35 protein-coding genes and 3 pseudogenes (1 of these 38 running past the window's edge) are annotated in these 57,671 nt (G+C 68.5%); 21 read left to right on the top strand and 17 right to left on the bottom strand.

The genetic code is table 11. The features are described 5' to 3' along the window. Window positions 1-1,231: the 3' portion of an ATP-dependent nuclease gene (locus tag JNW91_RS05820; RefSeq protein WP_203173891.1), read on the top strand. Its footprint begins 749 nt before the window's first position; only the last 1,231 of its 1,980 coding nucleotides appear in the window; the start codon falls outside the window, past its left edge; the stop codon is at window positions 1,229-1,231. Continuing rightward, window positions 1,209-3,056, top strand: coding sequence for an ATP-dependent helicase (locus tag JNW91_RS05815; protein WP_203173890.1), 1,848 nt, complete (start codon window positions 1,209-1,211; stop codon window positions 3,054-3,056). Before JNW91_RS05820 ends, JNW91_RS05815 begins: the two co-directional genes overlap by 23 nt. A 355-nt stretch (window positions 3,057-3,411) precedes the next feature. Here the strand turns inward: JNW91_RS05815 and JNW91_RS05810 are convergent, their stop codons facing one another. Then, window positions 3,412-4,200, bottom strand: coding sequence for a hypothetical protein (locus JNW91_RS05810; RefSeq protein WP_203173889.1), 789 nt, complete (start codon window positions 4,198-4,200; stop codon window positions 3,412-3,414). A 1,254-nt stretch (window positions 4,201-5,454) separates the two neighbouring features. On the opposite strand from JNW91_RS05810, the gene JNW91_RS05805 reads away from it, so the two are divergent. Beyond that, window positions 5,455-5,730 (top strand): hypothetical protein, encoded by a 276-nt coding sequence (locus JNW91_RS05805; protein WP_203173897.1) that lies wholly within the window; start codon window positions 5,455-5,457, stop codon window positions 5,728-5,730. A 174-nt stretch (window positions 5,731-5,904) separates the two neighbouring features. Here the strand turns inward: JNW91_RS05805 and JNW91_RS33850 are convergent, their stop codons facing one another. From JNW91_RS33850 to JNW91_RS05790, 3 genes and pseudogenes are all read right to left on the bottom strand, one after another. Then, entirely contained in the window at window positions 5,905-6,090 is a 186-nt protein-coding gene (locus tag JNW91_RS33850; protein ID WP_407664263.1) for a transposase, read from the bottom strand. Then, window positions 6,090-6,849: pseudogene (locus JNW91_RS05795) on the bottom strand (IS5 family transposase); the annotation flags it as partial. The pseudogene JNW91_RS05795 and the gene JNW91_RS33850, both read right to left, overlap by 1 nt. Window positions 6,850-6,917: 68 nt before the next feature. Then, window positions 6,918-8,600, bottom strand: a complete 1,683-nt coding sequence (locus JNW91_RS05790) for a hypothetical protein (protein ID WP_309244252.1) — start codon at window positions 8,598-8,600, stop codon at window positions 6,918-6,920. Window positions 8,601-8,899: 299 nt separating this feature from the next. On the opposite strand from JNW91_RS05790, the gene JNW91_RS05785 reads away from it, so the two are divergent. From JNW91_RS05785 to JNW91_RS05765, 5 genes are all read left to right on the top strand, one after another. Further along, window positions 8,900-9,178, top strand: a complete 279-nt coding sequence (locus JNW91_RS05785; protein WP_203173888.1) for a transposase family protein — start codon at window positions 8,900-8,902, stop codon at window positions 9,176-9,178. A gap of 488 nt (window positions 9,179-9,666) precedes the next feature. After that, on the top strand, window positions 9,667-10,224 hold the full coding sequence (locus tag JNW91_RS05780) for an NUDIX domain-containing protein (RefSeq protein WP_238424430.1): 558 nt from the start codon (window positions 9,667-9,669) through the stop codon (window positions 10,222-10,224). A gap of 1,044 nt (window positions 10,225-11,268) precedes the next feature. Further along, complete coding sequence (locus tag JNW91_RS05775) at window positions 11,269-12,993, top strand: CocE/NonD family hydrolase (protein WP_309244251.1); 1,725 nt, start codon at window positions 11,269-11,271, stop codon at window positions 12,991-12,993. Window positions 12,994-13,666: 673 nt separating this feature from the next. Then, entirely contained in the window at window positions 13,667-14,041 is a 375-nt protein-coding gene (locus tag JNW91_RS33485; protein WP_309244250.1) for a helix-turn-helix domain-containing protein, read from the top strand. Continuing rightward, complete coding sequence (locus JNW91_RS05765; RefSeq protein ID WP_203173886.1) at window positions 14,041-14,967, top strand: hypothetical protein; 927 nt, start codon at window positions 14,041-14,043, stop codon at window positions 14,965-14,967. Before JNW91_RS33485 ends, JNW91_RS05765 begins: the two co-directional genes overlap by 1 nt. A 153-nt stretch (window positions 14,968-15,120) precedes the next feature. On the opposite strand, the gene JNW91_RS05760 is transcribed toward JNW91_RS05765, so the two are convergent. Further along, window positions 15,121-16,050 (bottom strand): LysR family transcriptional regulator, encoded by a 930-nt coding sequence (locus JNW91_RS05760; protein ID WP_203173885.1) that lies wholly within the window; start codon window positions 16,048-16,050, stop codon window positions 15,121-15,123. A 72-nt stretch (window positions 16,051-16,122) separates the two neighbouring features. Here JNW91_RS05760 and JNW91_RS05755 point away from each other — a divergent pair, with 72 nt between their 5' ends. Together JNW91_RS05755 and JNW91_RS05750 are read left to right on the top strand one after the other, a co-directional pair. Further along, complete coding sequence (locus tag JNW91_RS05755; RefSeq protein ID WP_203173884.1) at window positions 16,123-17,085, top strand: EamA family transporter; 963 nt, start codon at window positions 16,123-16,125, stop codon at window positions 17,083-17,085. A gap of 144 nt (window positions 17,086-17,229) precedes the next feature. Beyond that, a complete protein-coding gene (locus JNW91_RS05750; RefSeq protein WP_238424428.1) occupies window positions 17,230-17,436 on the top strand; it encodes a GNAT family N-acetyltransferase in 207 nt (68 codons plus the stop codon). 68 nt (window positions 17,437-17,504) lie between these two features. On the opposite strand, the gene JNW91_RS05745 is transcribed toward JNW91_RS05750, so the two are convergent. After that, window positions 17,505-20,372, bottom strand: a complete 2,868-nt coding sequence (locus JNW91_RS05745) for an immunoglobulin-like domain-containing protein (RefSeq protein ID WP_203173883.1) — start codon at window positions 20,370-20,372, stop codon at window positions 17,505-17,507. 765 nt (window positions 20,373-21,137) lie between these two features. Between JNW91_RS05745 and JNW91_RS05740 the strand changes: the two genes are divergently transcribed. Further along, window positions 21,138-21,701 carry a DinB family protein gene (locus tag JNW91_RS05740; RefSeq protein WP_203173882.1) on the top strand — a complete coding sequence of 188 codons (564 nt, stop codon included), beginning with the start codon at window positions 21,138-21,140 and terminating at the stop codon, window positions 21,699-21,701. A gap of 69 nt (window positions 21,702-21,770) precedes the next feature. Here the strand turns inward: JNW91_RS05740 and JNW91_RS33320 are convergent. The 4 genes and pseudogenes from JNW91_RS33320 to JNW91_RS05725 all read right to left on the bottom strand — a co-directional run. After that, window positions 21,771-22,055, bottom strand: a pseudogene (locus JNW91_RS33320) (site-specific integrase); the annotation flags it as partial. A gap of 38 nt (window positions 22,056-22,093) precedes the next feature. Continuing rightward, window positions 22,094-22,789: a class I SAM-dependent methyltransferase gene (locus JNW91_RS05735; protein WP_203173881.1), complete on the bottom strand. Its 696-nt coding sequence runs from the start codon at window positions 22,787-22,789 to the stop codon at window positions 22,094-22,096. A gap of 61 nt (window positions 22,790-22,850) precedes the next feature. After that, window positions 22,851-24,281, bottom strand: a complete 1,431-nt coding sequence (locus JNW91_RS05730; protein WP_203173880.1) for an NDP-hexose 2,3-dehydratase family protein — start codon at window positions 24,279-24,281, stop codon at window positions 22,851-22,853. Next, window positions 24,278-25,612 carry an FAD-dependent oxidoreductase gene (locus JNW91_RS05725; protein WP_203173879.1) on the bottom strand — a complete coding sequence of 445 codons (1,335 nt, stop codon included), beginning with the start codon at window positions 25,610-25,612 and terminating at the stop codon, window positions 24,278-24,280. Before JNW91_RS05725 ends, JNW91_RS05730 begins: the two co-directional genes overlap by 4 nt. A 305-nt stretch (window positions 25,613-25,917) precedes the next feature. Here JNW91_RS05725 and JNW91_RS05720 point away from each other — a divergent pair, with 305 nt between their 5' ends. Further along, window positions 25,918-27,030 carry a cytochrome P450 gene (locus tag JNW91_RS05720; RefSeq protein WP_203173878.1) on the top strand — a complete coding sequence of 371 codons (1,113 nt, stop codon included), beginning with the start codon at window positions 25,918-25,920 and terminating at the stop codon, window positions 27,028-27,030. A gap of 17 nt (window positions 27,031-27,047) precedes the next feature. Beyond that, on the top strand, window positions 27,048-28,838 hold the full coding sequence (locus JNW91_RS05715; RefSeq protein ID WP_203173877.1) for a carbamoyltransferase family protein: 1,791 nt from the start codon (window positions 27,048-27,050) through the stop codon (window positions 28,836-28,838). Window positions 28,839-28,929: 91 nt separating this feature from the next. Here the strand turns inward: JNW91_RS05715 and JNW91_RS05710 are convergent, their stop codons facing one another. The 7 genes from JNW91_RS05710 to JNW91_RS05680 form a co-directional block, all read right to left on the bottom strand. Continuing rightward, window positions 28,930-29,928, bottom strand: a complete 999-nt coding sequence (locus JNW91_RS05710) for an NAD-dependent epimerase/dehydratase family protein (protein WP_203173876.1) — start codon at window positions 29,926-29,928, stop codon at window positions 28,930-28,932. Next, window positions 29,925-30,656, bottom strand: coding sequence for a class I SAM-dependent methyltransferase (locus tag JNW91_RS05705; RefSeq protein WP_203173875.1), 732 nt, complete (start codon window positions 30,654-30,656; stop codon window positions 29,925-29,927). The genes JNW91_RS05710 and JNW91_RS05705 overlap by 4 nt, the downstream gene beginning before the upstream one ends. A gap of 92 nt (window positions 30,657-30,748) precedes the next feature. Beyond that, the gene (locus JNW91_RS05700) at window positions 30,749-31,870 is read right to left on the bottom strand and encodes a DegT/DnrJ/EryC1/StrS family aminotransferase (RefSeq protein ID WP_203173874.1); all 1,122 of its coding nucleotides are present in this window, start codon (window positions 31,868-31,870) and stop codon (window positions 30,749-30,751) included. Continuing rightward, window positions 31,867-32,514 carry a dTDP-4-dehydrorhamnose 3,5-epimerase family protein gene (locus tag JNW91_RS05695; protein WP_203173892.1) on the bottom strand — a complete coding sequence of 216 codons (648 nt, stop codon included), beginning with the start codon at window positions 32,512-32,514 and terminating at the stop codon, window positions 31,867-31,869. Before JNW91_RS05695 ends, JNW91_RS05700 begins: the two co-directional genes overlap by 4 nt. Before the next feature lie 65 nt (window positions 32,515-32,579). Then, the gene (locus JNW91_RS05690) at window positions 32,580-33,809 is read right to left on the bottom strand and encodes a class I SAM-dependent methyltransferase (protein ID WP_203173873.1); all 1,230 of its coding nucleotides are present in this window, start codon (window positions 33,807-33,809) and stop codon (window positions 32,580-32,582) included. Between the two features lie 49 nt (window positions 33,810-33,858). After that, a complete protein-coding gene (locus tag JNW91_RS05685; RefSeq protein WP_203173872.1) occupies window positions 33,859-35,166 on the bottom strand; it encodes a cytochrome P450 family protein in 1,308 nt (435 codons plus the stop codon). Continuing rightward, on the bottom strand, window positions 35,163-36,419 hold the full coding sequence (locus tag JNW91_RS05680) for an activator-dependent family glycosyltransferase (RefSeq protein ID WP_203173871.1): 1,257 nt from the start codon (window positions 36,417-36,419) through the stop codon (window positions 35,163-35,165). The genes JNW91_RS05685 and JNW91_RS05680 overlap by 4 nt, the downstream gene beginning before the upstream one ends. A 219-nt stretch (window positions 36,420-36,638) precedes the next feature. Between JNW91_RS05680 and JNW91_RS05675 the strand changes: the two genes are divergently transcribed. The 8 genes and pseudogenes from JNW91_RS05675 to JNW91_RS05640 all read left to right on the top strand — a co-directional run bounded on the left by JNW91_RS05675 (window position 36,639) and on the right by JNW91_RS05640 (window position 57,160). Further along, window positions 36,639-37,916: an NAD(P)/FAD-dependent oxidoreductase gene (locus JNW91_RS05675; RefSeq protein WP_203173870.1), complete on the top strand. Its 1,278-nt coding sequence runs from the start codon at window positions 36,639-36,641 to the stop codon at window positions 37,914-37,916. Then, window positions 37,913-38,623, top strand: coding sequence for a cation:proton antiporter domain-containing protein (locus tag JNW91_RS33095; RefSeq protein WP_203173869.1), 711 nt, complete (start codon window positions 37,913-37,915; stop codon window positions 38,621-38,623). Before JNW91_RS05675 ends, JNW91_RS33095 begins: the two co-directional genes overlap by 4 nt. Continuing rightward, window positions 38,620-39,213 (top strand): cation:proton antiporter domain-containing protein, encoded by a 594-nt coding sequence (locus tag JNW91_RS33090; RefSeq protein WP_203173868.1) that lies wholly within the window; start codon window positions 38,620-38,622, stop codon window positions 39,211-39,213. The genes JNW91_RS33095 and JNW91_RS33090 overlap by 4 nt, the downstream gene beginning before the upstream one ends. Window positions 39,214-39,215: 2 nt before the next feature. Next, window positions 39,216-44,306 (top strand): annotated as a pseudogene (locus JNW91_RS05660) (type I polyketide synthase); the annotation flags it as partial. Window positions 44,307-44,502: 196 nt separating this feature from the next. Then, complete coding sequence (locus tag JNW91_RS05655) at window positions 44,503-53,250, top strand: type I polyketide synthase (protein WP_203173867.1); 8,748 nt, start codon at window positions 44,503-44,505, stop codon at window positions 53,248-53,250. After that, complete coding sequence (locus tag JNW91_RS05650; protein ID WP_203173866.1) at window positions 53,247-55,670, top strand: beta-ketoacyl synthase N-terminal-like domain-containing protein; 2,424 nt, start codon at window positions 53,247-53,249, stop codon at window positions 55,668-55,670. Before JNW91_RS05655 ends, JNW91_RS05650 begins: the two co-directional genes overlap by 4 nt. Window positions 55,671-55,693: 23 nt before the next feature. Further along, window positions 55,694-56,413, top strand: coding sequence for a thioesterase II family protein (locus JNW91_RS05645; RefSeq protein WP_203173865.1), 720 nt, complete (start codon window positions 55,694-55,696; stop codon window positions 56,411-56,413). A 3-nt stretch (window positions 56,414-56,416) separates the two neighbouring features. Then, window positions 56,417-57,160: a helix-turn-helix domain-containing protein gene (locus JNW91_RS05640; RefSeq protein ID WP_203173864.1), complete on the top strand. Its 744-nt coding sequence runs from the start codon at window positions 56,417-56,419 to the stop codon at window positions 57,158-57,160. The last annotated feature ends 511 nt before the right edge of the window (window positions 57,161-57,671 follow it).

The raw sequence follows: 57,671 nt of genomic DNA, 5'->3' as shown, positions 1-57,671 counted from the left end.
TATTGCTCCAGCGCTACCTCATCAACTTCTTCGCCAGATCCGGCTGTTCGCGGACGATGCCCGACGCCGAGGAATGCCTGATACCAGCCTGGGAACGGCCAACGTCATCTATCTTGCCCTCCTCCTCCAAGCCGTAGCGGCAAGAAGGTCTTCCCGAGAGCATGTGACAACGATCTTGGGAGTCGAGGAGCCGGAAGCACACCTGCATGTTCAGATTCAGCGTCGCCTGTTTGGCTACCTCCTTCGCGCGGAACCGGCACTAATTCTGACGTCGCATAGTCCGCATGTAGCGGCTGTTGCGCCCTTGCCCAGCATAGTCCTGCTCCGGTCCACCGACGGTGGAACCGTCGCTACCACTGCCCCCGCTTCCTTACTTTCGAGGGAGCAGGTGCGTGACCTTGAGCGTTATATGGATGCAACGCGGGCAGAACTTATTTTCGCGCGGGTTGTCGTCCTGGTCGAGGGTGATGCGGAACGCTACATAGTTCCAGCGATTGCGGCTGCCTACGGTTTCGACCTCACCGATCACGGTGTGAGCGTGGTATCCGTCCAAGGTACCGACTTCCAGCCGTATAAGAATCTCCTCGGCCCGAGCGGTCTTGACATCCCGCACGTGGCGATTACCGACGGTGACCGGGATATTGAAGAGTTCCCGGCTACTACCTCGGGCCTCAGTCGGGCTCTCCGGCTCATGTACAACCGGCCTCTATCGAAAAAGTTGCGAGAACAGGGGAAGTTTCCACTCCGCCCCCGTCGAGACGGCCACGTGGCTATGGATTTGGAGACGAGGAAACTTCTCGTTGATGAACTTGCGGCAGAGGAAATATACGTCGGTGACACCACCCTTGAGACCGATCTAGTTAAGCTCTTTCCGGAGTCTTTCAAAGAAGCAGCCTCTGAGTTATTCAGTGAACGTGTAGCCATTAAATTCAATGGTTTTATCGACGATATATATAGAGGGGGTGGCCTTGACGTGCGTCGCTCATTAGTTGACTACATCGAGGCGAAGGGAAAAGGGCGCTTCGCGCAACGTCTTGCCGACCACCTTTCTACTGCTGACCGGGTTGACATGGTCGACGACCAAGGCGATCACCGCCCTGAGGCCGCGCTACTTCGTGCGCTCGATCGGGTCAGCCTCATCTGCCGTGGAGAATCCCTCGAAATGCGCGTAGAGGCCGGTCTGGATTTCGAGGAGATGTTTTCAGCGGATGGCGGAGCAGCGGGTGAATGAGCCAAATCAGTTGCGTCTTCCTCCGACGGTGGCAGCCGAAATCAACGCATTGAACCGCAAGCAGCGCGCCGCTGTCGTGTGCCTCGAAGATGCCACGGTGCTAGCTGGACCTGGCAGTGGAAAGACTCGCGTTCTTGTTGCTAAGGCTGCGTACCTTTCGGCATCGTGCGTTCAAGCGCCTCAGCGCGTTGCATGCATTACCTATGGCAATCAGGCCGCAGTGGAAATCCGTTCCCGTTTGCGCTCGCTTACCCAAGGGGCTGGTCGGGCCGTCGCCATATCCACCGTGCACGGTTTTTGCCTATCCGAGGTCCTGATGCCCTTCTCGAAAGTGTCAGGGCATGGGGAAATATCTGCCGGGGCCGTGCTTAGCGATGATGATCGGCAGCGTTTTAGGGCTAGTGCATACCAAAACGCTGGCCTTTATGAGGATCCTACCTATACTGACTCACGCGATATTTCATGTCGTAGAACCATTGCGGCCGAAGGCGACCTGTCGCGGTTTAGTTCACGAGTCATCGCAGCGGCGAAGGCATACGATAAGCTCCTCGTCGAGACGGGGCGGCTGGACTTCGAATCGATGGTGGGTCGTAGCCTGGAGATCTTTCGTGCAAAGCCCGCGATCGCAAAAATCGTCGCTACAAAATTTCCCTGGTTGCTTGTCGATGAGTACCAGGACTTGGGTCCCGTCCTTCACTGTCTTGTAACGATACTTCGAGACGCTGGCGCCAGGATCTTTGCAGTGGGCGATCCAGACCAATCTATTCTCGGATTTACCGGAAGTGATCCTAAGTGCCTGCTGGAGTTAGGCGAAGCGACCGAAAAGACGTTTCATCTGTCCGTTAACTACCGATCTGGACGCGCCTTAGTGGCAGCTTGCTCAAACGTACTGGGTGTTGACCGTGGGTATGAGTCCAGAGATGGTGCCGAAGAAGGATTAATTGACTACCAGCCGGTATCGGGCGGGATTGAAAGACATGCTGAGAGAACTGGAGAAGTCGTCGCAGATCTGTTGGCAGCGGGAGTTGAGCCGCATGACATAGCCGTCCTGTACTCGAAGAATCGGAAGAGAGTTCCGGTCCGAAATTGGTTGGAAGCAGCCTTGCGGCAAGCCGCAATCCCGCTGCTTGCGGAGCGGGCGGTGCCGTGGCCCTCCGGCACCGTCATCAGATTTCTGCAGCGTGTCGCAACATGGCAACTAGACCGCACGAGCGGACTTCCGGTGTCGTCCGCATATACGGGATTCGATGACCTGGTGGACGAGTTCTTACGGCTGTATTCGGACCGGCCGGTTTCTGGTAGTCAACGCCTGCCGGTGCGCGTAACGCTGTGGCGGTGCTTGTCGACAGAGGTTAGGCCGGACATGCCGCTTCGTCGTTGGTCACGAGAGGTGATAGACCAACTGGGTCTGCGGCGGTCACTGCGGCGCAGTTTGGAGGCTCAAGAGCTCGTTGCGCTCTCCGAACTTCAATCTTGGAAGTTTACCGGGGTGACTCTGGCGGAATTCTCCGGGGACGCGAAGTCAGTCGGTAAGGTGAGACTTACTACGTATTACTCAGCGAAGGGCCGAGAGTGGACGTACGTGGTGCTTCCCTATTTGCAGGAGGCGATAGCTCCGGATTGGCCACTCGACTACGGTCGCCCCTACCTTCCATCGGAGGCGTTTGTGGAGGCTGAGCGACGTGTATTTTATGTCGCCCTGAGCAGGGCGAAACAGGCCGCCGTCCTGGTATATACACCAGACGGTTTCACTGGGGAGCGCGCGCCGATCCCGTTCAGCACTCCGTCGCGGTTTCTCTGGAACCTGCCAGACTTCCCCGACTAGCAGGCGAACAGTGAATTCCAGACTCAGTGGGCTGTCGGCCTGTTCTGGTCGGCCGGCCACCGGGTCGGCCCTTTCGCCGTTTTAGGGACCAAGATCAGTCAAGTTGGGGTTGGTCTGGTGCTGCTTGATTGTTGGTCAAGTTTCAGGTGGCTACCGGAGTCATTTGCCGAATTGTTCGTTCTCTGGATCAAGGCGGCCCGCAAGCGGGCCGCGCCGGCCGCGCTCGGCCTGCTGGCGGCGCAAGCGCCGGCATCGGCCGGCGCGCCGGCCGATTGCAGACTGCCCCCAAGGAACCGATGCCTCCGGCGGGGATCTTCGACAGAGATGGGCTTTCGAGTCAGGTGTTTAGGGCCTTCTAGCGCCGTGCTGTACGGGCCAGTGTCCTCGCTAGTAGCCGGTTGTCGCGATCGTCATTCCATGTCACCACCTCGACGGGCCGAGTGCCGGGCGGTCGCGAGGCGTTGTGCTGCTCAATCTCTCCCGACAACGCTGCGTTCGTCACCACTAGAACGCCACCGACAGTCGCCGTCTGGGTTACATAGTCGGCCATTGCAACGTCTTGCGACCCGAGCGGCCCATCCTCCCGAAACTTAACCACCACAGCCACCGATTCACTTGCCGTTTGTGCCAGCATGTCGAATCTTTGATCAACTCGCAGTCGCGTAACTTTGGCACCCAGACCCATTAGGGCCTTGGCTACTCGATCCTCGTACCATAATGCTCGGTACTCCGGCAGCTCTTCTATTTCTGGATCGGCGATCCGCGCGCCTTCAATGATTCCGGATGCAGCATCGAAGTTCCCATGTTCCCTCTCTGCCTCCGCCGCCTGAATGGCGCGCCGCTGCCGGCGCCGGCCTAGCTCTAGGCTGTTCGATCCCGCCCCTAGGCGAATAACTGGTGTGCCCTGCACAGCGACAAAGAGGAAGGCGGCACCGATGAGGGCAAGTGCCGCTGAGCCAGCCTGGTTGTCGGTCACGAAGACCGCTGCCCCGCCCGCACCTCCGGCCACAGCACCCAAGACGCCGGCCACGACTCGCTCCCAGGCGATCATCGGTTCAGTCTGGAAGTCGTCGGGCTGCGCGTCGGCCTGAGGTTCTTCTGGCTCCTCCTGGCCATCACCGCCGGGGATGATCTGTCGAGTCACGGATTGCACACTATCGGCACATGCAAGTGTGTGGTCACAAGCGGCTGTACAGCCAGTCGTACAGCCAAGACCACCGGCAGACGCCGACGCCACCCGACAATGACGGACGGGCTGACCAGGTACACAACTACCCAACCAGCCGACTGCGACCTTCTTCTAATTTCCAGGCCGCTCCGGGGCGCCAGCGCGCCGACGATCAGCCACCGCTACTGAGATCGTCCGGTGAGGCGGTCTATCCCGTCGCCCTTGCGCCGCTCCACCGTGTTTTGGTCGGCGGCACCGGGATGGCAGGCGAGCTGCTGGTCGAACTTAGTAGACGTAACATCTACCGATCATAGTTTTTTTTTGAGGCTCGGCCAGGGTGGCGTAGGTCAAGAGGCTCACAAGAACGGCGGTTGTCGCCGTGAGCGCAAGCTGGCCCTTCGTTGGGTCACTCGTGAAGCCAGCGGCGATTTTGGTGACCTCGACCAGCGGATGCGCAAGCACCATCAGGCCGACTCCGAGGCGAGTCGACCGGACCTTAACCCGTGGTGGGCGCATCACGCTGTGTAGCATACGACGGCACTGGCACGGCGCTGTCGGCGGGGTGCCTGACAGCAGGTGGTAGTCCTCGTAATCCCTCCGGTCCCCGTGCCCGTTGCGTGCCCGTTCGGAGGGGCGACCGGGGTCAACGACGGCTAGCTTTCGGACGTGGGGGCAGCCTGGCGAGGCAGGTCAAGCCTCGTCACTGCCGAGCAGGTTCCGGCCGTGTCCACACGTCCTAAACCGTGCTCTGCGGTCATCGAGCGTGTCAGCGTCCCGGGGACCAAGTAGGGACCACACGGCCTGCGCGATCGCGCGCGGCACGACGTCGACCGCACGGCCTGATCTTGGGCACAGCGTGTGTGACGTGCGTGGACGTGTGGCGAAGCGTCCTGGGGGTCAAGGGGTCGTCGGTTCGAATCCGGCCGTCCCGACTGGTTGACCTGGAAGGATGAAGATCCTGCCAGGTGTCGGCGGTAACATCCGGTAACGGATGATCTTTGTTGGCGGTAACGGCGTGGATGGTTGGCCGTTGACGTACCTGCTGCACAACGCTCTGACTTGCCGCTTCATCTGCGTCCTGGATGGAGCGGCAGTTCTGCTCTTGATTGCGCGTCAAGCGCTGCAGATGTCGTCGGCTGTCGCTGCATCGGACGGCCGGATGAGCCTTCGATTTGCGGCAGGACCGCCAGTTGGCCCCTGTTCCTGGCCGTAGTACTCCAGCCGTACCTGGTGGAGTTGAAGTCTTCGCTGGTAGTGGGCTGTTTTGGCGCGGTATTGGTGTCGGCGTCGCCATCGTGGCCATCGATGTGTGTGGTCGAAGGGTCGGTTGGTGGTGATCAGGTGTGCCAGGAGACGTCGGACCTCGCCGAGGGTGAGGGGTATGAGGCCGTGATCGGATTCGGCGCCCCGGTTTTTGGCGTGGGCGGCGGTGACGGCGAGGTAGGCGTGGGCGCACAGAACGAGCGTTATGTGGCGGCACCAGCGTCGTATCGACGCACCTGGTAGTGGTCTAGGTCGACCTCGGTCTTGGCGGTCTGAAAGCACTCCTCGATCGCCCACCGGGTCCCGGTGATACGGATCAGGTCTTCGTCCTGGGTGCCGGCCGGGTCGAAGCACCACGGCGGGGACCCGCTGGCTGCGGGGAACGGCGAGGACGTAGCCGATGGGCTGCTGCTGCAATCACGTCCGGAACTTGGAGTCCTGTCCGTAGGCCTCGTCCGCGGTGACCGACCGGGCCGGCAGGCCGGCGGTAATGGCACGTTCGACCATCCGCAGACCCAACGCGGGCTTCGTGGCGAACCCGACGTTCGCTGCGATGCCCGCTTCCTCGCGGCGGGCGGGGTCGTCGCACCAGCCGCAGGGCAGATGGCGCAGGCGAGGGTGAGGAACGCTTCGTGGATGTCGTCGCGGATCTCCCAGCGGATCCGGAGGCGGCGGAACCAGTGCAGCAGGGCGATGGTTCGCTCGACGACCCAGCGTCGGGTGCCGAGTCCGGACCCGTGGTCGGTGCCGCGTCGGGCGAGGACCGGGGTGATGCCTTTGGCGCGTAGCTGGCGTCGGTAGCAGTCGTAGTCGTAGCCCCGGTCGGCGTAGATCCGGTCGGGTCGTTGCCGGGTCGGCCGCGGATGCCTTTGATCGTGGGATCTTGTCGACCAGGGCAGGAGTTGGGTGACGTCGTGGCGGTTGCCGCCGGTCAGTGTGACGGCGAGGGGGATGCCGCCCGCGTCGGTGATGAGGTGGTGTTTCGAGCCTGCCTTGCGGCGGTCGACCGGGCTCGGAGTAGTTTTGGGCCGTCCTTGAGCGCCCGGATGTGGGGGCCGTCGATCACCACCCTCGACATGTCCAGCTAATCGGTGGCCGGCAGCTTGCCGAGCAGGATCTCGTGCAGCCGTTGCCACACGCCGGCGTCGTTCCAGTCCCGCAACGTGCGCCAGCAGGTCATCCCAAAGCCGAGCCCCAATTCCTGGGGCAGGTACTCCCACGGAATCGCGGTGTGAAGCACGAACAGGATCCCGCACAACACTCTGCGGTCGCCGAAAGGGCTTGCGGCCGGGGAACCGGCCGGCGTGGTGGTCGGGATGGCAGCAGCGGTTCGACCTCGGCCCAGAGTTCGTCCGAGACGATCCACGGCGGCTGCTCACCCTCCTCACGTTCAGACAGAACGATCCTCGTATCCCGAGGACACGCCCACATCACTTGGTGTTGGTGTCGATGGTGTAAACCACGTCTGACCCGACGTCGTGGCGGGTAATGCCGGGTACGTCGGGGATGTTAAGCAGTGGTTCGTATGGGGTGCCTTGGACCCGGTTGCGCAGCAGGACGACGCTGCGGATGCCGAGCTGGTGCAACCGATCCAAGGCCGGCTCGCTGGGGAAGGTCGCCATAACGTCGCGGATCGCCTGACGGTTGGGTGTGGTGTAGCTGGCCGCACCGTTGACCATGGTGGGAAAACCGTCGGTCGACCAAAGTAGGACGTGGAGGTCGATGCCGTCGTTGGACGGCAAAACCATGATCGGGGCGTGCGCGGAGGCTAGCGCCATCGCGGCCGGTTTGGCTGGGGTTTGGGGGTGGTCCAGGTCAGGCAGGCCCTCAGCTAGCACGAGGACCAGCAACGGAACGGTCAGCAGACGTGCCTCTCCCACCGACCATTTCGGCTTGGCGCCCGTGCGAGCCACGTCAGCCAGGTGGGTAACCAGGCCAGCCGCGAGGATGGCCAGGCAGAGAGTGGGCCACAAGATCAACCGGCCTGGGGTACGGGATCCATCGAACCCGGGCACGTAGAGATAGAGCAGGCGGTAGATCGGCCCGTTCGTGCCGAGTGCGAACAGCACTCCGACGACCGTCCCAAGCAGCAGCAGAACCCGTTGCGCCGGTGACCAGCGGGACAGGAAGAGGCCGGCGAAGGCCAGTAGATACAGTGCATACCCGCACAGCAGCACCTTCTCAGTCGGTACGCCACCAAGAGCGGTGCGGGCGTCGTTGTGCAGGGTGCCCCAGGGCAGCGAGGACTGCGGCGCCACGAGAAGCCCGCGCAGTGTCGGGGAGAAAAACGCGACGTAGTCCCAGTCCCGGGTGACATCTGGGTTGAGCTCGCGCACGTGTTGGTACGCGTACGCGAAGTATCCGGTCACCGCGGTGAAGACCAGCCCGCCGATCAGATCACCGACGATCAGCCGGAGGCCAAGGCGTGGGCGGTGGATCAGCCAGGCCGTCAGTGTGATCAGGCAGAGGGCGGCGAGGACGTATACGAATCCCAGCCCCACGCCGAAGCCTAGGCTGACCTGCCAGGCCGCGACCAGCCAGCCAGCGAACGCCCATCCCGGCCGGACTCGTTCGGCAACGTAGCCGCGGGTGAACGAGAGTCCGTGGCCGCGCGCCAGCATCGCCAGGGCCAGAGTGATACCACCGGTGGAGAGAATATTCAAATGGCCGGCGTGGCCGTAGCGCCAGGGCGCGTAGGCGAGGGCGGCCCCGGCTACCGCGGCGGCGACCTTGTTCGCGCCAAGCTGGCGCAGGAGCGCGTAGCCGCCGAGGAAGGCGAGCGCGAAAGCCAGCACGAACAGGATGTTGTAGCGCAGCACGGCGGCGACTACACCGTTGCCTATCAGCCCTGCCGGGGCATAGCCGAGCAGGCTGTCGTTCAGGGCTAGGCCGTACGTGTCGGGATAGAAAGCGTTGGTATCCCACAGACCACGCAGACCGTGGGTGAGAGCGTGGCCGCCCCATCCCACCAGCCATGCTTGGGCCGTCGGGTCACCCGCGTCACCGACGATGGTGTGGGCCGGGTCGGCGATCGGCGCAGTCTTGGCGCCGGCAGTCATCACGCGAACCGCGTACGGCGGAATCAGCCAGATCATCGCGACAGCGAGGAGCACCGAACCGAGGCTCGCGATAGTCAGTTCCCGCCGATGGGCTCCACGTGTCAGCCGATCCCTCGTGCCTGAAATGGCACGCGCGAGTCGGCCATTTTGTCCAAGCTCGCTGAGAGTGACGGCTGATGTGGGGCCTCCTGCCGGTGGCTCTCCCTGCGTCATCACATCCACCCTCACTTTTGACCCGCCGCAGTAAATCATGAGCAGGGCGGCGCATAGAGTCAAGACATCGATCGATACCGTTCCGGTAGCCGGGCCTTGCTGTTCATCAAAGGCGCCTTGTCACGCAGGAGTCGCGATCGGTGCAGCGGCGAATTTTGCCGCTGTCGGAACAGGACACGCCAGGGTTGCTGCAGGCCCTCGCCCGGGTTCCGGACCCACGGGACGCTGGCGGCCGGATCCATCCGCTGCCGGGACTGCTCGCGATCGCGGCGGTGGTTTCGGGATCGAGCCGCGTCGTGGAGATCGTCGAATGGGCCGCCGACCTGCCGGAGCGGCGTGGGAGCGTCTCGGTGCAACCCGCGACGCGTTCAGCGGTGTCCGGCGGGTGCCTGACGACAGCACCCTGTTCCGGGTACTGACCGGTATCGACGCGGACGCCCTCGATGCTGCGGTGTGCCGCCGGCTGCTCGGCCGGGCGGGTCTGACCGGGGTCGGCAGATGGCGGTACGGCTGCTTTGCTGGCAATGGCAGAGTTTAGTCGCCCAGGAACCGCAGATAGCGGTGGGGTTCAATCCGAGCGACCGTGCAGAGTCGGCGTATCTCCGCTCGGCTCTCGTCATCGAGTGCAACGCCGGGCGGCAAACGGTCCAGCTCGTTGACCAGGAGCGGCAGCTGACGCTCGTTGAGCATCATGTCTAGATAGGCGCAGAGGCCACTGAGCATGGGGTAGACCGACGGGTCAACACCTGCGACCAGTCGAAGCCCCGGTCTCCGCTGGCAAGGATCTCCCCTAGCTCCGTCCTCACCTGCATGCCGATCACAACTTCCCCGTAGGTGTCGGCGGCGAAAGGTCTCCTGCCGGGGCTCCGCCCCGTACCCCGGCCCTCTCTCAGAGATCCGCCGATGAATGACGGCCAGCGGCGCGGCTACCGTCCACCCGGCGATACCGCCCTTCTGGTTTGATCACCGGATGGGTTATGTCGGTTCCTACACCTGGCAGCTTCGACAGTTGGTCGGGTCCCGACTACTACTCATGCCCGGGGCGCAGGTCATCCTCCTCGACTCGGCCGACCACGTCTTGTTCCAGCGACGTCGTGATTCTGGTCTGTGGGAAATACCGGCAGGGGCCGCCGAGCCAGGAGGAAGCTTCGTCGGTACCGCGATCGATGAGGTCCGAGAGGAGACCGGGCTCAGGGTCGACGGCTCCGATCTCGTTGCCTTCGGTTGCCTATCTGAGCCGGATTCTCACGTCATCACCTATCCCAACGGGGACCGGATCCACTGCTTCGCCATGTGCTTCGAAGCGCGACGATGGTCAGGAGTGATCAAGCCGGAGGACACGGAAGTGCTCGAGGTGGCTTTCGCTGATCCCGCAACACCACCCGGCCCACTGCAAGCACAGACCCGGGTTGTCCTGGAAATGCACGCCGCGTATCGCCTGACTGGCCAGTTCCAAGCCAGGTGAGGCCCCAAGCTCATGGGTCCATCATCCGTGGGCCAGTAGCCCGGTACCCCGGCGGTCCGCACGGGCAGGACTGGTCACGCGGATGCCGCGCTGGCCTGGCCCACCAGGCCCTTGTCGGTGACGATCTTCGTCCTTCCACGCTGGCGGTGCGGGCGCGCCCGGATGCGCCGTGCCCGTTGGGCGCCCGATGGTGCGGCCGCCGAGGCTCAACGGCGGTCAGCTCTTGGACCTGGCTGCCGGAATAGCGTGGCAGGTCAAGCGAGGTCGGTGGCGTGCGTCTTCCGGCCGTGTCCACACTTCCTAAACCGTGGGCTGCCGTCGCCAGGTTCCGACATCTGGGGATAGGCGGGGACCACACGTGGTGCTGTCATACGTCCGCCGGCCGAGCAGGAGGGCGTCGGTGCCCTCGTACGCGGCACCGACCTGCGCCCCGGCGACCTCGTCCAGCAGGGGGCCTGCCAGCCGCGGAACGGGAACCCCGCCGAGTCCTCGTCGGGGCCGCCGGGCGACTGCCCGACGAGGTCGAGGGTCGCGAACAGCTCGATGTGGATGAGTTCCCTGCCCTACTCCCGATGGTTGGTTGTCTTCGTCGAAAGGTAGACCTGTGGACGCCGGCGGACTCATCGCCGCGACGGCACCCAGCCAGGCCCGCACGTCCGATGCTTCGAACAGCACATGCCGCCCGGCCTTGGAACGCTCAGCGGTGCTGCTCACGCCACCAGGCCGGGGCGCCGCACCGGCACTCGCGATGACTGGCCCGGCACTCGCCCGCGCTGCCCGGCTCGGCCCCACGCCCTGGCCGCCGCTCGTACCAAAGGCCTGATCGACGTCCCTGTCGCGCACGAACGTCCAGGGGCGACAAGAACGATCAGAGTCATTACGCTCGCTAGGTAACGAGGCGGTGGCCTATCTGTAATTGATTTCAGGGGAGCAGGGATGAATCTTGGCAGAAAGGTAGCGGCCGTCGCGGCGGCCGGTGCACTGGCCATCATCACGACCTCTACCGCGGTCGGATCGCCCGCGGCGGCAAGGGCAGCCGGGACGGTGACCGCGACGTCTGGCGATCCGATCACCCACGAGGAGAACCCGCGGGTTCCCGATGGGGCGGCGTGGACGGAGGCATACTTCCCGTCCTCGGACGGCAGCGGTGTCGAGCTGCACGCCGACGTGCTGCGCCCGGCAGACCTGCCGGCGAATGCGAAGACGCCCGTCATTCTCTCGGTGGGCCCCTACTTCGCGCACGTTGGGCAGACTGGTCCGGAGGGGTGGGACCGAGTCGGGCCATCGGCGCGTTTCCAGGACTTCGTCGACGGTGCCGACCTGATGGCGCGTGGCTACACCTTTGTGATGGTCGACCTGCGCGGCTTCGGCGGCAGCACCGGGTGCCTGGACTGGGTCGGCCCGGGCGAACAGGCCGACGTCCGAGCGGCCATCCAGTGGTCAGCCAGCCAGCCGTGGTCCAACGGCAAGGTCGGGATGTACGGCAAGTCCTACGACGCCGTCACGGGGCTGGTAGGCAACAACCTCAAGATGAACGCGCTGAAGGCGGTCGTCGCCCAGGAACCCGTCTGGGACATGTACAACTATCTGTTCAGCAACGAGGTGCCGCGCCCCAACGTCACCGGCACACCGGCGGCGTACAACTCGATCGCGGCGATGCCTCCGATGGCCGACGACAGTGACCGGTACAAGGCGAACGCGCTTTACGAGGCGAGCCATCCGGAGTGCCTGAGCGACAACATCACCAACAACAACAATCCCGAAGCCGATTCCGCGTACTGGAGGGCCAGGAACCTTGCCAGGGACGCTGCCGGTACCAGCACCCCGTTGTTCGTGACCCAGGGCTTCATCGAGTCCAACACCAAACCTGAGGACATGGAGGAGTACCTGGCCAACCACCGTGGCCCGGAGCGGGGTTGGCTCGGCCAGTGGGACCACGTGCGAGGCAACGACACCGACGGCGACGGCCGGCTGCAGATGGGTCGTGCCGGTTGGTTCGACGAGGTGATGCGGTTCTATGACCGGTACCTTCGCGGCACCCAACCGTCGGTGGCCGATCCGGCGTACGTCATCGAGGACAACCTCGGCCACTGGCGCGCGCAGAAGACCTGGCCGCTGATCACGACGTCGTACGACGCGCGGCTTTCCACCGGCCGCTACCTCGACAATGGCGGAGCCTCAGCGGCGGAGGCCGCGGCGGCCACCGCGGCAGACGACGGCCGGTGGGACATGGAGCGAGCGCCGCGGCTTGAGGTGCTATCCCGTGCCGAAAAGAACGCCGCCAAGCAGGGCGACGCCTCAGCCTCCAGCTTTTGGACCTGGTCGGAGCGCGCCCCCCAGACGCTCCGCATCACGGGTACGCCGAGGATCACGCTCCACGCGAGCACGAGCGGGAACGTGATGGTGCGCTTGTGGGACGTCGCTCCGGATGGCACGGCGACCATGTTCGACGAGAACGTCGCGCTGGTGGAGCGCGGCGGACGGATCTCCTTCGATCTGAAGTCGACCGACTGGACCTTCAAGCGTGGGCACCAGCTCGGGGTCCAGATCGGAACGATCGACTCCAACAGGTGGCGGGACGTGCCCTCGGGCCACACGATCAAGGTCTCCGGCGCCCGGCTCGCCTTGGACGTGCAGAGCCCGCGGTCCGACGTGCCGACCCAGGGTGACCGCTCGCCATACCTGGACTCGTACCTGGCGGCGAACACCACCACCCTTGGCAACATCGGCCGCGGCACCTTCCCGCTGCGGCTTTCCCGGCACGGCTGACCGAACGGCTGCCCGGTACCCGCCGCCCAGCGGGTGCCGGGCAGCCCGTTACGGCCGTGGGCGCGCCGTCGCAGAACAGTCGCGTTTTGTGCCGCGGGCCTGGAGTCGCGGCGTACGGCGCACCTGTCCGAATATTCCGGCACCCGGTACGCCGAGGGGGTGACGGTGCCAGACCCCGATGGCGGCGCTGCGACGGGCGGAGGCGTGCGGCGGGCCGGACAGGTCGCCGGATGCGACGGCGACGGCAACGATGGGTTCGGCGCCACGGCGGCGCATCCCTAGGACCGGCGCGCTCACGCCTCTCGGCGGCCGGCTGTCCAATCAGCGTGTCGCCGAACCGAATCGCGCTGAAGCCTCCGGTGGCGGGATCACTGCCGCAACCCCCGCCCGGCCCGGCGAGGAGACAGGGCTGATGGTCCGTATGGCAAGGCTCAGCGTCGTTTTGATGGATGAAGGTTCGTGTCAGGCCGCCGGCAGCGGAGGTTCGTGTTCGACGTGGTCCGGGCTCAGGGCGGGCTGCGTCTGCCCGACCATGTGACCTGTGCCGACACCGACTCGGATGTGGGGCTCCGGGCCCGGGCGGCGGACGCGGCCTGCCGTGAGGCGGCCCGGACTCGCCGGCATGACGTCCTGCGTCGCCCTGGCCCGGTCGGCTCGTGCCGAGGTGCGGGTGGTGGCATTGGTAGAGCCGGTTCGGGTACGTCGGTTAATTGATCAAGAGGGCCAACGGCTGCAACGTCTGGTGCGTCGGGGCACCGGCTCGGTCGTGCGGCTGCGCCGGGCGATGGTCGTGCTCGCCTCTGCTGGAGGTAACAGTGTGCCGGTCATTTGCCCGGCTCGTGCAGCCGACGAAGACTCCGTTCGGCAGGTGATCCACCGGTTCAACGAGATGGGCATGGCCAGCTTGGACCCCCTGACGTCGAACGGCTGGCCAGGGATCGACACGACCGGAGAGGAATCTCTCGCCGATTCATCGGGTCCGCCCGGCATGGATCGCATGGACGACACAACAGGAACCTCGCCGGCGAAGCTCGGTACCTTCGCGTGATGCCAGCTCCCAGGCCACGGCGCAGGCGACGCCGAGCCGGATCCACGGCTCGGGCGGGCGACGACGCGCCCAAGACGATGCACGTACACGCCGCCGGCGACGTGTACGTCGACAGCAGCATCAGCAACAGGAGCAGTGTCAGCAGCAGTACCGTCAGCTACGCCCCGGATCGGGCGAGCGTGGCCGACGACCTGATGCCGGCCGTGCTGACGGCGCTCCCGCTGCTGCTGGTGCTGCTCCTGCTGTCGTTGACCGGTCAGCACGTCCTCCTCCGTTCGATCGTGCAGGAGGGGAACCCGCTCGGCCTTACGGCGCTGCTGCTGCCGCTGTTCCTGCCGACCATCGCGGCGTCGCTCGTCTACCTCGCCCGGCAACGCGGCTGGCTGGGCTGGACCCTCCGTGCCACCAACTGGGCGGCGGCCGGCCTCGCCGCCGGACTCGCGATCTTCGTTCCGTTGAACTACCTGCTGTTGCAGCTCATCGCCTTCCTGGTGAGCTTTGGGTGGATCTGGGGGCGGCGGCGGCTGGCGCGGCATCGCCGGGGCATCGCGATCGTCGCGATCATCGTGCTCGCAGCTCTGGTCGTCGAGGAAGGGCTCGCCGAGTCCGGTTGGCCCCGCTACAGCCTGTCCCGGATCGCCGTCGGACGTGTCGTGGACGGCCTGACGCGGATGAACCTCGAAGACGCCGACACGAAGACGGATCGCTCCGTGCTCGTGGTGAGCGTCAACGACGGCTATGCGATCGTCGCCTCGACCGGCTATCCACCTAGGATGGAGAGCATGGCCCCGAGCGAGCTGGCAGGCGGCCGGATCTGCCAGCTCAGGCCCCGGGGGATGCAACTCAGTCTCTTTCAGTGGATCGGCAGAGTGCTCCCCGCGAACCGTCGGACGCCCTCGGTCGCGGAGTACTGCGTCGACCCGTAGCCCACCGGCATGCTCCAACCGGGGATGGTGCGGAGGGACACGCCGCGGACGGTGAGGGCGGCGTACCGGTGCTCCTTCGTGGTCCGGCTGGTCCGCCGCAGGTGGCCTCCGATCATGGCCGCATGGTCGTCGACCGGGGTCGAAGTACGTACGTCAGGCGATGATCGACGGAAGCTGTCCGTGGGGGAGGTCGGGTGGGCTGCTCAGCTCCGCCAGGAGGGCGTCCACCGCGGGCCGTTGCGGCGTGCCGCCGAGGGCACGGGTGACCGCGAAGATGCGTCGCTCGGTGGTCGGCTCGACCAGTGGCTCTACGTGCACCCCGGGTGGCACGTGGCGTAGCGCCAGCTCCGGCACGAGCGCGGCGCCCAGCCCGGCCGCGACGAGGTCCAGCGTGAGCGCGAAGTCGACGGCACGGTGCCGGATGTCCGGCTCGAAGCCGGCGAGCCGGCAAGCGTGCAATGTGGACCGCAGGCACGGCGTGTGTTCGGCGCTGGCGATCCATGGCAGGTCACGCAGCTCGCTCAGCCGGCCGGTGCGACGGCGCCATTCGACTGGGGTGATCAGATGCATCGGGTCGGTGGTGACCGGATGTCGGTCCAGGTCGTCGGCCAGTGGCACGGGCACGTGGTCGTACTCCTGCAGCACCACTACGTCGAGGGTGCCGGAGCGCAGGTCGAGGCGGCTCTGCTGGTCTTCGGCCTCGATCACCCGCACGTCCAGCTCTGGGTGCTTCGCCCGCGCGCGGGCGGCGGCGGGTGCTACCAGCGCGCCAGCTGCGGACGCGAACGCGCCGACCCGTACCGTGCCGCTGACTCCGTGGCGGAGCGCGGCGAGCCCGGCCACCGCCTGCTCCACCGCGTCCAGCACGTCCTTCGCGTGGCTGGCCAGCACCTGGCCGGCCGGGGTGAGGACGATACCCCGCCCGGCCCGCTCGACCAGCTCGTGCCCGGCTTCACGGGACAGCTGGACGAGCTGCTGTGAGACCGCCGACGGGGTCACGTGCAGCGCCGCGGCAGCGGCGGTGACGCTGCCGCGCAGCGCGACCTCGTGCAGCACGCGCAGGCGGCGTGCGTCAAGATTCATGTAGCCACGCTACAGCAGCGATAAAGAACGTTGAACTGGTCCTTAAGTATCTCCTCGGGCAGTCTAGCTGGCGTGAAAACATCGCACCGACTTCTCGCCGTGCTCGTAGCCGCCATCTGGGGCGTTAACTTCGTCGCCATCGAGCTGGGCCTGCGCGATCTGCCGCCGCTCGTGCTGACCGCGCTGCGCTTCGTCGCGGCGGCGGTGCCGCTGGTCTTCCTGGTGCCGCGCCCCAGCGGCGCCCGGCTCCGCTACGTGATCGCCTACGGGCTCGTGCTCGGCGTACTGAAGTTCGGCGCGCTGTTCACGGCGCTCGCAGCCGGCATGTCGGCCGGTCTGGCCTCGCTGGTGCTGCAGGCGCAGGCGCTGATGTCGGTACTGCTGGCGGCGGCAGTGCTGGGCGAGCGGCCGGCGCGGGCGCAGGTGGCCGGCGTACTGGTCGGATCGGTCGGGATCGGGGTGTTGGCGACTGGCAGCGGCGGCCACGCCACGGTGATCGGCTTCGCGCTGACTCTGTTCGCGGCGGCCAGTTGGGCCACGGCGAACCTGGTCATGCGGGCCAGCGGCGAGACGCGGCCGCTCTCGCTGCTGGTCTGGTCGAGCCTTGTGCCGCCGTTGCCGCTGCTCGGCCTAGCCGGCGTGGTCGACGGCGGACAGGCCGTGCTGGATGCGATCATTGGCCTGTCGTGGCGCGGGCTACTCGCCGTGGTGTACATCGCGTACGTGTCGACCCTCGTCGGCTTCGGGATCTGGAACCGGCTGATCGCCCAGTATTCGGTCGCGCGGGTGGCGCCGTTCAGCCTCCTGGTGCCGGTCTTCGGGCTCAGCGCGGCGTGGCTACTGCTCGACGAGCCCGTCGGCGCGACGGAGCTTGCCGCGGCCGCCATCATCCTCGCCGGGTTGGCGCTGGTGGTCCGGCGCTCCACAGCGGACGGCAAGAACGCTACGGCCGCGAGCGAGGGCCGCAAGCCCCGAGTACGTCCCGGCTGCGGCCGCGGCCGCCTAGTCCGCAGCTACGACACCTCCGCGCGCTGATCGGGATCCCGATTCCGGCTCACCGATCGCCTGCATCAACGCGCACGTTCGTCGTCGTCACGGCGGGGTCTGGCACGCCTTGCGGTCCGGGCGCCCCGGCATGATCCGATCGTGGAGCTCCACACCGGCTGTTGGCGTCGCGGCATGTTCGCCACCGACCAATTCCGACTGCGTCCGTCCACGCCCGAGGACGCGCCGAACATGTTCCTTCTATACGGTGATCCCGAGCTGCACCTGATCACAGACGGCGAGCCATTCCTGCCGCGTCACGTCGGCCAAGTTCGGGCCCGGCTTCAGAAGCAGGTCACCGAGCCGATCACTCCATGGTCCGGTTGCTGGGCCGTGCAGTAGCGAGCGGGCGAGATCATTAGATCTCGCCCGCTCCTTCTTGTGGCGCATCTCAGCACGCCTCGGCGTGCCTATGCTGGCTTCCGCACCGTCAACTTCTGGTAGTTGGCGGCATGGGGCTGGTAGGTCGGGTTGCCGGAGTAGGCAACGTGGACCCGGTAGGCCCCGGGCCGCAGGTCGGCGGTCTGCAGTTCGACGACGGCCTTACCGGCCGCCAGTGGCACGACCTGCACGGTGCCGCCGAAGGTGACGGTGACCTCGCCGGTCGGGATCGGAGCGTGATGCTTCCGCCCGCCCGCAGGCCCGACAGTCACGTTCAGTTTGAACGTGCCCCCGCGGACAACCGACGCCGGCTTGGCCTTCGCCTGGACCTTGACGGCGGCCAGGCCCGAGGGCACCTCGAACGACGCCGTACCTTCCGACGCCTTCAGGTAGTCGAAGCCAAGGTACTCGGCCTTCACCGTCCGGGCACCCGCAGGCAGACCCGTCGGCAGCGTGACCGTGGCCGCGCCGTCGCTCAGGTGGGCGAGCTTCGACCACGAGCCGATGCTGAACCGCACCTGACCGCCGGTCTCGAACCCGTCAGCTGCCGTGACTGTCACGGTGGCCCTGGTCGCCTGGGCCCCGCTCGGGTACGGCTCGACAGCCACCTCGGTGGTGGTCATGACGTCGCTGTTCGGGATCCCGCGGATGTCGTTCCACTCGCGGACGGTCAGCGGGATCACGGTGCCGTGACGCGGACGGACGACACCCGCATTGGTCATCGTGATCGCCTTGGCGTTCCAGGTCGGAGCCTCGATGTTCTCGTGGCACGCGGCCTGGTATCCCCCACCGTTCGTGTACCGGTCGCCCCAGAGGTAGAACTGGCCGGGGCAGGAGGTGTCACCGGGGTTGGCCTTGAAGATGACCGGTCCCTCGTATCCCTGGTTGGCGACCCATGTCGTGCGCCCCAGAGCCGGCGCGACCATCGTCCAGTTGTTGATGTTGCTGTCCAGGAAGTCGGTGTGCTTCTCCGAGAAGATGTCCGAGCCCTGGTTGCCGGCCTCGTTCTTGGTCACCCGGTAGTAGTGGTCACCGACCCGGATCGCGGTCGTGTCGATCCGGGACAGCGGGGCCGGGTTCTGCCAGACCTGGGGAGCGGAGAACGTCTGGAAGTCTCGCGTTGTGGCATACCACATCTGCGCGTTCCCCTGACCGGTGCGGTTCACGGGGTCGTCCCACAGCGACTGCGCCCAGAACACGACGTAGGCGCCGATCTCCTCGACCCACAGCGACTCTGGTGCGAAGGCATTGCCCGCGTTGTCGGGCGCGACCTTCACGTGCCGCTGAGGGGTCCAATTCACAAGATCGTGGGACTCGAACACCTCGATGTACTGGGTGTCGTTGATGGCGTATCCACCCTGGTCGTACCAGTTCAGGTCGGTGGCGATCATGTAGAACGTGTCGCCGCTGGGTGAGCGGACGATGTGCGGGTCACGAAGCCCCTGGTCACCCAGTTGGGAGATGAGTGACGGCCGGCCTCCGGTCAGACCGGTCCAGTCCAGAGCGGTGTTTCCGTTGGATGTGGCGAACATGATCTGCTCGCCGTCGGCAATGCCCTCGCCCTTGAAGTACCCCATGAAGTACCGCTCGTACTCCTCGGAACGTGGCATGGCGGTGATGGTCACCGGGAACGACTTCTTCCGCGAAGCCGTACCCTTGGTGATGGTCGCCGTCAGGGTGGCGGCAACATCCTCATGGCCGAAGGCCGGGCGGGTTACCTCACCGGTCGGGGTGACGAGGCCGGTGGTCGATTTCCAGGTGATCGTGGATCCGAACTCGCCCTTGGCCGTGAGGTCGAGGTTTCCGCGTACGTCGTCGGTAGCGTTCAGGGACAGGTCGAAGGCGTCGCGGTCGACCGCCTGCGCATCGTCGAACTCGGCCTTCACCACGACGGGGATCTCCCGTGTGGTGACCTCCTGGGCGCCCTTGCGGACAGTCGCGGTGAGCGTGGCTGTCGCGTCGGGCTGCCCCTGGGCGGGCCGGGTGATCCTGCCGGTCACCGCGACCTTGCGTGCGCTGGCAACGGCTGGCGGGGTGTTGACCTCGACGACCGACGGGTCCGAACTCGTCCAGGTGATGGCCGAGCCTGCCACGGAGCCCACCTTCGGCAGAACGATATCGCGTACGAGCGCACTGGTCAGGCCGAGGTCGATGGCCGCGGCGTCGGCGCGAACGCCGTCGGAGACCGTCTTCTCTGCCAGGACGAGTGTCTCGTCGAGGCTCACTGCCCGGTCGTACACGCGGAAGTCGCGGATTGTTCCGCGGAACGAGTAGTGGCCCGACGTCTGCGAGCGACCGAGGAAGTTGCAGTTGGTGCCCGCAGCGTTCACCGACGGCGCCGTGGTCAGGTTCGTCGAGGTCGCGTGCAGCACGCCGTCGAGGTAGAGGCTGCCGGTCCAGCTCGTTCCGTTCGAGTTCAGTGACTGAGTGTAGGTGACATGGGTCCACGCTCCCTCGAGCATGCGGACGCGGTTTTGTTGGAGGTTCGCCGGACCCACCGCGACGCGGAACCGTTGCGTGTTCGACGCGAAGATGGAGCCCTCGGCGCCGGTGTCGACGTCGCACGAGCCGGACTTGCGGCCAAGACTCCACATCTGGTGCTCGCCGACGTTCGCCGGGTCGACCCACACGTCATAGTCGACCGTGAGGTTGGACATGCCGGCGGTGATGTCGTTCGGCAGCGCCACGTATGCGCCGTCGAGGGAGCTCTCGTAGGAGTCGGGGTTGAACCTGACCCCTTCGCCGGTCAAGGCCGCCTTCTCGGGATTCACGAGCGTGGCGTTCGCCGCTGCGCCCGCACTACCCGAGTTGACCAACGTCGTCCCACTGGTCTCGTCGAGGGCGAAGTGGTGCACCAGACCCTCGTTGAGCTGCTCCTCGGCAGCGTGCGCGGGCACCGCCGCGAATGAGACCGAAAGAAGCGCACCCAGTGCCAGGACCGCGACACCTCTAACCTGCCGAGTCAGCCCGAGACGTGGCCTTCGCTGTCGCAGTCTCAATTGATCCTCCTTGACAGGGTGGGATTGTTTCTAAAGTGGACGGGACCTGTTAACGCTAACTACGGGGTGCTGCCGGGTCAACGCAGCGCGTTGCAATCGGAGGCCACGGAGCCTGTGGTTGATTTATCCCGCCGGTCGGCCTGTCGGGGTTCAGATGACGATGCGGTACGAGGTGGTGATGCGGTACGAGGTCGTCCGGGTTGGTCACCGTTGGTTGGTACCAGCGCTGACTCCCGCAGCCGCATCGGGCACTCGGGGAGCACGCCCATGATCGCCGCGCCTTGTCAGCGGCCAGACGAGCGTGCCGGATGTCCGCGTCCTGTAGGACAGTCCCGTGCCCGAGATGGCTCGCCGTTCGGCGCCGCCACCAGTGCCGTAGGCGAGTCGTGACGGGTAGGCGCACTCTGTCTGGTGACGGGACGTCCCGATGGTGGGGGAGCGGGGCGCGATGGGACCCGCGCTGCCCTCTCGGCCTGCCCCCGTTGTACAGCAGCGAAGTACAGCAACGACTCATTGAGTCTTCGCCATTTTCGATCATGCAGGTCGGAGGCTCTGGCGTGGCGCTCGCTCGGGATACTCATGCTGATCTCGGGCGCGGCCCACGGCTGGCGACGGCGTCCGCGAGGGTCTCAGCCAGGTCTCCGTTGTATGTAGTGTGCGGAAGTGACAAGAAGCGAGCGACTCGCGGACCAGCTGGACCGGCACTGGCACAAGAACCTGCGGCCGCGGCTGCACGGTCTTGCCGATGAGGAGTACTTCTGGGAGCCGGTGCGTGGTTGCTGGAGCATCCGCCCACGTGGCACGTCGGCCGCACCGATGCCGGTGGGTTCGGGGGAATGGACGATGGACTCCGCGTCTCCTGACCCGGTGCCCGCGCCGGTGACCACGATTGCCTGGCGGATGGCGCACATCATCGTCTCCTGCCTGGGCTATCGGGTCGGATGGCACTTCGGCGGCCAGGACGTCGACTCTCAGACATTCGCCTACGCGGGGACCGCTGACGAGGCGCTGAAACAGCTCGATGAGATGTACGGGAGATGGAACGCGGGGGTCCGCGAGCTCTCGGACGCTGACCTGGAGAATCCGCCGGCGGTGGGTCCCGAGCGGTTTCCCATGGAGGGCATCGTCCTGCACGTCAACCGGGAGCTGATCCATCACGGTGCCGAGATTTCCCTGCTGCGCGACCTCTACCGCTGGCAGAACGGAGCCGTACCGCGCCGCGTATGACTTTCCGGTAACCGGCGATCGAGCTTCGGATACCTACGTGGACACCATGACGCTCCGTGGCTACGAGCTTCAGTATTGATCAAGGCTCTCGCCGAGCTTCCGCAGCGCTTCCCGCGTGGCCTTGGACGAGACCTGGCTGTAGATCTCCATCGTGATCGGGAAGTCCGCGTGCCGCAGGATGGCCCTCGCGACCCGGGGGTGCACGTCCAGGTCGACCAGGAGCGGACCGCAGGTGCGCCGGGCGTCGTGGACCGTGATCTTCGGGACGCCCGCGCTGGCGATGCGGCTGTCGTAGGAGCGGTTGAAGTTCCGCGGCTCGACCGGCAGCCCGTAGCGGGTCGTGGAGACACGACCGCGTCAGGTACCGGCGGCGGTGGTGGTGCGCCGGTCGGTCAAACGCGATCGGCCTCGACGAGCCAGGCGGGCATGTGGATGCTGCCGTCGTCATCGGGCCGGTAGGGTGCGCCGATGCGTTCGAGGACGGCTTCGGTCATGACCGCCGCCGTGGTGCCCTCCCGGATCGACGTGATCTTCCATCCGGCACCGAACGCGGTGCCCAGGCTCTGCTTGGAGACGGGGAAGGGGATCGGCGTACCCGCCGGGACGGAGTCGGGGATGCAGATCATGCTCAGTCTCGCGCCCGGCTTGGTGGCGCGGTGCAGTGCCGCCATGTACAGGGTGGCCGGGCCCAGTGGCATGCTGTGGTAGGTCAGGCTGTCCAGTACCGAGTCGAAGCGACCCACATAGGCGGACAGGTCGGTGAGGTCGGCGACCTCGAAATCGACGTCAACACCCTGATCGGCCGCGCGTGCGCGAGCCAGTCGGATGGCGGTCGGCGCCGCGTCCAGACCGGTCACGCGGTGGCCCTGACGGGCGAGATGGATGGCGTTGTCACCCAGGCCGCAGCCGGCGTCGAGCACCTGACCGCCGAAGCGGCCCCGGCGGTCGAAGTCGACGACCCCGGCCTGCGCGTGCCGGAGGTCCCACGGCACCCGGTCGAGCGCCATCCCGGGGATCGGCGACTCTCCCCGGTAGACCGCGTCGAAGTCGATGTTCTGCACGTCGACGGTGGTGCGCTGCTCGGTCATCGCACTCCTCCTGGTGAATGTTGCTCGGGTGACTGGCGGCGAGGCTCGGCTTCGCGCCGGCTCATGGTTGGACGAGGCTGTTCAAGCAGGCCAGTAGGCTGCGGGCCTGCACGTTCACGTAGTAGCTGTGCCGCAGCAGTTCCGTGAACTGGTGCAGCGTCATCCAGCGGTAATCCGGGTGGCCGAGCGGCTCGTCGGTCTCGATGATCAAATAGCGGCAGCGCGTGTCGAAGAAGCGGCCGCCCTCCTCGGACAGGACTGCGTCGAACCGGATCTGCTCGGGCGTGGCGTCCAGGACGTGGTCGAGGAACAGCGGCTGCGCCTCCCGCGGCAGGTACGGAAAGTTGTCCGGCGTGTACTGCACCGTCGGCGCCAGTTCGGCCACGTCGACGAGGCCCGGCTCCACGCGGGCATGCGCGAGGACGTGCAGCACGCCGTCGAGTCGATTGACCAGGAAGGCGCTGACACCGACGCCGTGGGCCCGCAGCATCGGTTGCTGCCAGCCACCCACCTCGCGGTTCCCCGCCCGCACGTCCACCCCGACAATGTCGAAGAAGTGCCCGCTCCGGTGCGAGATCCGGTCGTCGGTACGGTGCCAGTCCGGTAGGGACGCCAGCGGTACCGGCGCCGCCGTCACCTCGGCGCGTGCTCGTACGTTCGTGAGCCAGTTGAGGATCTCGCCGGTGGTGTGCCTGGCGTGGGTGCCCGGTCGGTAGGAGCGGGCCAGGGCGGAGCGAAAGGGATCCGACTGCTCGCCGTCGACTGGGCCGAGCAGTTCGGGGCCGCCCAGGGGGAGGCAGGACAGAACCGTCCGGGCGTCCATGTTCACGAGATCGTCGAAGCGCAGCAGCCGGTGCACCTGCGCCACCGGGAGCCACCGGAAACCGTCCTGCGCCTCGACGTCGTCGTCGACCTCGATCACCACGTTGCGGTTGCGTTTCCGGTAGAACCAGGCCCCCTGCTCGGACTGCCGCACGTCCGCCAGGACGCGTTGGCGACCGGGGGCCTGGAAGTAGGCCAGGTAGGGCACCGGCTTGCCGCCGTGCACGCCGGAGTAGTTGCTGCGGGTCGCCTGCACGGTGGGAGACACCTGGATGCCGTTACGGTTGCCGGGCTCCGCCTTGGCCTGCATGAGGCAGTACGTCGAGCCGTCGAGTCTCTTGACCAGGATGCCGAGGATGCCGACCTCGGACTGGTGGATGATGGGCTGACTCCAGTGGGGGACCGCCCTGTCCGGGATGGTGACGTCGAGTCCGTCGATGCTGAAGAACCGGCCGGTGTGGTGGCTGATGGTGCCGCTGTCCGGGTCGAAGCGCCATCCGGTCAGATCCGCCAACGAGACGACGCGCACGATCATGTGCGAGCGGCGACGTTCCTGTTCCACCCAGTGGTGCACGGTGAGGCCCCGATCGTCGGGACGTCGATCGATCCGAGCCGCGGACGATTCGGAACGGGTCAGGTCGGCGGCGTGCGCCGGTGGGTAGCCGTTCATCGCGTGCCCGTCGCACGCCGGGTCCGCAGGGTGCGGAGTACGGTGCCCGGTCGGAACATGGCGGTGGGCGGATCCAGCAGGTGCTGCATTCGCAGCAGCACCAGGTGGAGCTCGGGTGAGAGCTGGCTGGCCAGCATGACCTGACGCGCGTACCTGTTGACCAGGTCGGTGCCGCGCGGCTTCCGCCCGGTGGTCTGGGGAAACATGAAGTCGCCGCCGGTGGCCATCTGCCACGGGGTGTCTATCACCTTGCCGATGCGGCGGTAGTACTCACGAGCCATCGCCTCCGACGGCGTGCCGAACCGGTCCAGGCAGTGACCGAGTTCGCGCGCCTCGAGCAGGGCGACCGTCATGCCCTGGCCGTAGACCGGGTTGAAGCTGCAGATGGCGTCTCCCAGTGCCACGAAGCCGCTCGGCACAACCCGAAGCCGTTCGAAGTAGCGGCGCTGCGCGGTCGGTGTCTGGTAGGTGTGTGCGTCGCCGATGGGTTCGGCACGTGCGAGGAGCTCGGCGACGTGGGGGTGCGGAAGTTCCGCAGCGAACTGGCGGAAGCCGTCCAGGTCGGTGGGAGCCTCGGCCCCGTGCCATCCGCCCAGTGTCACCATCCACCGGTCTCCCTCGATCGCCGCGAGTGCGGCGGCCCGGCCGTCCCCGGGAGGGTGCGGGGCGACGACCGAGAACAGGCCCCCCTTGTGCAGGTCGTCGCCGGGGACGCGGTGGAAGATCCGGGTGGTGTAACGGACGTTGATGCGGACGCTTGCCGTATCGGGCGCGGCGCAGCCCAGCTGCGCCAACCACTTCTCGAGCCGGCCGCTGTTGCGGCCCGTCGCGTTGACGACCAGGTCGGCCGGAAGTGTCTCGCCATTGCTCAGCTCCAGGCCGGTGACCCTGCCGGAAGCCGCCGTCAGCCCCTGGGCGGTGAGGCCGTCGCGTATCCGCACGTTGTCGGTTCCTTCGATGCGCCGCCGCATCCGGTGCTCCAGGAACGCCCGGCTGGCGCTGACGCCCAGCATCCCGGTCGGAATACGGGCCCGGAATCCGCCCATCTGGAAGAACAACACATCCGTGCCGGGGTCGAAAGGCACGGCGCCACCGTTGACCAGTTCGTCCGTGAATTGGGGAAACAGCTCGTCCAGTGCAATTCTGCCGCTGATGAGCAGTCCGTGGGCGTGCTCACTTTGCGGGACCCCGCGTCGGCTGCGCGGCGAGTCAGGAAAGGCGTCGCGGTCAATGACCGTCACGTTTTCGAATCTGCTCGACAGGGTTTGAGCAGCTGCGGTTCCGGCTATCGAGCCACCGATCACCACCGCGTGCCGGCCGGCTGGGCGCACGAAGTCTCCTTCTTCAGACGAGGGGCGACGCTCGTCGAGCTCCTTCCCACTCTGGACCATCTCGGCGCCCGAATGTTCTCCTCAATTGCCAAGTGTCCATGCCTTCTCCCTTATTGCTCCTTCTTCTTCCGGAGGGATCAGTCCCCGGTTATCGGCGCTAGCATCGGGGCGGTCGCCGATCGAAAGAGGAGATCATGTCCGGCTTGGACGAAGCCGAGGCGTTGGTATTTCCAATGCCTCGTCGATGCCCGTGGTCCCCGCCGCCCGAATACGAACGGCTGCGGGAAGAGGCTCCGGTCGCTCCGGTGCGGCTGCTGAGCGGCCGACGGGGGTGGGTCGTGCTCCGGTACGCCGAGGGCCGTCAGTTGCTGACCGACCGTCGGATCAGCAAGGACCTTGCTCGTCCCGACTTCCCCGCCCTCGTACCGGCGCCCGTCGACGATGGCAGCGAGTCGATATTCCAGGACGGCGAGTTCATCAGCATGGACCCGCCGCAGCACACCTTCTATCGCCGCATGCTGATCTCCGAGTTCAGCGTCCGGCGGGTAGACCAGATGCGACCGCGGATCCTCGGCATCGTGGACTCCACGATCGACACGATGCTTTCCGGGAAGCCGGCCGGGGATCTGGTGGAGAAGTTCGGCCTGCCCGTGCCGTCCATGGTCGTCTGCCAGCTGTTGGGGGTGCCCTACGCGGACCACGGGCTCTTCAACGAGCTGACCTGGAGGATGGCTCGGATCACCACGGACGTGGCGGAGGGGACGGCCGCCATCGCCGAACTCCGGGAGTATCTCGAAGGGCTGGTGACCCGCAGCGAACGCGAGCCGGGAGACGATCTGATCGGCCGGCTGGTTCGATCCCGGCGGGCCACCGGTGAGCTCTCGCACGAGGCGCTGACCGGGATGGTCGCGCTGCTGCTGTTCGCGGGCTACGAGACCGTCGCCAACATGATTCCCCTGGGCGTGCTCACCCTGTTGCGGCAGCCCGCCACCCTCGCCGAGCTGCGCGCCGACCCAGGGCTGTGGCCCCGGGCGGTGGAGGAGCTGCTCCGCTACCACTCGGTCGTGGACTGGGCGGCGGGCGACCGCATGGCGCTGGAGGATATCGAGGTGGCGGGCCAGGTGATACGCGCGGGCGACGCCGTGGTCGTCTTGAACGCGGCCGTGAACCGCGACGAACGATTCTTCGAGCGCCCCGACGAATTCGACATCCACCGGCCGTCCAACCAGCATCTGGCCTTCGGGTACGGGGTGCACCAGTGCATTGGGCACAACCTGGCGCGGGCGGAACTGCAGATCGCCTACCGCAGGCTCTTCGAGCGCCTGCCGGACCTGCGGATCACCGCGGACGTGGACGACCTCAACGCCAAGTACGACGGATCCATATTCGGCCTCTACGACCTGCCGGTGGCCTGGTAGTCGGCGAAGGAGCAGCCTTGATCGTCATCGGATACAACGGCTTCACCCGGGGCGCCGAGGTGTTCCGGCGACTGTGGGGCGTGGAGGGCGTGGACCGCCACAACGTCCTCGGCCACGACGCCGCGGTGGCCGTCCTGGTGGACGGTGAGCTCGTGGCCGCGGTCGAGGAGGAACGACTCAACCGCGAGAAGAAGACCTCCGCGTTCCCGATGAACGCGATGCGGTGGTGTCTGGAGCGGGCGGGCATCGCGTTCGAGGACGTCGACGCGGTGGCGTTCCCGTGGCAGTTCTCCGCTGACGCCGTCCGGACCATGATCTCCGAGGCCTGCGACGTCTCCCAGACGCCGGAGGAGATGTTCCAGTACATCGACAACCTCGACCAGGCGTACACCGAACTGCTCTGCAGGAGGGCGATCCGGGAGGATTTCGCGCGCCGGACCGGGTACGACCTGCCCGACGACAAACTTGTGCTCGTCCCGCACCATCTCGCGCACCTGATGTGCGGGTACTACTTTGGCGGCGGGGAGGACACCGCCTTCCTGGTGAGCGACGGGCGAGGCGAGCAGCACTCGTCCGTCATGGGGGAGATCCGGGCCGGGCGGATCCGCCTGTTCGACGAGCAGACGATCAACGCGGGACACTCGCTGGGGCTGCTCTTCGGGGAGATCACCCGGTATCTCGGGTTCGTGCCCAACAACGACGAGTACAAGGTGATGGGCCTGTCGGCCTACGGTGCCGCACCCGCCGACAACCGGCTGATCGGCGAGGTCGTCAGACTGCGGGAGGACGGCACGTACGAGATGACCACCCTCGTCGACGACCCTCAGGGCGCCCGTCCGCACTATCCGGTGTTGGACAGGATCTTTGATGGCTCCGAGGAAACCCGCCAGCGGTTCACGTACCGGGCCACGGTGGCAGCGGCCGCCCAGCACATGATCGAGGAGGTCACCGCCCATCAGCTCCGGGCCCTCCAGGCCAGAACGGATCTGCGTCGGCTGACCTTCGAGGGTGGCCTCGCCCTCAACTGCGTCAACAACACCAAGCTGCTGGAGGGCTCCCGGTTCACCGACGTACAGGTGAGCTTCGGCGCGAGCGACCCCGGCGTGGCGATCGGCGCCGCTGTCTACGCCGCGCACACGCCCGGGAGGCGGTGCGCACCCGCCACGCCCTCGCCATACCTCGGGCCCGACTTCGACGACGCGCAGATCCGCGCCGCGCTCGACGATCGGGCCGGGCGGGTGTGGTGGCGCGAGCTGGCGCCGGGGGAGATAGCCGACGAGACCGCGCGGCTGCTATGTGGCAGGGCGGTGGTCGGATGGTTCCAGGGCCGCACCGAGTACGGTCCCCGGGCCCTGGGCAACCGAAGTATCCTCGCCAATCCTGCCTTCGCCGACATCAAGGACATCATCAACGCGAGGGTCAAACACCGGGAGCCCTTCCGGCCCTTCGCTCCCGTGGTCCTGGAGGAGCGGGCGCAGGAGATCTTCGACATGGGCAAGAAGCGGGTGTCGCCATACATGACATTCGTGTTTCCGGTCCGGCCGGAGTTTCAGGACAGGATTCCCGGAGCCTGCCACGTCGACGGCACCGCGCGGATTCAGACGGTGAACGACGAGCAGAACCCGGAGCTGTGCGCGCTGCTGCGGGCGTTCACCACGCGGTCCGGCGTGCCCTGCCTCATCAACACGTCGTTCAACGTCGCCGGCGAGCCGATCGTGTCCTCGCCGGCGGACGCCCTCGACTGCTTCCTCAAGACGGAGATCGACCACCTGGTCCTCGGGCCGTTCCTGGTCGGGAAGAACCAGTGACGTCTCGTTTCGGTCTGGTCGAGATCCGCTGACACCAGCAGCGCCGTTCGGCGCGCCCAGGCGTCGCCGCCCGGGCCGGCGCCGGTTGCCGTCAGCCCTCGGGCCGGTCGCCGCGTCGTGCCCAGAACGCCACCGTGTCCCGCAGTGCCTCGGCGAGCGGCACCCGTGGCCGCCACCCGACGGCGGCTTGGAACGCTGTGGAGTCGACGGTGAGGTGGCGGAAGTCTCCGGCGTCCGCGTAGGGCGGTGGCTCGACCGCGACGACCCGCACCGGCGGTGTTCCGGTGTGCTCGGCAGCCATTGCGGCGATCATCGTGAACACCTCGCCCAGAGGCGTGCCGTGCCCGGTGCCCAACACCCAGTGCCGGCCGGCCACCCGCGCTGATCCGTCGAGGGCGGCACCGAAGGCCCGGGCAGCGTCCGCGACGAACAACAGGTCTCGCCGGACGGAGCCGTCGTGCCACATCGTCAGCGGCTCACCGGCCAGCGCCCGACGCGCCATCGTGGACACCACGCCCTTGTCCGGGCTGGCGGCGTAGGGTGCGGGCCCGAAGACCGCGGGCAGCCGGAGAGAGACGGCGCGCAAAACACCGGCGGCGTGTGCGGACATCAACAAACTCTCCGCGGCGAGCTTCTGCCGGTCGTACTCGCCGGCCGGCCGGTCGGGCTCCGTGCCGTCGATGGCCTCGCCCTGGTAGGGCCCGGTCTGGGTGACGGCGCCGGCGAACACGACGGTCGGCGGCGGCCCGCCGCTCCGGCGGTCCGCGAGCACGCCGACCAGGTCCCGGACGAGGCCCACGTTGACGCGTTCGGCGGCGATGTCCCGGTCCCCGAGCCGCCAGGACGACGAACCGGCGATGTGGGCGATCGAGTGCACGACGATGTCGGCCCCGAGCACGGCCGCCGCCATCTCGCCCGGTTCGGTGAGGTCCGCGCTGCGGACCTCGATCGTGGCGCGGGACTGCCGCGGCACCAGCACCGGCCGACGCGCGACGGTCCGGATGACAACGGGCCGTCGCGCCAGCTCTGCCAGGACGGCGGACCCGATGAACCCCGACGCGCCGAGCAGGGCGATCCGTGGCCCCGTCATCGTCGTCCCGCCCCGCGCGGTCGGGCGGTGGGTGCCCGCTCCCGCTCGTGCAGTCCCTTGACCGCGACGAACAGCCCATTGCCCGGGTAGGCGTCCTCCACGTAGTGGGCCGGACAGCCGGCACGGGCGAACGACGCTTCGTACTGCGCCCGGCTGAACAGTGCCATGACGTGCTCGTAGGTGAAGTGTCGTAGCCCGGCGCCGGGTTCGGCGACGATGCAGTGCACCCGCATCCGGGTCGTGTCGCCCTCCCGGACCGAGTGGGACACGCGCGCCACCGTCCGGCCGTCCAGCGTGGTGACGCTGCTACCGATGTGGCCGGGCGTGAAGTTCTCCGTGAACCACCAGGGCTCCACCACGAGTACGCCGCCTGGGACCAGGTGGCGGCTCAGGTTGACCAGCGTCAGGTCCAGCTCGGCGCGATCCGCCACGTTCCCGATGACGTTGAACAGCGACACGATGGCGTCGAACCGGCGTGGCAGCCGGAACGTCCGCATGTCTGCTCGGGTGACGGCGACACCCGGCACCCTCCTTCTGCACTCCGCGAGCATGCCGTCGGTGATGTCGATCCCCTCGGCGTGCCGGAACTCCCGCGCGAAGTGCCGCAGGTGCCCGCCGGTGCCGCATCCGACGTCCAGCAGCGAGGCCGCCTCGGGGTTCAACGTGCGGATGTGCCTCGTCACCACCTCGGACTCGCCCCGGTAGTCCTTGCCGCCGCCGCGATACACGACGTCGTAAAGGTGACCATGGTCGTAGATCCCGTTGCGTGTCGCCGGTGTGCCGGACGCCGGTCCGCGCGGGTCGAGGTCGGCCGGGCCGGTCACACCGCGGCCAACACTTCGCGCAGGGCAGCGATGGTGTGCTCCTGCACCGACTCGGGAAGCGAGGGGTACATCGGCAGGGAGAAGATCTCACCGGCCACCTTCTCCGTCACCGGCAGTGATCCAGCCGGGTACTTCGGATCAGCCAGTCCGGACATGGTGTGCACCGGCCACGGGTAGCTGATGTTCAGGAAGATGTCGTGTTCCTTCAGCGCCTCCAGAACGGCGTCCCGTCGGGGATGGCGCACCACGTACACGTAGTAAACGTGACGGTTGCCCGGCGCGGTGGCGGGCAGGCGGAGTCCGTCGGGTGCGCTCAGGTCGGCGAGCTGCTCCTCGTAGCGTCGCGCCACGGCGTTGCGTCGCTCGACGTACTCGTCGAGCCGCCGGAGCTTGCGCCGCAGGATTTCCGCCTGCACCTCGTCGAGCCGTGAGTTGTGTCCGGGCACCCGGACCACGTAGTAGGCGGTGTCCATACCGTAGTAGCGCAGCTGCCGCAGGTTCCGCTGCACGTCCTCGTCGGCTGTGATCACCGCGCCGCCGTCGCCATAGGCTCCGAGCACCTTCGTGGGATAGAAGGAGAAGGCGGCTGCGTCACCCATGGTGCCGGCGAGCTGGTCGTGGTGGCGGGCTCCGTGTGCCTGAGCGCAGTCCTCGAGGATCTTCAGGCCGTACCGGTCGGCGAGGCCCCGCAGGGGAGCCATGTCGACGCACTGACCGTAGAGGTGCACCGGGAGCAGCGCTCTGGTACGTGCCGTGATCGCGGCCTCGACCTGGTCGGTGTCCATCAGGAAGTCGTCCTCGCGCACGTCGACGAAGACCGGGGTCGCGCCCGTGCTGACGATGGCGAGCACGGTGGGCGCCGCGGTGTTGCTCACGGTGATCACCTCGTCGCCCGGCCCCACGCTCAGGGCCTCGAGGGCGAGCTTCAGCGCGTTGGTCCCGTTGTCCACCCCGGTGCAGAGCCGGCCGCCGTGGTAGGCCCCGAAGTCCGTCTCGAACGCCTCGACACTTTCACCGAGAACGAGTCGACCGGAGCTGAAGACCTGCTCGACGCCGGCGAGGAGGTCCTCCCGCTCCTTCCCGTACTCCAGTAGGTAGTCCCACACCCGGATGGTCACGGGAGCCTCCTGTCCGAGTCGATGTCGGTCCGCTGCGCGTCCCGCCCGTACATCTGCTCCTCCAGGGCCAGGCAATTCGAGTAGCGCGGCAGGATGCCCAGCTCCTTGGCCTCGGACAGGCTTGGCGCGACCCGGTCGCGATCGGACAGGATCGGCTCGATGTCGCCGGGGATCGGCAGGTGAAGCGCGGGATCGAGCACGCTGAGCGCGAGTTCGTGCTCGGGTACGTAGCTCCCTGAGATCATGTACGACATAAGCGTGTCGTCGTGGAGACCGATGAACGCGTGTCCGACACCCACCGGGAGATAGACGGCGCGGAAGTCCTCGGGATCGAGCAGGACCGCGTCCCACTGCCCGTATGTGGGCGACCCGACCCGGATGTCGACCACGATGTCCAGTGCGCTGCCCTGCGGGCAGTAGACGTACTTCGCGCACCCCGGCGGCGTCAGCGTGAAGTGCAGACCGCGTACGACATTTCGTCGGGACCGACTGTGGTTGGTCTGGGCGACGGGAAACAGCCGGTGACCGAGCGCGGCCACGAAGGCCGGCTCCTGGTACGGCGACAGGAAGGCCCCCCGATCGTCGGGAAAGACCTTCGGCGTGAACTCGAAGGCTCCCCGCACCGACAGCGGGCGGGAGGTCATGCTGGTGCTGGCAGACACGGTGTTGTCGGTCATGAAGGTCCTCGGTCCTCGTGCGAGGGTCGTCGTCAGACGACGCTGAGCTGGGGGAGCGGAAAGACGAGCCTGCCGCCACCCGCCAGGAAGGACTGTTCCCGTTCGACGAAGCCGTCCCGGTAGATCCACGGGAGCACCAGCAACTGGTCGGGGCGGCGGGACTTCGCGTCGTCCTCGGAGACGATCGGTATCCCGGTGCCCGGCGTGAAACAGCCGGCCTTCTCGTCGTTGACCTCGCCGATGCACGGCAGGTCGGTCTCGTCCAGGCCGCAGTACTGCAACAGCACGTTGCCCTTGGTCGAGGCGCCGTAGCCCAGGGTCAGTTTCCCCGCCTGGCGGGAGGCGGCCAGGAACTCGAGCAACTGGTCCCGGTAGCGGGGGACCCGTCGGGCGAAGGCCTCGAACGGAGCAGTCCCGTCCAGTCCAAGTGCTCGCTCGTGTGCCCGGATGCGGGCGACCTGGGATTCGTTCACCCGATGCCGCTCGGGGTGCTTGGTCAGAGTGACACAGAGACTGCCCCCGTACACCGCGTTGATCTCGGCATCGATGATTGTCAGCCCGACCCGGCGTGCCATCCACTCGATCTGCTGGAGGGAGTAGTACTCGAGGTGCTCATGGCAGACCACGTCGTAGGCGGTGGCCTCGAGCATGGCCGGCATGTAGCTCTGCTCCATCACCCAGACACCGTCGTCGTCGAGAATGTCGTGCACGTCCTGCATGAACTCCATCGGCCGAGGCAGGTCGTAGAACATCGATATCGACGTGACCACCTTGGCTTTGCGGGAGCCGTAATGCTCGGTGAACAGCCGCCGGGAGAAGAAGTCGACGATGAGGTCGGCTGCCGGCGGGTAGAAGTCGCGGAACTTACCTCCGCTCGGGTCGACACCCACCAGCGTGGGACCCGCGGGGTAGGCGCGCAGGAGGGTGCCGTCGTTGCTGCCGATGTCCAGCACGAGATCGTCCGGACCGGGTCGGGTCCACTTCAGCGCGGCGCCGACCTTACCGGCCAGGTGCCGCACCATGAACTCGCGGATGCCGGAGCGATAGCCGTAGTGGTCGCCGTACATCAGGTCGAAGTCGGCGGTGTGCCGTAGTTGCAACAGGCCGCATCCCTCGGGTGAGCACCTGACCAGCTCGAGGGGGACCGCCGGCACCTTCTCCTCCCGCGTGCGCGGGAAGACGCTGGTGATGGCCTGGCTGCCGAGGTCGAGGACCGGGAGCAGGTCCCGGCTGTCGCAGATCCGGCATGCTTCGATAATCATCGTTTTCTCCAGGTCGGGGTGGAGTACCGGAGGCGATCGACGAGGTGGATCAACGGCGTTCCCGCACGGTGGGCCGGTCGAAGGAGAGCGGCATCCGCAGCAGGGCCCGGGTAACGGGTGAGCGCAGTCGGTGCAGAGGGGCACCGGCCCGACCCGGCAGCAGCGTTCGGGTGGCGAGTGCCTGTAGGGCGGCGATCGCGTACCACCGCGCCACCGGGACGAAGAGACTGGCGGCCAGGCCTGGTGTCGTGGACAGGTCGTCGATGGGGCCACGGTCGATGTCGAATTGGTCGGCCCGGGGGTGGATGTCGGGATCGCGGCCTGCGGCGTCAACGAGGACGACCACCTGACCGTCGACCGGTATCACCTCGCCGTCCAACTCCAGTTGCTCCTGGGCGACGAGGCTCTCCAGCCGGCGTGGTGGGTGCAGTCGTAACACCTCATCGACGACCCGGGCAGCCACCTCCCGGTCATCGCGGACCGCGATCCACAGTTCGGGCCGGTCCAGTAGCTCCGCCACGGCGTGGCACAGCAGGTTGGCCGCCGCCTCCACCCCGACCGCGGCGGTCAGCACGCATACCGCGAGCACGTCGGACGGCTCGGGTGCGGTGTCCGGCCTGGTGAGCAGCCGGCTGATCGCCCCGTCGTGCCGGCCACTGCGGGTCGTGATCGTACTGCGGAGCAGGGCCGCACACGCCGAGAGCGCGGACGTGAGGGCCCGGGCCGCCCGGAACTGAGGCGGGCAGAGCGTGGCGTCGAGCGTCAGGGCCAGGCTGGGGGCCAGACCGGCGAGGGCCTCCACGTTCGTGCTCGACACTCCCAACAGGTGACCGACCGCGCGCATCGCCGTGCTGGCGGCGAAGTCGACCTTGAGGTCGAACTGCCCGGGAAGCCGGTCGAGGTGGTCAAGGCAGATCTCGACCACGTCGGCGTGCCGGACGCCCAGCGCGCCGTCGCCGAGCACGGGGTCCGCCAGCCGGCTCAACCGCTCGTAGTCGGCACGGGTCAGGAACATGGGTGCCTCGACGAGCGGGAGCACGTGGCAGATCGGGCGCACCCAGACCTCGTCGTGGATCAGGTGCTCCTGCGGTCCGGCGAGGTTCGGGTGGGATGGTTGCAACCGCGCGTCGGACAGGATCCGGGCCGCCGTGGAACCGCTGCCGGTCACCCACGCGCCGGTGCTGCTTCGGTGCAGCCGCCCGGGCTGCCGGATCTGCCGGTGCAGCTCTGCGACGTCGCTATCGTCGGCCCGCAGCAGCAGCGCGTACGGGTCCGCCTGGGCACCGTAAATCCACTGCAGGGTACGCAGAGTCAGCAGGTGACGTCCGAGGTCCGCGTCCGAGCGACGAGTGATCACCGAACCGCCTCCGCCACGAGTTGCTCCAGCCCACCGACGAGGGCGTGCGGACTCGGGGCCGCCTCGGCCTCCTCCCGCAGGGCCGCCGCGTTCGCGGCGAAGGACGGATCGTCGAGTACTTCCGTGAAGCGTCGGTGCAGATCCTCGGAGGCGATATCCGCCCGATCGAGGTGGATTCCCGCGCCTCGCGCCTGCAGGCCCTCGGCGTAGTGCCCGGTGCTCCAGACCATGCTCGGCGCGATGATCTGCGGAATCCCGCGCACCACCGCGTTCAGGGAGGTGCCCGCGCCGCCGGTGTGGATCACCGCCGCGCAGGTGGGCAGCAGAGCGTCCAACGGTACGAAATCCACGGGGGTGACGTTGTCCGGCAGCCCGCCCAGCGATCGGGCACGTTCCGGGCTGATGGTCGCGATCACGTCGGCGTCGAGGTCGCTGACCGCGTCGAGCATGGTTTCCAGTGGGATGATCTCCTCGCTCGGGGCGTTCTGGTCGTGGTTGTAGCCCAGGGTGAGGCAGATCCGGCGTCGTTTCGGCGGCCCGTGCAGCCACTCGGGGACCACCGCGGGACCGTTGTAGGGCACGTGCCGGTATGGCGTCAGCCCCGGGTGGGCCGCGAGTTCGAGGGACGCCGGGAAGGGCGAGAGGGTGCGTCGGCCGAGGAGCATCTCCTCGTCGAAGGTCGCGCCGTATCGCTCGACGCTCCATTCCAGCCACTCGGCCAGCGGATCCTCCCGCAGTTCGGCGGGTCGTTGGCGGATCAGCTCCAGGTGGCGCGGTCGGAGCAGCCCCATCATGTCCAGACCGAACAGCTGGCGGACGTGGGCGGCGCCGGTGACCCTGGCGGCCACCGCTCCGGCGAAGGTCATCTCGTCCCACACCACGAGGTCGGGCTGCCAGGCACGGGCGAAGTCCACCAGGTCGTCCATCATCGGCACCGGACACACCAGCTGGTAGGGGAAGGTCGCCATCACGGTGAACAGCCCGTGCATGTACTCGTAGCCGAGGTCGCCGAGGTCACTCGTGTCCATGCCGAGTTCGGACGGCTTGAGCGTCGGGGTGTTGGACGCCAGCCTCCGCTGATCCAGCGGGTCGCCAACCGGCACCGCGGTCAGTCCGGCTGAGGTGATGACCTCTGTCAGGTCCGGCTGGCTGGCCACGCGCACCTCGTGCCCGGCGGCCCGTAGCGCCCATGCCAGTGGTACCTGCAGGTAGAGATGTGTCTGCACCGCGAGCGTCGTGAAGAGGATCCGCATGGGTTCTCCTGCCGTCGCGCACGAAGTGGGAGGGATCGTAATGCGCGACCATCGAAGGATAGTCGGCCGGTGGGACATATATCTTCTCCAATGTTGCGCATTCTTCGAGGCACTTCCCACTTGATGATCGGCGGCCCCGGTCATCCTTGACGCGTTGCTGGACGGTGACGTACGGTCACCCAAGTCATCTCTTTGTTTTCATCGAGCGGGGGAGAACGCATGTCTATATCCCTATTCGGCGTGCCCACTGAATTCGATGTAATCGTCATCGGTGGGGGCCCTGCGGGTGCGACAACCGCGGGCCTTCTCGCGAAAGCCGGCCGCCGGGTTCTGGTGCTCGACCGGGAAAGATTCCCCCGCTATCACATTGGTGAATCTCTTATTCCGGCGGTCATGCGCCCGATGGAGGAACTCGGTCTGACCGAGAGGCTGGACGCCCGGGGGTTCGAGCGGAAATATGGTGGGACGCTGGTCTGGGGTAACAACCAGATACCGTGGAACTTCTCGTTCATCAAGGGTGGACCGTACGCGTACGCCTACCACACCCGCCGGGCGGACTTCGACGCGCTGATCCTCGATCGGGCGCGTGAGCTGGGTGCCTACGTGCTCGAGGACGCCACCGTCAAGGAGCCCATCTCGGAAGACGGCAGGGTTGTCGGGGTGACCTTCACCGTCCGCGGTGCCGAGCAGCAGGTCCGCCAGGCGCGAGCGCATCTCGTGGTCGACGCTTCGGGGCAGGCTCGGGTGCTCAGCCGGCGCTTCACGGAGGCCACGTGGCACGAGGAACTGCGTAACGTCGCCGTGTGGAGCTACTTCGACAACTGTGAACGACTCCCCGGTGACGAATGGACGAACATTCTCATCGAGGGAATCGACGATGGCTGGTTCTGGGCCATTCCTATCGACAAGGACCGGCAGAGCGTGGGCTACGTGACGCGGTCGGAACTTGCCGGCGACAACAACGGTTCGCTGCCCGAACTATTCCATGAGAAGTGGCAGCAGACGACCAAGCTTCGACAGTTGATGCGCAACGCTCGTCAGTCCGGAGGATTCCGCTCGGCGCGCGACTGGTCGTACACGAATCGAGATTTCTACGGTAAGGGATGGGTGTTGGTGGGAGACACCGCCGCATTCGTCGATCCCCTTTTCTCGACGGGCGTCGCACTGGCCACGTTGGCGGGCAGCGTTCTGTCGAAGATAATCGACGAGATTCTGCGTCGACCAGAGATCGAAACTGAGGCCCTGGCACGCTATGGTGCCGCGTACCGTGCCTTCTTCGACGAGATCCGCATCTTCGTCGAGCGCTTTTACGACCGGTCGAGGTACAAGGAGTTCTACTTCAGCCTGGCCCAGGAACTCGTGGACCCGGAGCACAGGGATGAGCCGTCGGCCGCATTCGTCAGGCTCATCTCCGGCCTGAGCGGCAACCACCCCCTGTTCACCATCCGTCTGGACGACCTGGGCGTGAAGAACAAGCTTCCCGCCGGCGCCAGTTGACCAGCCACCAGATCCAGCTCCTGTTCGTCAGCTTGGCGGTGATCCTGCTGGTCGCGAGGGTCCTCGCGGCCGCAGCCACCAGGATCGGGCAACCTCCGGTCGTCGGCGAGATCGTCGCCGGCATCCTGCTCGGGCCCACTCTCCTCGACGGGGTGTTCACCTCGATGCTGTTCCCCCCGGAACTGCGTCCGGTGCTGCGGGCCCTGGCCGACGTCGGAGTCGCGCTCTTCATGTTCTCGGTCGGATTCGAGCTGGAACACCGGATCCTGCTCAGGCGGGGCCGAATCGTCACCGGAACCGTCCTCGGCTCCCTGCTCGTGCCGTTCGCCCTGGGCGCTGGCCTCGCCTATCTCCTGCCGCAGCGGCACTCCTCCGGGCATCCGACGGCGTTCATGGTGTTCATGGGGCTGGCAGTCTCGGTGACCGCCCTTCCGGTCCTGGCGAGGATCATCAAGAGCAGCCGAGTCGTCGACCCGGCTGTCGCGGTGATCGCTCTCGCCGCGGCGGCCACCCTCGACGTCGTGGCCTGGACCGTCCTCGCGACGGTGCAGGCGGCCGCCGGCCACGGCGGCCAGTACTGGCGGGCGGCGCTGATCGTGCCCTTCATCGTGGTGCTCGTGTTCGTGGTCCGGCCACTGCTCAAGGCGGTCCTTGCCCGGAGTGGTGGCGACCATCGGCCGCCGGGTGGGCTTTCGTCATCGTGGTGACCGGTGTCCTGCTCTCGGGCGCGGTCACGGAGGCGATCGGGCTGCACTACATCTTCGGCGCCTTCCTCTTCGGCACCGTCGTGCCGAGACCGGATGTCGCCGGCGCCCGCACTGACATCGCCGTCCCGATCGGGCAGATCACCGCCCTGCTGTTGCCCGTGTACTTCGTCATGGCAGGTCAACAGGTCGACCTGACGGCCCTGGACCTCACCGATCTCGCCCTGCTCGGCGTCATCCTCGCGGTCTCGGTCCTCGGCAAGGTCGGCGGCACCTACCTGGGGGCACGCACCCAAGGGCTGGCCGCCCGCCCGGCCCTCACGCTCGTCGTACTCATGAACACACGCGGCCTGACCGAACTGGTCATCCTCGGAGTCGGGCTGCAACTCGAGCTGCTCGACAACGCGCTGTACTCCCTCATGGTCGTGATGGCCCTGGTGACCACGGCGATGACCGGCCCCCTGCTGTCCCTGCTGCACCGCCTGCGCCGGAGGACGCCGGAGGCCGACGTGCCCGTCCCGAGGAGTGGGCAGCCAGTGGGTGCGGCACCACTCGGCGAGGACGCGCAGATTCCGAGAACAGGAAGGGCCTAGACATGACCTACGATCCCGCGGAAGCCGTCGCCGTCGTCGGAATGGCCGGTCGGTTTCCCGGCGCGGCGGATGTGGACGACCTGTGGGCCCTGCTCCTGGGCGGTGACGACGCGATCGGTCCGGTTCCGTCCGACCGCTGGGACAGCTCCGCCGTGCTGGACCCGGAGCGCGAGATTCAGGCCGTGGGCGGCTTCCTCGACGGGGCGGACCGGTTCGACGCCGCCTTCTTCGGGGTGTCGCCCCGTGAGGCAGCGGTGGTGGACCCGCAGCAGCGGTTGCTGCTCGAGACGAGCTGGCGTGCGCTGGAGGACGGCGGGGTGCGCAGCGCCGACCTGGCCGGCACACGCACGGGGGTGTACGTCGGCGCCTCATGGCACGACTACGAACTGCTACGCCTTGAACGGGCGGTCGAACCGACACCGCACAGCCTGGTCGGCAACGCCCTGGACGTGATCGCGGCGCGCCTGTCGTACCACTACCGGCTACGTGGACCGAGCATGACCGTCGAGACGGGCTGCTCCTCCTCGCTCGTCGCCCTCCACCTGGCCGTCCAGGCGTTGCGGCAGGGGGAGATCGACGCCGCTCTGGTCGGCGCGACCAACCTCATGGTGCACCCGCACGTCACCGTGGGCCTGACCCACTTCGGTGGACTGTCACCCGACGGGCGCTGCGCCGCGTTCGGCGCGGGGGCCAACGGGTTCGTCCGGGGCGAGGGAGTCGTGGCGCTCTACCTCAAGACCCTTGCGAGGGCTTTCGCCGACGGTGACCACGTGCACGGGGTGGTGGTGCGCACCGTGGTCAACAACGACGGAGGGGGCGACAGCCTCGTCACCCCCAGCCAGGAGGGGCAGGAGGATCTGTTGCGCCGCGCCTACGGCGGCGGAGTGCCGGCTCCGTGGTACATCGAGGCGCACGGAACCGGGACGGGACGGGGGGACCCGATCGAAGCCGCTGCCGTCGGTGCGGTGTTGGGCCGGGCCGACAGACCGGTGCGGATCGGTTCGATCAAGACAAACATCGGTCACCTCGAGGCTAGCGCCGGCATCGCCGGCCTGGTCAAGCTGCTCCTCGCCATCCGACACCGCACGTTGCCACCGAGTCGGCACTCAGCCGAACTCAACCCCGCGATCGACTTCGCGAGACTCGGCGTACGGGTGGTGCGCGAGCCCGAACCTCTACCGGCGGCGGGACCCCTCTACCTGGGCGTCAGTTCCTTCGGATGGGGAGGCACCAATGCCCATGTGGTCGTGACCGGACCGCCCGAGCAGGCCGGCCGGCCCACCGAGGCGGCGAAACCGGTGGCGGAGCAGGAGTTCCTGCTCGCGCTGTCCGCCAAGGACGGGGCCGCGCTGGCGCAGCGCGCGGACCAACTGCGCGAGGCCCTGCCGACCACGTCCGGCGGCATGGCCGGCCTGGCGGGCACGCTGGCCTGGCGCCGTGACCACTTTCCCGTCCGAGGCGGGGTGGTGGCGTGCGATGCGCTGGCGGCCTCGACCAGGCTGGCAGAGGTGTCGGCCGTCGCCGGCCGGCTGGGACAGGGGCGGCCGGGACGCTGGGAGGACTTGGAGGTCCCCGGCGCGGTGGTGGGATGGGCGGTGCCGCGGGGCCGCACGGCCTTCGTCTTTCCCGGTCAGGGGTGGCAGTGGAGCGGTATGGGCCGGCAACTCTTCCGGGACTGCCCACGGTTCGCCGAGGTGGTCACGAGGTGCGGCGAGGCGCTTCGAGCCCATACGAACTGGGACCTGCTCGACTTCTTCAGCGATGACGCGGACGAGGAGTGGTTGACCCGCATCGACATGCTGCAGCCCGTCCTCTGGGCCGTGTCGCTGGGCCTCGCCGAGTCGTGGCGGGCCAGCGGCGTCGAGCCCGATGTGGTGGTCGGGCACAGCCAGGGCGAAATCGCAGCGGCCACCCTGGCGGGAATCCTGTCGTACGAGGATGCGGCGTCAGTCGTGGCGCGCCGCAGTGCCATCGTCCGACGGTCCAGCGGACTCGGCCGGATGCTCGCCGTGGAACTCGACCCCGACGCGGCCCGAGCAGCGCTCGACGGCTTCGAGGACCACGTCGCGCTCGCGGTCCACAACGGGCCGACGTCGTGTGTGCTGTCCGGGGACGCCGACGAGGTGCTGGTGCTCAGCGAATTGTTGGAGGCCGACGGCGTGCACTGCCGGCTGGTCAACGTCGACTACGCCTCGCACAGCCCGGCGATGGACGACCTACGTGACGACCTACTCAGCGCGCTGGCCGCCGTCCGGCCGAGGGACGCGCACGTCGAGCTGATGTCCACGGTGCGGTCCCGGCTGGTCGACGGACGGGAGATGGACGCGGCGTACTGGGCGGAGAACCTGCGCCGGCCGGTCCTGTTCGCGGACGCCATGCAGGCTCTGTTGGACACCGGGGTGACACACGTCGTCGAGGTCAGCGCCCATCCCGTCCTGACGAACGCGATCGAGGGAGTCGCGGGGTTCCGGGCCGAGCCGACCGTCGTACTGCCGACCCTGCACCGCGACGCCGGCTCGGCCCGCGACCTTTCGACGGCGCTGGCGCGCGGCTACGTCACCGGGTTGGAGCCTTTCGGCGGACTACCGAGCCGGGATCCGGTGCCGGTCCCCGGCTACCCGCTACGCCCGCAGCGGTACTGGATCGCGGAGCGGACCCGCAGCCGGGGCGTTGCCCGCGGCCTCGCTGTCGCACTGGAGCCGGCCGTCGGCCAGAGCGGCACGTGGCACGCTCCGCTCGAGCTGTCCCTGCCCGACCTGCCCTGGTTGGGCGACCACCGGGTTTACGGCACGCCGGTGCTGCCCGGTGCCGTCGTCCTGTTGTTCGCGCTGGACGCCATGCGTGGGCGGACCGGCACCACCCCGGGCGGCCTGGCGGACGTCCGATTCGTCAGTCCGGTGGCGCTGGGCGAGACTCCCGCACGCCTGACCGTCGAGTGGCGCGACGACGCCGAGGAGGGACCTGCCTTTCGCCTGTTGTCGCTGCCCGAGGGCGCGGAACGCTGGGAGGTCAACGCCGTGGCCCGGGCCAACGGACACCCGGCCTTCGCCGCCCCGCCGCTCTGGCCGGACTGGTCCGGCGACGACGAGTCGACCCGGGACGGTGAGTTCTACGCCAACTGCGCCCGGCGGGGGCTCGGCTACGGTCCCGCCTTCCGATGCCTGGGAACCCTGCTGCTCCGCAAGGGCGGGAACGAGGCGTTGGGCGAGGTGTCGCTGCCCGAGCGGCTCGCCCGCGGCCAGCGCTCCCACGCGCTGCACCCGGCCCTGCTGGATGGCGCGCTGCAGGTGGCGATCGCGCTCTGCGACGGGGACACCGCGCTGGTACCCACCGGCATCCACCGGATCTGGTGGGACCTGCCCGAGCAGCCAGCAACGACGCTGTGGTCGCACGCCGTACGGCGTGGCGACGGTCTGCTGGACGTACAGGTCTTCGACGACAGACGTCGCCCGGTGCTGACCGTTGAGGGATTGGAGCTCACCGCGCTCGCCGGTGACCCGCAGGTCGAGGCCGAGCGCCTGCACCACGTCGAGTGGGTGCCGTTGCCCCCGATCCGGACGGCCGGCGCCTCCGGCCGGTGGATCGTGCACTCGGCGGCCGGCGAACCCGCCGACGTGCTTGCCGCCGCCCTCTCGAGCGCGGGGGCCGACGGGACCGCCGTCGTCCGTGACGGGGCGGAGCCCGACCGCCTGCTCGCCGAGGGCACCTGCGACGGCCTGGTCTTCGTCGCGCCCGCCGCCGACGCCGGACTGCCCGCCCAACGGGACGGGTTGCTCCGGCTCACCGCACTGGTCCGCGGCTGTGTTCGGCTCGGCGCACCACCACGCCTCGTGATCGTCACGGAGAACGCCCTGGCGGTTGACGCGGGCGACGTCCCGGATCCGGGGTCGGCGCTCTACTCGGGCTACACCCGGGTCCTGCAACGCGAACATCCCGAACTGGCGGCTCGCCTGATCGACGTCGAGTACGGCGCGGTACGGACCGCCACGGCGTCGCTGGCGGCGGAGATCCTGCACGACGACGCAGAGGACCAGATCGCCCGTCGGGGCGGCCGACGTCTGGGGGCCAGGATCACCCGGGGCGGGAAGACACCGCCGAAACCGGCAGGCCCGCCGACGGCCTGGCTCCGCACCGACGGCACGTACCTGATCTCGGGTGGCCTAGGGGCGCTCGGGCTCTCGCTTGCCGAGTTTCTCGCCGAGAACGGAGCGGGTGCTCTCGTCCTGCTCGGTCGCTCCGCCCCGGACGCGTCCGCCGCCGCGCGCCTTGCGGCGTTGCGGGACCGCGGCACTCGGGTGGAGGTCCGGCCGTGTGACGTCGCCGACGCCCCGGCGGTCCGGCGGGTCGTGGCGGAGCTGCGCGAACTCCTGCCGCCGCTGCGCGGGGTTTTCCACGCGGCCGGGGGCCTGGCCGACGCCACGATCCAGAACCTCACGCCCCAGCAGTTGACGGCTGTGCTCCGGCCGAAGGTCGACGGTGTGCGGAACCTGGCGACCGTTACCGCCGACGATCCGCTGGAGCACCTCGTCCTGTTCTCCTCCGCGGCGACGCTCGTGGGTAACGCCGGGCAGGCCGCCTATGCCGCCGCCAACGCCTACCTGGACGCCTTCGCCGAGGCCCGTCGGGGCCGCGGGTTGCCGGCACTCAGCGTGCAGTGGGGCCCGGTCACCGGAAGCGGGCTGGCCGCGCAGGACGCCGCACGCGGCGACCGGCTCGAAGCGCGGGGCATGGCGGGCGTCGCGGTGGACGAGATGTGGCCAGCGCTGACCCGGATGATCGCTCGCGGCGACGTGGTCGTCGGCTACGTGGCGGTGAACCTGCGGCAGTGGTTCGACGCCTATCCCGACACCGCGGCGAGCCCGAGTTGGGAGCGCCTGCTGTCGCTGTCCGGCCTGGAGGGGACGACCGCCGGTGGCGGGCTGCTCGCCCGCCTCGGCGAGGCCGACCCGGACAGCCGGCTCGGCATCGCCGAGGACGGGGTGCGGGACCTGACGGGTCGGGTGTTGCGGATGGACGCCCAGAGCATCCGGCCGGACGCGAACTTCAAGCACCTTGGTCTCGACTCGCTCATGGGCCTGGAACTGCGCAACCGCCTGGAGGCGCGTTCGGCCTCCGCCTGCCCCCGACGTTGCTGTGGGCGCATGGCAGCCCCCGCGCGGTCGCGATGGCGCTGTGCGAGCGGCTGGCCGCCGGGCCCGGATTGGAGAAACCCCGTTGATGGAGCAGCCCGAAACTTCGGACACGGGCCGGACGACCCCGCTCAGCCGCGCCCGGGACACGATCCGGACGTTGCGGCGTCGACTGGAGCAGCAGGAGAGCATGTCGCCGGTCGCGATCGTCGGCGTCGGCCTGCGTCTACCGGGCGGAATCGCCGACCTGGGCGGCTATTGGAAGGCCCTGATCGGCGGACACGACCTCGTGCGGGAAATGCCACGCTCGCGGATGGGAGCTTTCGCCAGGGAGTGGGAAGGGCTGCCGCACCGCGGCGGTTTTCTCGACGAGGTCCTCGACTTCGACGCGGACTTTTTCGGTATAAGTCCGCGCGAGGCCCGGCACCTCGACCCCCAGCACCGGCTGTTGCTGGAGGTCGCCTGGGAGGCCATGGAGAACGCCGGCCTACCGGCCGACCGGCTGCGCGACACGCGGGCGGGGCTGTACCTCGGCATCATGTGGCAGGACTACCGGGACTGGCTCAGTGGCGAACCGGACGCCTACGCCACCACCGGTAACGGGCACAACTTCGCGGCCGGCCGGGTCGCCCACGCGTTGGGCCTGAACGGGCCGGTGCTGGCCGTCGACACCGCCTGCTCGTCGTCTCTGGTCGCGGTGCACCTGGCGGTGCAGGCACTGCGGCGCGGCGAGTGCGAGATGGCCTTCGCCGCCGGGGCCAACCTCGTCATGTCCCCACGGTCCATGCGGCTGGTGGCCGCCACCCGCTCCCTGGCGCCGGACGGGCGGTGCAAGACCTTCGACGCGCGCGCCAACGGGTTCACCCGGGGCGAGGGCTGCGGGGTCGTGGTCCTCAAGCGGCTGGACGACGCGCTACGCGACGGCGACCGGGTGCACGCGGTGCTGCGGGGCTCGGCGGTGAATGCCGACGGGCGGTCGAGCGGTTTCACCGTACCGAACGTGTTGTCACAGGTCGCCCTGATCGACGCAGCCCTGGCCGACGCGGGCCTCGCGCCGGCCGACATCGGCTACGTGGAGGCCCACGGCACCGGGACCGCGCTCGGCGACCCGATCGAGATGGAGGCGCTGGCCACGGCGCTCGGACGCCGCAACGACCAGGCCGCGTTGCCGGTTGGTGCCGTCAAGACGAATGTCGGGCACCTGGAGGCAGCAGCCGGGATAGCCGGGCTGATCAAGGCCGTGCTGTGCCTGCGCCACCGGCGGATCCCACCGGTTGTGCACTTCCGCACCCTGAACCCGAGGACTGACCTGTCCGGTACGGGCATCACCGTGCCCGTGGAGCCGATGGCCTGGGCCAGCGACAACGGCCGGTACGCCTCGGTCAGCTCGTTCGGCATGAGCGGCACCAACGCCCACGTCATCCTCGGCGGGTGGGCCGGCACGCCTGCTCGGCCCGCCACGACCAACGGTTTCGACCTGAGCGCCCGTACCCCTGAGGCGTTGCGCGCACTGGCCGCCCGGTACGCCGAACATCTCGCCGGGCTGGCCCCCGGCGACTACCCGGCGTTCGCCGCCATGGCGGTGTACGGGCGGACCCGGATGGACATCGCCGCCCGGATCGCCGCCACCGAACCGGGCACGGCGGTCGAAGCGCTGCGAGCGTTGGCCGAGGGCCGTCCCTCGCCCGGCGTGACCCTCCTGGCATCCGGGCAGGACGACCCACGGCCAACGGCGGCAGTGCCGGTGCGGGACCTCATAGACATCCCGACCTACCCGTGGCAGCGGCGCCGGCACGGTCCGGATCCCCTGCCGACACCGGCCGGGGAGCCGACCAGAAGCCAACCTGTTTCGGCGCACACAGTCGGCTGGTCGCCGATCGGTCGGGCGGCGGTCGCGGCGCCGACCGACCACCGCCTCGTCCTGGCGGGCGACGACGCTGACCTCCTGTTCCGAATCAGTGTGTCGGCGGCGGCCCAGGGCCTGCCCGGCACGATCCTGGTGCCGCGGCCGCCGGGCCCCGGCGGTGCCGAGCGGTCCTCCTACGGCGAACCGCCGCCCGGCTGGGCATACGCCGAGCTGCCCGCGGACGCGCCAGGTTGGCAGCGGTTCTGGCAGGACCGGTCACCGGGGCGGGTGGCGCTCGTGATGGCGATGAAGGCAGCACCGACCGAGCGGCCCGAGACGTTCGTCAGCGAGGCCGCTGCGTCGTGCGCGGCGGTCACGGCGGCGGTGACCGCCCTGTCCCGCGCAGTTCCCGTGGGAGGTCGGGCCGTCGCGGTCACCCGGGGCGGCCTGCGCGTCGACGAGCATGATTCCGCCGCCGGCGGCCACGGCCCGGTGCACGGGTTGGCGCCCGTTTTGGGCCTCGAATTCGGTGACGTCTGGGGTGGCGTGGTCGACCTGCCGTGGGAGGTGACCGAGACCGACGTGTACGCGTTGCTGGGTCACCTCACCTCGCCGGCGGCGGAGGACGACGGCCCGGTCGAGGACCTGATCGCGGTGCGCCGCGGCGACGTCTTCGGCGCTCGGCTGCGTCCGGCCACCGAACACGAGCCGCGGTTGCCCGTGCGCGCCGACGCCACCTACATCATCACCGGCGGGCTCGGCGCTGTCGGACGGGAGATCGCCGCGGATCTGGTTCGACGGGGGGCGCGACACCTGCTGCTGATCGGCAGGCGAGGTGTCGGGGACCTGCCGACGCCGGCGACGCAGCTCCTCGACGACCTGCGCGGTGCCGACGTGCAGGTCGCCTACCGGGGCGGCGGGTGCGACGATCCGCAGCGGTTGGCAGCGGCCTGTTCGGCACTGGAGGCGATGCCCGAGGTACGCGGAGTGGTCCACGCGGCGGGCACGGTGGAGACCGCCCCGGCGGAGCTTCTCGCCACCGGGCGGTTCGCCGCAGCGCTGCGGGCGAAGGCGGGCGGGGCATGGTCGCTGCACCTGGCGGCCCTGTCGTGGCCGCTGGATTTCTTCGTGCTGGTCTCCTCGGTCTCCGCCCTGTGGGGCAGCCCGGGGCACGGCGCGTACGCGTCGGCGAACGGGGCCTTGGACGCACTGGCCGCGTACCGCCGGTCCGTCGGATTACCGGCGGTCAGCATCGCCTACGGGCCGTGGGCGCTGGACGGCGGCGGAATGGCCGATGCCGAGCTGCGTGCCCAGTCGGTACGGATCGGGGTCGGTGCGCTGAGCGCCGAGCGGGGCTGTGCGGCGCTTACCGCACGGGCTCCCAGCGCGGCGGGACACCTCGTCGCCTGTCCGATCGACCCATACCGGCTGACGGAGGTGATGGCCGGGGTGCGCCGGCGTGGGCTGTTCGCGGAGTTGGACACGCCGGATGCGCCGGACGCGCCGTCCGTCGGCGCGGGCATCATCGCTCTGCCGGAAGGTGCCCGCGACGCCGCCCTCCGGGAGCACGTCGCCAGGCTGCTGGCGGTGCAGCTCGGGCACGCCGAGGGGGGCGACCTTCCGCGGACGTCCGGCTTCTCCGATCTCGGCATGGATTCCATCATGGCGGTGGACCTGGCCCGGGCGGTGTCGGCCGAGCTCGGCGTGAGAGTGAGCGCGGCAGATGTCTTCGACCATCCCACAATCGCCGAACTGGCCGCCTTCCTGACCGAAATCCTCAGTGCGGAGGCCGCGCGTTCCGATCGTGAAGTGCGGACGTCGGTGCGGGTCGCGTCGCCGCGGGAGCAATCGGACACGGCTTCGGGCGAGCCCATCGCCATCGTCGGGATGGCCGGTCGGTTCCCCGGGGCCGACTCCGTCGACGAACTGTGGCAGTTGCTGCGCGGCGGCCACGACGGTGTGACGGCCGTGCCCGGTGACCGCTGGGACGGTGCGAGGTTCAGCGGTCGAATCACCACCGATCAGGGGGGCTTCCTCAACGACATCGCCCGCTTCGACGCGGGTTTCTTCGGAATCCCGACCCGTGAGGCGGTCAACACCGATCCGCAGCAACGACTGCTGCTCGAAGCGGCGTGGCACGCCCTGGAGGACGCCGCCATGGACCCCCGGGCCCTGGCCGGCTCACAGACCGGCGTCTTCGTCGGTGTCAGCTACGCCGACTACGCCCGGGTGCTCGCGCGCGGCGGGGCCGACCGGATCGACGCCTACTACGGGACCGGGACCGCCCTGAACGCCGTCGCGGGCCGGGTCGCCTACCTGCTGGGCCTGGCGGGCCCGGCGATGGCGGTGGACACCGCCTGCTCGTCCTCGCTGGTGGCGCTGCACCTGGCGTTACGCTCGCTGCGTTCGCACGAGACCGACACGGCCCTCGCGGGTGGGGTCAACGTGCTGCTGGACCCCATGTCATCGATCTCGGTCAGCCGTGCGCGGATGCTCTCCCCCGACGGACGCTGTCGGACGTTCTCCGCCGACGCGAACGGCTTCGTACGGGCCGAGGCGTGCGGGGTGCTCGTTCTCAAGCGGCTGCGTGACGCCCGGCGCGACGGGGATCTCGTGCTGGCGCTGGTTCGCGGGTCCGCCGTCAACTCTGACGGCGCCTCGGCCGGGCTGACCGCCCCCAACGGCACCGCCCAGGAAAGGCTGCTCGCGACGGCGCTGGCCGACGCCGGCGTGGCCGGACGCGAGCTGTCCTACCTGGAAGCCCACGGTACGGGCACCGCGCTCGGCGACCCCATCGAACTCGGCGCCGCCTGGCGTGTGCTCGGCCCGGGACGCCGTCCCGGCGAACCCCTGCACGTGGGCTCGGTCAAGAGCAACATCGGGCACTGCGAGTCGGCGGCGGGAATCGTGGGCGTCATCAAGACGGTGCTGGCCCTGCGCCACGACCTGATCCCCGCGAACCTCCATTTCACCAGGCCGAACCCGCAGGTCCCGTGGGCCGAGATGAACGTACGGGTGGTGGACCGCCCGACACCGTGGTGGCGCGACGGTCGCGCTCGGGTCGCCGGCGTGTCGGGTTTCGGGTTCACCGGTACCAACGCGCATGTCGTGCTCTCCGATCCGGGGGACGCTCCGGTCGCACGCCGGCCGGCGGCGGACGGATCGTCGGACGGAACGCGGCTGTTGCTGCTGTCCGCACCGGACACCGCAGGGCTGGAGCGGTTGTCGAGAACCTGGCTCGACCGGCTGGAAAGCGCCGATGAGGAGGAGATGGCGGACCTGACCCGCACCGCGGCCGTCGGCCGGGCGCACCTCGCGTACCGGCGGGCGGTCCTCGGGCGAACCCGGAAGCAGCTCCTGGATGGGCTGCGCCGACCGGTGCGTGGGCATCCGGCGGGCGGTCCACCGCGGGTCGCCTTCCTCTTCTCGGGCCAGGGCAGCCAGTACGCCGGCATGGGTCGGGAGCTGTACGAGTCCGAGCCCACGTTCCGCGCGGCATTCGACGAGTGTGCGCAGCTCCTGGGCCCGGATGTCGGCGCCTCCCTCACCAACCTGGTGTTCAGCGGGGGAGACGACAGCATTCTGGCTGAGACGCGGCTGACCCAGCCGGCACTTGTCGCGTTGGAGGTGGCGCTCGCCTCGCTCTGGGAGTCCTGGGGCGTGACCCCCGTGGCCGTCATCGGGCACAGCGTCGGCGAGATCGCTGCCGCCCTGTACGCCGGGGTGATGGACCTCCCGGCCGGTATGCGGCTTGTCGCCCAGCGGGCCAGCCTCATGCAGCGGACCGAGCCCGGGGCGATGCTCTCAGTCGCCGCCGCCGAGGATCGCGTCGCCATGCACATCGCGGGCACCAGCCTGGACATCGCGGCCGTGAACGCGCCGGAGGCGACGGTCGTCTCCGGCAGGCCGGCCGAGATTGAGGCCCTCGCCGCCAAGCTGTCGGCCGAAGGTCTGCCGGTGCGCAGGCTCAGCGTCACCCGGGCCTTCCATTCGCGTCTGCTGGACCCGGTCCTGGACGAGTTCGCCGGTGCCTCGGCCCCGCTGCGGTTCCAGGCACCGCGGATACCCGTCGTGTCCAACCTGACCGGCGACGTGGTCGATTCTCTCGAAGCCGACTATTGGGTGCGGCAAGCCCGACGGCCGGTCCGTTTCCTGGACGGTGCCCGGCGACTGCGCGAGCTGGGTGTCGATTTCTGCCTGGAGATCGGCCCGGACGCCACGCTCGTGAATCTGGTGCGGGGAGCGGGCTCGGCACCGCCGGGGAGGGGCGTCTCCTCGCTTCGAAGGGGGGCGAACGAGCGCGGTGCCCTGCTCATCGCCGCCAGGGCACTGTACGAGGCCGGCCAGGATCTGGACTGGGCCAGGGCGTACCCGTACGGGGCGCGGCGGGCCCATGCCCCCGGGTACCCGTTCGCCGCCACCCGGCACTGGCCGGACATGCCGCAGCCGGCTGAGTCACATCCGAGCGCGCCGCCGCCGTGGGGTACGGAGATCCGCTCGCCTGCGCTGGCGGGACGGGTCTTCCGGACCCACCGCAGCCCCGAGTATCCACCTCACCTGGCCGATCACCGACTGTTCGGCACGGTATCGGTGCCCGCGGCGTCGCACACCGCGACGGCCCTGTCCGCTGTGGCCGCTGACGACGCGCCCATCGTGTTGGAGGATCTGCACTTTCCCCAGGCACTGGTGCTCCGGGAGGGTGAACGCTACGAGACGCAGATCCACGAGTCGCAGGACACGGGGGAGTCGCGCAGTCTCCGCGTGCAGAGCCTGCTGGATCCCGAGACGGGCCGGTGGATCGAGCACCTGGTCGCCAGGATCGTCTCGGGGACCGACTCGCTTTCCACCCCGACGATCAGCCCCGATGTCTTCATCGCCGCGGCTGATCGGCGGTTGTCCGGCACCGAGTTCTACCGTCACCTGCACGGCCTCGGCTATCACCTCGGCCCGTCCTTCCGCTGGATCGACCGGATCTGGATCCGTGGCGACGAGGCCCTTGTCAGCTTCGCAAAGCCCGACGAGATGGACGAGGATCCGGCGAGCTATCAGATCCATCCGGGGCTGCTCGACTCGTGTCTGCAGAGCAGCGTCGTGTTCGAGGTTCGGCCCCCCGACGACACCGTCGCGGACGGGCAGGCCCTGGCGATTCCCTTCGCCGCCGCCCGGCTGTCCTTCTCCGGCCGCCCGGTACCGGGACGGCGGCTGTGGGCGCACGTGCGGGCCGTCCGACACGACACCGGCCGCGGTGGGCGGGCACAGGTCGAGGTCGCGGACCTGCACATGTTCGACCAGACGGGCGTCACCGTCCTGACCGTGGACGGCTTCCGGCTGCGCAGTGCGCCACGGTCGCTGCTGGAAACGTCGCTGCGCGCCGGTGTCCGGCACGCCTACAGCCTGCACTGGGCGCGTCACACGCCCGCCCCGGCCGCCGCGTCCGTGGGCTCGGCCGCCCGGATCGCGCTCCTCGGTGCGGGCAGGCAGCCCGGCCAGGCCGTCCGGGAGGCACTGGGTGGCCGCGGGTACCACGTGACGACGGTCCGCGCCGAGGATCTGACCGGGCTCGACGCCGATCTCGTCGTCGACACCAGGTTCGCTGATCCGACTCTCGGCCGCGGTCCCTCCGACGCTCTCACCGCCACCGAGGAGCTGACCCGTGCGCTGCGCGTCGCTCCTCGGAACATCCCGTACGCGGTGATCGGCGGTTCCGCCCCGCCGATCCGCGAGGCCTTGTGGGGTCTTCTGGCCTCGCTGGAGGCCGAGACGGCCCGGGTGCTGCCCCGCATCGCCCTCGCCGACGACTGGGACGGGTCCGCCTTCGCGACCGTGGTGGCCGAACTGCTGGGCCGGCCGGCGCGGGGCGTCCGGTTGCAGGTCGCTGCCGACGGCGTCCGAACGCTGCGGCTGCGTCGGGACACGGCGGCGGCGAACGGCAGGTATCCGGTCGGCGGCGCCCTGATCACCGGCGGGCTCGGCGCCCTGGGCCTGCGACTGGCCGGCTTCCTCGCCCGGCAGGGCACGCCCAGCATCACCCTCATGGCGCGCTCGGCGCCGACCACGGCGGCACGCGCCCAGCTCGACGAACTGGCCACCGGGGGCACCAGGGTGCACGTGGTCACCGGGGACGTCACGAATCCGGAGGACTGTCGTCGCGCCGTCGACGAGGCCGGCGAGGTGACACCCCTGCGCTCGGTTTGGCACCTGGCCGGCGGCACCGACGACCGGACCTTCGAGCGCCTCGACCGGTCGTCCATCGAGAAGGTCTTCGCGGCGAAGGCGTACGGCGCGGCGAACATCGCGGAGGTGCTGCGAAACCATCCGCTGGACGCCTTCGTGCTCTTCTCCTCGGCCTCCACCGTGCTGGGGTCGCCGGGGCAGACCAACTACGCGGCTGCCAACGGATACCTGGACGGTTTCGCCGAGACGCTGCGCGTCCAGGGCGTCCCGGCCACCAGCATCGACTGGGGTCCCTGGATCCCGGCGGGTGGTGGCGGTCTGGCGGACTCGCCCGAGGCTCTGGCCGCCGCGCGGAGGCTCGGCATGCGCGCGATCGATGACGACGAGGCCGAGCAACTGGTCCGACTGGCTCTCACCGGCGGGAGAAGCCGTCTGGTTGCCGCCGCCGTGGACCTCGGTCGCCATTCGGCGCTCGTCGAGGGCGGTGCGCTCGTCCCCGACGAGCCGGCAGGGCGACGTGGCTGGCTCGCTGACGACCTCGCCGAACTTGGTCACGAGGCCCGCCGTGACCGGCTGCGTGAGGCTGTCGCGGCGGCCACCCGGGAGGTCCTGGGCGACGACGTCGAGGTCACAGACGAGTGGGGGTTCGGTGACCTGGGACTCGACTCGATCATGGTGATGGACCTGCGGGCCCGGCTGTCTCACGCCCTGGCCCGGGACCTGCCCGCCACCGTGGCCCTGGACCATCCCACGATCTCGGACCTCACCGACCACCTCATGCGGCGGATCGTCCCACCGGCGTCGGCGACGAACGGCGGTGGTCCGGAGGGATCGCGGCTCGGCGAGCTGATGGCAGCCGTGCAGGCAGACCTGGAGGAGGCGGAGTGAGCCAGGTTATCGACGAAGAACGGATCCGGCGGCTGATGTCGGAGCAACTCGAGTTGTCCCGCCGACTGAGGGCCCGGATCCGGGAACTGGAGGGGCGGAACAACCACCCGCTGGCTGTCGTCGGTTTGGGCGTACGGATGCCCGGTGGCCTGGACACGCCCGAGCAGTACTGGGACTTTCTGTGCGATGACGGCCTGGCGCTGTCGCCGATCCCGACGGACCGACCGGGGCTACGCGACGTGTTCGACCCGCGGCCGGGCACGCCGGGCCGGTCGTACGTGGACCAGGCGGGCTTCCATCCACGGATCGCGGAGTTCGACGCGGACTTCTTCGGCATCTCCCACCGCGAGGCGGAACTCCTCGACCCACAGCAGCGCATGCTGCTGGAGGTCGCGTGGGAGGCGATGGAACGGGCCGGCATCGCCGTCCGCCGGAAGGATCGACTCGACGTCGGCGTGTTCCTGGGCATCATGGCCTCGGAGTACACCGAGCGGTTGGAGAACCGGGGCGACACCTCACGGATCGATCCCTACTACACCACAGGCGGCGGGCTCTGCTTCGCCGCTGGTCGAATCTGTCATGTCATGGGGTTCTCCGGTCCGACGGTCAGCGTGGACACCGCCTGCTCCTCGTCCCTGACCGCGCTGCACCTCGCGGTGCGGGCCGTGCGGGCCGGGGACTGCCGCTACGCGTTGGTGTGCGGGGCGAATCTGCTGTTGTCCGCCAACCTCATGGTGTCGCTCTGCCAGACCGGGGCGTTGGCCGCCGACGGGCGCTCGAAATCGTTCCTGGCCTCTGCCGACGGGTACGGGCGGGCCGAGGGTGTGGGTGCGGTGGTGCTGATGCGGCTGGAGAGGGCCGAACGGGAGGGTCGGCCGATCCTGGCGGTCGTGCGGGGGACCGCCACCAACCACGACGGTGCCGCCTCCAGCCTCACCGCGCCGAACGGGCAGGCACAGCAGGAGGTCATCACCGCGGCGCTCGCCGATGCCGGTGTGCGGGCCGAGGAGGTGGGCTGGGTGGAGGCGCACGGAACCGGCACACCGCTCGGCGATCCGGTCGAGGTCGGGGCCCTGGACGGGGCCCTCGGCGAGGCCGTTCGGCGGCGGGGCACTCCGCTGCTCCTCGGCAGCGTCAAGGCGCGTCTGGGTCACCTCGAGGCGGCGTCCGGCATAGCGGCACTGATCAAGACGGTGCTCACGTTGCGGCACGGGGAGATCCCGGCTGCGGTGGGGCAGGACGACGGCGAGCTGAACCCACGCATCCCCTGGGGGACCATGCGGTTCGAGGTGCCCAGACGGAAGGCCGCCTGGCCCCGGTCCCTGGCGCGAAAGGTCGCGGGGATCAACTCCTTCGGCATGAGCGGGACCAACGTGCACGCCGTGCTGGAGGCGTACGAGCCCGAGCCCGCGGGTTCGCCGGACGCCGCCCCCCGTCCCGAGTTGCTGGTGCTGTCCGCGAGGAGCCCCGCAGCCCTGTTCGAGCTCGCCGGCGCGGTGAGCGAGCGCCTGCGGAACGGGGACCCGACCGACTCTGCGTCCATCTGTCACACGCTGCGAGTCGGTCGCGTGCCCTTCACGTACCGGTTGGCGGTGGTCGGCGCGACCAGCGGTGAACTGGCCACTGGTCTCGCCGCGGCCACGTCGGCGCCAGCTCACCGGCCGGTCCGAGCCGTCCGCTGCGCCACGTTGGTCGTGCCCGGTGACAGCGCGCTGGTCACCGCCGCCTGCGCCACGATCGCCCGAGCCTTTCCGCTCCTGGCGAGCGAGACGCAACCCGCGTCGGTCAATCCCGTGCTCGCTCTAGCGCACCTCGTCGGCGGGCTCGGCGTCCGCGTCGACGTGCGGCGGGCAGCGACGGACGACCGGTCCGACACCGTCGCCTGGCTCGAATGGGAGACAGACCGGCAGCCGCACCGCCAAGCGCTCGTCGAGGGACCAGAGAGTGTGTGGCCGCAGCTGTTCCTTCGCGCTGTCGCGGAGCTGTTCCTCAGCGGGGCGGAGCTGCGCCTCGACACCCTCCGCGCACCCGGGGCGCGTCTCGTCGGCGACCTGCCCACGTACCCCTTCCAGCGGCGGCGGTTCTGGATCGACGAACCGGCCGCTGTCGGGTTCCGCCCCAGCGAGCGGAGCGGGGCCGCGGTCCCGCTCGACGCTGCCGTCGATCCGCGCGACCGGGAGAGCGTGGAGGCGGACCTCGCCGCCGCGCTGAGGGGCGTGCTGGGAGCCCGGGAGGACCCCGACCCAACCCTGTCGTTCCTGGACGTGGGCGGCGACTCCTTCACCTTCGCCGAGTTCACCAGCCTGGTCGGACGGCGGTACGGCCATGGTGCCGCCGCCAATGACCTGTCGCCGCACGCACCCCTCTCGGAGCTCGTCGCCACGATCGCGGACGACGTCGTCACGAGGGCGGGAGGATGACCCCGTTCGTTCGGCCGCGACCGGTGCCTGATCCCGCGCTGCGTCTGGTGGTGTTTCCGCACGCTGGCGCCTCGGGGACGGCCTATCACCCCCTGGCGCGGGAGATCCCCGCCGATTGGGATCTGCTCCTGCTCGACCTGCCCGGCCGGGGCCAGCGTCACCGTCAGCCCGCCCGGCAGGACATGGGCCTGCTGGTCGCCGAGGTGACCGAGGACATCGTGCCGTGGACGGGGCCACGGATGGCCCTGTTCGGGCACAGCCTGGGGGCTGTCGTCGCCACCGAGGTCGCCCGCGGACTGGAGGACCGGGGAGTGGGCCTGACCTGGCTGGGTGTCTCCGGCCGGATCGCACCGCACGGCGAGCGTGTCCGACCGATCCGACCCGAGCTCCCGGACGACGAACTGATGCGCGCGTTGATCGAGCTGGGTGGGGTGCCGGATCGCATCGAAGAGCTTCCCGAATTCCGCGAACGGTTCCTCAATGTGGTGCGGGCAGACCTACGCATGCTCGATTCGTACGTCCCGGACCCGGGGCGGGCACCGCTACGCGTGCCACTGACGGTTTTCGGTGGGATGGACGACCCGTTGACCCCGCCCGCCGGCCTCGCCGGATGGAGCCACGAGACGGAGGGGAGCGTGCGGCAGCACCTGTGCCCGGGCGAGCACTTCTTTTTCTTTGGCGACTGTTTTCCACCTTTCGCTCGGCTGTTGGTAGCTGAGATCGAATCGGCATACGGGGAGTGACGAATGTCCAGTGAGGAATACATCCGGGAGGCCGTGGCCACCCTTTGGGACCGCTATCGGGACCCCCTGTCGCTGGACGAGCTGGCCCACGTCGCGAGAATGAGCAAGTTCCACTTCATCCGGGTGTTCCGGCAGACGACCGGAGTGAGTCCGGGACGATTTCTCGCGGCCGTCCGACTGCACAAGTCCAAGTACCTGTTGCGGACCACACGGCTCAGTGCCGCCGAGGTCTCGCTGGCCGTTGGCTACCACAGCGTCGGCACGTTCACCCGACGGTTCACCGAGGCGGTCGGTGTCTCCCCGATCCAGTACCGGCGGATGGCACACGGTAAACAGCCCATGGTGCCCGTCACCGCGACCGGGAGTGGCCGCCGCGACGCCGGCGCCGTGCGCGGCGTGGTCCACCGGGCGGAAACGCCGGACACGAGGTTCTTCGTCGGGGTCTTCCCTGGACGGATCCTGCAGAGCAGCCCGGTTGCGGGCGCAGTCGTGCACGACAGCGAGCCCTTCTACTTTCCCGCCGTGCCGGCAGGGAGCTGGTACCTGCTGGCGGTGGCCCTCGGGCCGGACCATCGGGACGGCGGCTCGCCGCCGGGCGGCTGCGTGGGACCCCTGCGGGTGCGTCAGTTCGACCAGTTGGCGGTCGACATCACGATCCGCCGGCCGGACTGGCGCTGCCCACCCATCGTGGCCGTGCTGCCGTCTACCCACCTACGAGGCACGTTGGGGCACGCAGTCGTCTCGTGACGGCACGCGGATCGCCTCGAACACATCGAACTACCCCGGCCCCTGGCCGCCCCACAACACGCCGACCTGACAAAGCATTACTCGCGACGACCGCGGGTGCTGATCTGGATGAGGCCGGCTGTCGGAAGGAGGGAGTCAAGTCGGCGGGAGTGCAGCGTCGATACTCGGGCACAACTGGCCTGTCGGAGAGATACCAGCTCGGATTGTTTCGGGAGCCCGACGACGAAACCAGAGGGATCACCGCCGGACTTGTCGCCGACCAGGCCGTAGTGGGGCGTGACCAGGCCGCTGATCGCGTTCGGCACGATCGCTCCTCGATCGCCAGTCATCCATATGGTATGTATGCTTGCTGACCGAGACCTGCCCCTCCAACTCATGCCATCCACCCTTTCGCCGGGTGACGCTGGCCAGATCGGAGTGACATGGGCTGCTCACACGCTCAGGACTGCCCCCTCTTTCCCCTGCTCAACGCAAGCTTGCGCGACTGGCGCAACCACTACTGCGACAGTGA

Origin of the sequence: Micromonospora parastrephiae (assembly GCF_016802865.1) — a bacterium.
Lineage (GTDB): Bacteria > Actinomycetota > Actinomycetes > Mycobacteriales > Micromonosporaceae > Micromonospora > Micromonospora parastrephiae.
Note: the sequence above shows the minus strand (reverse complement) of the source record. Positions and strands in the feature narration are given on the sequence as shown.

Coding starts and splice junctions, on each gene's coding strand:
- JNW91_RS05815 (WP_203173890.1), top strand. CDS start 1,209: ATGGCGGAGCAGCGGGTGAATGAGCCAAATCAGTTGCGTCTTCCTCCG.
- JNW91_RS05780 (WP_238424430.1), top strand. CDS start 9,667: ATGACGGCCAGCGGCGCGGCTACCGTCCACCCGGCGATACCGCCCTTC.
- JNW91_RS05765 (WP_203173886.1), top strand. CDS start 14,041: ATGCCAGCTCCCAGGCCACGGCGCAGGCGACGCCGAGCCGGATCCACG.
- JNW91_RS05760 (WP_203173885.1), bottom strand. CDS start 16,050: ATGAATCTTGACGCACGCCGCCTGCGCGTGCTGCACGAGGTCGCGCTG.
- JNW91_RS05750 (WP_238424428.1), top strand. CDS start 17,230: ATGTTCGCCACCGACCAATTCCGACTGCGTCCGTCCACGCCCGAGGAC.
- JNW91_RS05735 (WP_203173881.1), bottom strand. CDS start 22,789: ATGACCGAGCAGCGCACCACCGTCGACGTGCAGAACATCGACTTCGAC.
- JNW91_RS05730 (WP_203173880.1), bottom strand. CDS start 24,281: ATGAACGGCTACCCACCGGCGCACGCCGCCGACCTGACCCGTTCCGAA.
- JNW91_RS05710 (WP_203173876.1), bottom strand. CDS start 29,928: ATGACGGGGCCACGGATCGCCCTGCTCGGCGCGTCGGGGTTCATCGGG.
- JNW91_RS05695 (WP_203173892.1), bottom strand. CDS start 32,514: ATGACCTCCCGCCCGCTGTCGGTGCGGGGAGCCTTCGAGTTCACGCCG.
- JNW91_RS05690 (WP_203173873.1), bottom strand. CDS start 33,809: ATGATTATCGAAGCATGCCGGATCTGCGACAGCCGGGACCTGCTCCCG.
- JNW91_RS05680 (WP_203173871.1), bottom strand. CDS start 36,419: ATGCGGATCCTCTTCACGACGCTCGCGGTGCAGACACATCTCTACCTG.
- JNW91_RS05675 (WP_203173870.1), top strand. CDS start 36,639: ATGTCTATATCCCTATTCGGCGTGCCCACTGAATTCGATGTAATCGTC.
- JNW91_RS05640 (WP_203173864.1), top strand. CDS start 56,417: ATGTCCAGTGAGGAATACATCCGGGAGGCCGTGGCCACCCTTTGGGAC.